This window comes from Nitratireductor thuwali (genome assembly GCF_036621415.1).
In the GTDB taxonomy this organism is placed as follows: Bacteria; Pseudomonadota; Alphaproteobacteria; order Rhizobiales; family Rhizobiaceae; genus Chelativorans; species Chelativorans thuwali.
On the sequence record NZ_CP030941.1, the window covers coordinates 2277700 to 2332679 of the forward strand.

Here is a 54980-nt window from a genome sequence, read left to right on the forward strand (position 1 = left end):
AGGCCGGTCTCTATTCCATGCTGGATGTGCTGGGGCTGGCGGAATAATTTCATCGGTATAACGCGAGGGGAAGATACGCATGTCCGGAACACTGATCCTGGTCCGCCACGGCCAGAGCGAGTGGAACCTGAAGAACCTTTTCACCGGCTGGCGCGACCCCGGCCTGACCGAAAAGGGACATGAAGAGGCGAAATCCGCGGGCCGCAAGATCAAGGCGCTCGGCCTCAAGCCCAATATCGCCTTCACCTCGGTGCTTTCCCGCGCAAACGTCACCAACGACCACATCCTGGCCGAGCTCGGCCTGGAAGGGCTTCAGACCATTCGCCACGAGGCGCTGAACGAGCGCGACTACGGCGACCTTTCCGGTCTCAACAAGGACGACGCGCGCGCCAAATGGGGCGAGGAGCAGGTGCATATCTGGCGCCGCTCCTACGATGTGCAGCCGCCCGGCGGCGAGAGCCTGAAGGACACGGGCGCGCGCGTATGGCCTTACTATCTGCACACGATGCAGCCCCATGTGCTGCGCGGCGGCACGGTTCTCGTCTCGGCCCATGGCAATTCGCTGCGCGCGCTGGTGATGGCGCTGGACGGGCTTTCGGGCGAAGAGGTCGTCAAGATGGAAATCGCCACAGGCATTCCCATCGTCTATAGCCTCAATGCCGATTCCACCGTCGCCTCGAAGCAGATCCTGGAAGACTGAGCCTCCGTGCCGGTAATTTGCCGGCTTGTCGGCGCCTGTTGCCGGAGGCCTGCAAAAATCGCCAAGGGAATAGCCGAATCCGCGTTGACAGTGAAAGGCAGGCCGCTTACATCGGCTGCGCACCTTGCCCAGGTGGCGGAATTGGTAGACGCGCACGGTTCAGGTCCGTGTGCCGCGAGGCGTGGAGGTTCGAGTCCTCTCCTGGGCACCATCGCTCTTCCGAGCGATGTGCGATGCTTCCGCCTCATTACAATCCTTAACCGTATTTGATCAGGGTTCGACGGCCTGGCTGCATGCATGCCCCATTTGCGCTCTAGGCGCGGGGCAAGCATCATAAGTAAGGGGCCGTCAGGCATGAACTCCAACTTTTCCAGGCGCATTGCGCCCGCTTCCGCTGCGCTGCTTCTAGCGCTCCTCCTTCCCACCACGGTCTTTGCCCAGTGCGGCAGCGCCTCCTGGTACGCGCTCACCTCCAAGACCGCCTCGGGCGAGCGCATGAATCCGGCTGCCATGACAGCCGCTCATCGCAGCCTGCCTTTTGGGACCAAGTTGAAAGTCGTCAACAGCCGCAACGGCAAGGCCGTCGTCGTCCGCATCAACGATCGCGGGCCTTTCGTGCGCGGGCGCATTCTCGACCTGTCGAAGGCGGCAGCGGCAAAGCTCGATTTCATCCGAGCCGGACATACGAAGGTCTGCCTGGAGCAGATGAAATAGGCTGCGCCCTGGCGCGCCCGGATCACAGCGCCGCCGGCGGCACTTCCTGTGGTCGGGCGCGTTTGGTGGCAGACCGGACCTTTCCGGGTGAACGGCCGGTGGCGCGCTTGAAGGCGCGGGCAAAGGCTGCCTGCGAGCCGTAGCCGAGGCGTCTTGCCACCGTGTCGATTGGCATCCGGTCGCGCCCGATCCACTGCGCCGCCAGCCGCATGCGTAGGGCTGTGACGTAGCGTAGCGGCGTCGTGCCGGTCGCCGACACGAAGCGCTCGGCAAAGACCGAGCGTGAACTGCCCATCTCCGCCGCCATATCGGCCACGGTCCAGTCGCGGCCGGGGTCGCGGTGCAGCGCGGCGATGACGCGGCCGAGCCGCGGATCGCGCAGGGCCTCGACCCAACCCGTCGCGTCGCCGCAGCCGCATTCCACCCAGCCCCGCACGATCGTCGCCGCGGCCACATCGGCAAGCCTCGCGAGGATACCGGCCGAGCCGGCGCGGTTCGTCGCCATCTCACGCTCCATCGCCGCCAGCAGCGGCAGAATTTCCGGCTGCCGGGCAAGCAGCGCCCCGACCGACATGACCTGCGGCATGAGGCCGATCAGCGGATGCAACGTGTCGAGCTCGAATTCCATACGGCCGGTGAAGATCAGCGCATCCTTCGTGCGGCACGTCTCTTCCGGGCAGTCGCGGACGGCGCAGATATTCTCGCAAAGCGATACCGCTTCGAAAGTTTCGACGGCACGAACCGGCATGCCGGGCTCCGAGACGAGGGAGTGGGCGTCCCCGCGCGGCAGCAAGACGGCGTCGCCGCCCGTAAGCTCCCGCACCTCGCCGCCCGATGGCTGTAGGTACACGCGCCCTGCCGCGATGAAGTGGAATCGGGCCTCGGCAGCGGCGGGGAAGCCGATCCCGAACGGCGGGGCGAGGCGCAACTTGCCGTAGCTCGCGCCCAGAAGGCGCATGCCCATGAGCAACTCGCTCACCGGATCGGCGGCTTCTTTCCATCTTTCGGAGTTTCGGTCAAGCATATCGGAGAATATGGCATGGATCGTCCGTCTCCGCCACCCATCTACAGCCGACCGACTTTGTCAATGAGAGGGTTTTTACGAATGCGCGATGCAACGATTGCGGAAAATGGGAGCCGCTCCGAAATGGCTCCGGCCTGGGGAGCCGTGATTTCCATGGGCCTTGGTGTGTTCGGGCTGGTCGGCGCGGAGTTTCTGCCCGCCAGCCTGCTGACTCCCATAGCTGCCGAGCTCGGCGTGACCGAGGGGATGGCGGGCCAGGCGGTAACGGCAACGGCAGCGGTGGCGCTCGTCACCAGCTTGTTCATAACGGCGGCGACCCGGCATATCGACCGCCGCCTCGTTCTCCTGGGCCTTTCTGTTTTGCTCATACTGTCGAACCTGCTGGTGGCCATCGCTCCCAACCTGCCCCTGCTGCTCACTGGGCGGATTCTGCTCGGAGTGGCTCTTGGCGGCTTCTGGACGCTATCGGCGGCGACCATGATGCGGCTGGTGCCCGAGCGTCATGTTCCCAAGGCGCTGTCCATATTGTTCTCGGGCGTCTCGGCGGCGACCATCTTTGCCGCCCCGGTTGGCAGCTATCTGGGCGCCATCGCCGGGTGGCGCACAGTCTTCCTTGCGGCTGCGGGACTTGGCGCGCTGGTGCTTGTGGTGCAGCTGGCAACACTTCCCAGTCTGCCGCCGCGCGGCCTGTCGCGCCTGCGCACCATGGTCGAGGTGCTTTCACGGCGCGCGGTAGGCCTCGCCATGGCTGCCATACTGCTGGTCTTCACCGGCCATTTCGCCTTCTTCACCTACATACGCCCGTTCCTGGAAACCGTGACCGGTGCCGGCGTGACGGCCATTTCCGGCATCCTTCTCGGTTTCGGCATCGCCAATCTCATCGGCAATTATCTTGGTGCGTTCCTTCTGGAGCGGTCGATGCGGCTGACGCTCGCCTTGATGCCCCTCGTCATGGGCACTCTGGCACTGGCGCTCGCCGGGGCCGGCGGCAACATCGCCGCCGACGCGGCGATGGTGGCGCTCTGGGGCGTCGCCTTCGGCGCGGTTCCTGTCGCCTGGTCCACCTGGATCACGCGCGCGGTGCCCGATGAGGCCGAAAGCGCGGGCGGCTTGTTCGTGGCGGCGATCAATTTCGCCATCGCCACCGGAGCCGCTGCCGGCGGCTTCATCTTCGATGCCAGCGGTGTCGGCAACGTCTTCATGGCAAGCGGCATCGTGCTCATCGCTGCGGCGGTGATGATCGTGACCGGTGTTGAGACGCGGGCCGCGGCCAGGACGGCCTGAAGACATCGCGGGGACGGCTATACACGCACCGCCGCCCGGCGGTGCGTGCTGCGCTGCAAGGACTACGCCCTGCGCGGCAGCACCCGGTCGGGGGGACGATGGCCGTCGAAGAAGGTGCGGATGTTGATGATGACCTTGTCGCCCATGTCGATGCGGCCTTCGATCGTCGCCGAGCCCATATGCGGCAGGATGACGACCTTGCCCTTGTCGGCCAGCTTGACGAGCTTGGGATTGACCGCCGGCTCGTGCTCGAAGACATCCAGTCCGGCGCCGGCCAGCTTGCCGCCCTCGATCATCGCGATCAACGCATCCTCGTCGACAATGTCGCCGCGCGCCGTATTGACGATGTAGGCGGTCGGCTGCAGAAGCGCCAGGCGCCGGGCCGACAAAAGGTGGAACGTGGCGGGCGTTGACGGGCAATTGACCGAGATGATGTCCATGCGCGCCAGCATTTGGTCGAGGCTGTCCCAATAGGTCGCCTCCAGCTCGTCCTCGATCAGCGGAGCGGCGCGGTGGCGGTTGTGATAGTGGATCGACAGGCCGAAGGCCTTGGCGCGTCGGGCGACGGCAGTGCCGATGCGCCCCATGCCGACTATGCCCAGCCTCTTGCCCCAGATGCGGTGGCCCAGCATCCATGTCGGCGACCAGCCCGGCCATTTTCCTCCGCCGGACAGAACCTGGGCCCCCAGGGTCAGCCGCCGCGGAACGGCCAGCATCAGCGCCATCGTCATGTCGGCAGTGTCCTCATTCAGGACGTTCGGCGTGTTGGTGACGACGATGTTTCTCTCCCCCGCCGCCGCCACGTCGATATTATCGACGCCGTTGCCGTAATTGGCGATCATCTTGAGCCTTTCGCCCGCCTGGGCGATCAGTGCGGCATCGATGCGATCGGTGATGGTGGGCACCAGGACGTCGGCCTCCTTGATGGCGGCCACCAGTTCGGGCTGGGTCATCGGCCTGTCGTCGACATTCAGCCTTGCGTCGAACAGCTCGCGCATGCGCGTTTCCACCTGATCCGGCAGTTTGCGCGTTATGACGACGAGTGGCTTTTTCCTGCCGTTCATGGATACCTCGGTGCGCCTTGTTGAGACCTCTTTAACCAAGTCGGGCGACACTGGAAACATGCCGGCCCGCTGGTCCGCCGTGGGGTCGATGTCTACCAAGCGGGCGCGGCGAAGACAAAGAAAAAGGTTCCGCAGGGCAAGCCTCAGGCAGTGGGCGGCCCTGTCGGCAGGAGAGTGGAATGCCGTCTTTCGCGCCGTTTCGTGCGTTGCTGTGTGTCGTATTTCTTGGCGTGGCCTTCATTCTTTCGATTCCGGCCGGGCAGGCGGAAGCTCAAGCCGCTGACAGCGTCAAGCGGGGTCCGAGCGGTCTGCCGCTGCCCCGCTTCGTCAGCCTCAAATCCGGCCGGGTGAACATGCGCATCGGCCCTGGCGTCAACTACGCCGTCGATTGGATGTATCTGAAGCCGGGCCTGCCCATGGAGATCATTCAGGAATATGACAACTGGCGCCGGGTCCGCGACGCGGACGGGGCGGAAGGCTGGATCAATCAGGCGCTTCTGTCAGGCCGCCGCACCGGCATCGCGGCGCCGTGGTTCCAGGGCAAGCAGGCGACCATACCGCTATATGCCAGGGCGGAGGAAGGCGCCCGCAGGGTTGCCGAGATAGAGCCCGGCGCCCTTGGGGAAGTCGAACTGTGCAACGGCACCTGGTGCCGCATGAGCTTCGACGGCCATCAAGGCTGGATCTCCCAAGCCTCGGTGTGGGGCGTCTATCCGGGGGAGAGCGTCGAGAATTAGAGTGCCGTGGGTCCCGGACGCACAAAGGACGCTCTAACACCTTGAGTTTGCGCATCATGCTGTTTTCCGAAAATCGATTCCGATTTTCGGGCCGATGCTGTGGAGCAACTCCAGGAAAATGAAATGCAGTCTTCCGTCCGAAACTGCATGGGAACAGTGGCTTGAAGCGCGGCTACCGCCGCTTGGTCCGCAACCGGACCACGATATCCACATGGACGATTTCCGTTCCCTCGGGCGGCTCCGGCAGGTCTGATACCCTGACCGGCCCTGAAGGGATGTCGAAGACCCGGTTGTCGTCTTCCAGGAAGAAGTGATGATGGTCGGAGGTGTTCGTGTCGAAATAGGTGCGCGTGCCTTCGACCTGAACGATGCGCAGGAGACCGGCCTCGGTGAACTGGTGCAGAGTGTTGTAAACTGTGGCAAGCGATACGGGGACGCCGGATTTTTCCGCTTCCTCGTGCAGTTGTTCGGCCGAGATATGCCGGTCGCCGGCGGCAAACAGCAACTCGGCAAGCGCCACGCGCTGGCGCGTGGGGCGCAGTCCGGCTTTCCGCACCCGCTCTTCCAGCGGCTGATTGTCCATGTAGGTCGTCGTTACATTTGCCACGGCTCGGCTTTTGTCCTTGCGATCGGGCGCTTCACGAAACGGGATAATGCGGCCGAAATGCCGCAATCCCTTTGCTCACATATATTCGGTGACGCAAAAGCGATCAATAGCGGCACGATGTCTCCGGTCGGCCCAGAAATTGTCGCCGCCGCCGGGGCTCAGGTGGTTTCCCACCGCAAACAAGCTGTGATAGGGAAAATCGAACAACAATGGCGCGCATCGAAACCGCGCCGCAGGCGAGAACGGAATACATGGCGCAACAAAAATCCAGCTACGACTACGAAGAACTCCTGGCCTGCAGCCGCGGCGAACTGTTTGGCCCGGGCAATGCCCAGCTTCCTGCGCCGCCCATGCTGATGTTCGACCGCATAACCGAGATCAGCGAGGAAGGCGGTGAGTTCGGCAAGGGGTACGTGCGGGCGGATTTCGATATCAAGCCGGATCTGTGGTTCTTTCCCTGTCATTTCCCCGGCAACCCCGTCATGCCCGGCTGCCTGGGCCTCGATGCGATGTGGCAGCTTACCGGGTTCTTCCTCGGCTGGCTGGGCGAGCCCGGTAAGGGCATGGCCCTGTCGACCGGCGAGGTGAAGTTCAAGGGCATGGTTACGCCGGACGTGAAGAAGGTCGAGTATGGGGTCGATTTCAAGCGCGTGATGCGCGGCCGCCTCGTTCTCGGCATCGCCGACGGCTGGCTGAAGGCCGACGGCGAGCAGATCTACAAGGCGACCGACCTGCGTGTCGGCCTAGCCAAACAGGAAGCCTGACTGCAATCATATGCGGGTGACCGCGCACAGACCGCCCCACAATCCAGGGAGAGCGACATGAGACGTGTAGTCGTTACCGGCCTCGGCATCGTATCGTCGATCGGAAACAATGCCGAGGAGGTGACCGCCTCGCTGCGCGATGCCAGGTCCGGCATCAGCTTTTCCGAGGACTTCGCCGAGCACGGCTTCCGCTGCCAGGTATGGGGCGCGCCGACGCTCGACCCTGCCGAGGTGGTCGACCGCCGCGCCATGCGCTTCCTGTCCAAGGGCGGCGCGTGGAACCATGTCGCCATGGAACAGGCCATCGCCGATGCCGGCCTGGAAGACGGCGACATCACCAATGAGCGCACCGGCATCATCATGGGTTCCGGCGGCCCTTCCACCCGCACCATATTCGAGGCGGCGCAGACCACGCTGAAGAACACCTCGCCCAAGCGCATCGGCCCGTTCGCCGTGCCCAAGGCCATGTCATCGACTGCGTCGGCGACGCTCGCCACCTGGTTCAAGATCCACGGCGTGAACTACTCCATCTCGTCGGCCTGCTCCACCTCGGCCCATTGCATCGGCAATGCGGCAGAGCTCATCCAATGGGGCAAGCAGGACATGATGTTCGCCGGCGGCCATGAGGATCTGGACTGGACCATGTCGAACCTTTTCGATGCGATGGGCGCCATGTCCTCCAAGTTCAATGATACGCCGGCCACGGCCTCGCGCGCCTACGACGTCAGCCGCGACGGCTTCGTCATAGCCGGCGGCGCCGGCGTTCTGGTGCTGGAGGAACTGGAGCACGCCAAAGCGCGCGGCGCCAAGATCTACGGCGAGATCGTCGGCTATGGCGCCACGTCGGACGGCTTCGACATGGTTGCGCCGTCGGGCGAGGGTGCGGTGCGCTGCATGCGCCAGGCGCTGGCCACGGTGAAGGGCAAGGTCGACTACATCAACACCCACGGCACCGCCACGCCGGTCGGCGATTCGCGCGAGGTGGGTGCCATCCGCGAGGTCTTCGGCGCGGACATGCCGCACATTGCCTCCACCAAGTCGCTGACCGGTCATTCTCTAGGCGGCGCCGGCGCGCAGGAATCGATCTACGCGCTCTTGATGATGCAGGCCGGCTTCATCGGCAAGAGCGCCCATATCGAAGAGCTCGACCCGGAGTTCGATGGCGTGCCTATCGTGCGCGAGCGCATCGACGACGCCGATTTCAACGTCGCTCTTTCCAATTCATTCGGCTTTGGCGGCACCAATGCCACGCTGGTTTTCCAGCGCTACAGCGATTGAGGATCACGCCATGGAAGGCCTGATGAAGGGCAAGCGCGGGCTCATAATGGGCGTCGCCAACGATCATTCCATCGCCTGGGGCATCGCGCGCAGGCTGGCCGAGCATGGCGCCGAACTCGCCTTCACCTATCAGGGCGAATCCTTCGGCCGACGCGTCAAGCCGCTTGCCGAGAAGGTCGGCTCGAAGCTGCTGTTGCCCTGTGACGTGGAGGACAGCGCCTCCATCGACAACGTATTCGACACGCTCAAGAGCGAATGGGGCACGTTCGACTTCCTGGTTCACGCGATCGGCTTTTCCGACCGCAGCGAGCTCAAGGGCCTCTACGCCAACACCACGCGGGAAAACTTCATCCGCACGATGGTGATCTCCTGCTATTCCTTCACGGAAGTCTCCCGCCACGCGGCGGCGATGATGGAAAACGGCGGCAGCCTGTTGACGCTCACCTATGCCGGCTCCGTGCGGGTGATGCCGAACTACAATGTCATGGGCGTGGCCAAGGCCGGCCTCGAGGCAAGCGTGCGCTATCTGGCCAATGATTTCGGCCCGCGCGCCATCCGCGTGAACGCGATCTCGGCCGGCCCGGTGCGCACGCTGGCGGGGGCCGGCATCTCGGACGCCCGCCACATGTTCACCTATCAAAGCCGCAATTCGCCGCTTCGCCGCACGGTGGACATCAGCGAGATCGGCGGTTCCGCCCTCTATCTCCTGTCCGACCTGTCGTCGGGCGTGACCGGCGAGATCCATTACGTCGACTCGGGCTACAATATCGTATCGATGCCGGTGCTGGAGGAATTGAAGCAGGCCGGCGAGATCGCCGAGCAGGCGGAAGCCGAGAAGTAGCGGGGCACGCGCCTACCGCTTTCCCCAAAGCACCTTGAACGCGCTATCGCGGCAAATCTCGCCATGCCGCGAAAAGCAGGCCTCCATCGCACCTTCATAGGGCAACGGGCGGTTGGCGACGAGGAACAGGCGTCCGCCCGGCTTCAGGGCCTTCGCCGCCCTGGCGATCAATGTCTTGCCGATGTCCGGTTCGGCGGCCCGGCCGGTGTGGAAGGGCGGGTTCATCACGATCGTGTCGTAGCGCGTCTCGGTCGGCTCGCTTGCCAGATCGCGCCAGAAGAAGCGGCACGGCGTGCCCGCCGCCATTTGCGCCATGTTGTGCCGGGCAGCCTCCAGCGAGCCGTGATGGGCCTCGTAGAGGTCGATCTGCGCCACGGGAAAGCGCTTGGCGACCATCACGGACAGATACCCCCAGCCGGCGCCGAAGTCGGCCACATGGCCTTTGATGTCGTCGGGCAGGTTGTCGGCCAGAAGTCGCGAGCCGCGGTCGACGCCGTCGTCGGAAAAGCCGCCCGGCGCCGTCCGGAAACCGTCTGCAGCCGGTGCTCCGGCCTGCAGCGCGGCGACCAATTCCTCAGCGATGGCGTCCGGCCGGTCGAACCAGAAGACGATGCCGTGATATTTGGACGCATGGCCGGTGATCGGCAGCAACGTCTCGATCCGCTTTCGAAAGCTTCCCGCGCCATCCTTTTTGGTTCCCGCCGCGACGATCAGCCCGCCCGGCCTGACGCGCGTCATCGCCTCCATCAGGCGCGCCTCGTTCTCGCGCCGGTGGCGGCCGAGGAGGACCAGCGCGTTATCGTAGTTTTCCCCGGTGGCTTCGGCCGCAACCTCGAAGCCGGCATGCGCCAGCGCCTGATGATCCGGCCGGAAACCCTGAACCAGCGTCAGTGTCCCACCGAACCCGCCGGGCAGGCGGAAGCCTGCGCCCGGACCGAGCACCAGGCTGCGGCCGTCGGCCGGGGTGTCGAGCAAGCCGCGCTCAAAGGGAAAGAGAAGAGTTCGAAGGGTTTCGTTCATGGCTCTGGGGGCTGCGGAAGGAAGATAGCGGCCTTTCAACCGGCCTTACGAAAACGGGCGCGGCCGGTGGCCGCGCCCGTTCGGATAGGCATTCGAGAAGCTATCAGCCTTCGGCTTCTTCCTTCTCGTCCTTCTTCTCGCGCGCGATCTCCTGACCGGTCTCCTGGTCCACGACCTTCATCGACAGGCGCACCTTGCCGCGCTCGTCAAAGCCCATGAGCTTGACGAAGACCTTGTCGCCTTCCTTGACGACGTCGGTGGTCTTCTGGACCCGCTCGGGTGCCAGTTGCGAGATGTGGACGAGGCCGTCCTTGGGACCGAAGAAGTTGACGAAGGCGCCGAAGTCGGCGGTCTTGACGACCGTGCCCTCGTAGATCTCGCCCACTTCCGGCTCGGCCGTGATGGAGTGGATCCACTTCCTGGCCGCCTCGATCTCCTTGGCATTGGAGGAAGCGATCTTCACCGTGCCGTCGTCGTCGATGTTGATCTTGGCGCCGGTCTTTTCGACGATCTCGCGGATGATCTTGCCGCCCGTGCCGATGACGTCGCGGATCTTGTCGGTCGGGATCTGCATGACCTCGATGCGCGGAGCGAATTCGCCGAGTTCGCCGCGGCTTTCCGAAAGCGCCTTGGACATCTCGCCGAGAATGTGCAGGCGGCCGCCCTTGGCCTGGTCGAGCGCAACCTGCATGATCTCCTCGGTGATGCCCTGGATCTTGATGTCCATCTGCAGCGAGGTGATGCCTTCATTGGTGCCGGCCACCTTGAAGTCCATATCGCCGAGGTGATCCTCGTCGCCGAGAATGTCGGACAGGACCGCAAAGCGATCGTCTTCCTTGATGAGGCCCATGGCGATGCCGGCGACCGGCTTGGAAAGCGGAACGCCCGCATCCATCAGCGCCAGCGACGTTCCGCAGACCGTTGCCATGGAGGACGAGCCGTTGGACTCGGTGATCTCCGATACCACGCGGATCGTGTAGGGGAACTGGTCTGCGGCCGGAAGGACCGGATGAATGGCGCGCCAGGCGAGTTTGCCATGGCCGATTTCGCGACGTCCCGGCGAACCCATGCGGCCCGTCTCTCCCACCGAATAGGGCGGGAAATTGTAATGCAGCATGAAGGATTCTTTGTAGGTGCCGGTCAGCGCGTCGACGAACTGCTCATCCTCGCCCGTTCCCAGCGTGGCCACGACCAGCGCCTGGGTCTCGCCGCGGGTGAACACGGCCGAGCCATGGGTGCGCGGCAGGACGCCTGCTTCGGCGACGATCTGGCGAACCGTCTTCAGGTCGCGGCCATCGATGCGGCTGCCGGTGTCGAGAATGTTCCAGCGCACGATCTTGGCCTGCAGCGCCTTGAACACGGTGCCGACCTGCTCGGCCGACCATTTGCGCTCTTCCTCGGTCTCGGGAAGGAAGGTCTCCTTCACCTTTGCCTTGGCGGCATCCACGGCAGCATAACGATCCTGTTTGTCGATGATCTTGTAGGCGGCGCGCAGATCGTCCTCGACGATCTTGAGCATTTCGCCTTCCAGCGCCGAAAGATCTTCCGGCAGGAATTCGCGCGGCTCCTTGGCGGCGACTTCCGCCAGCTTGATGACGGCGTCGATGACAGGCTGGAACTGCTTGTGGCCGAACATGACGGCGCCCAGCATGATGTCCTCGGCGAGTTCCTTCGCTTCCGACTCCACCATCAGCACGGCGTCCTGGGTGCCGGCGACGATGAGGTCGAGCTGGGTCTCTTCCATCTCGTCGACATGCGGGTTGAGCACGTATTCGCCGCCGATATATCCGACGCGCACCGCGCCGATCGGGCCCATGAACGGAACACCGGAAAGCGTGAGCGCGGCGGAAGCAGCGACCATGGCCACGACGTCCGGGTCATTTTCCAGATCGTGCTGGAGAACCGTCAGGACGACCTGGGTGTCGTTCTTGTAGCCGTTGACGAAGAGCGGGCGGATCGGCCGATCGATCAGCCGCGAGGTGAGCGTTTCCTTTTCGCTCGGGCGCCCTTCGCGCTTGAAGAAGCCGCCGGGGATCTTGCCGGCGGCAAAGGTCTTTTCCTGGTAATTGACGGTCAGCGGGAAAAAGTCGAGGCCCGGCTTCGGCTCCTTCGCCGAAACGACGGTGGCCAGAACGACCGTTTCGCCGTAGGTCGCGAGCACGGCGGCATCGGCCTGACGGGCGATCTTGCCCGTTTCAAGGGTAAGCGGACGGCCACCCCACTCGATTTCCACTTTATGATGTTTGAACATGTCTTGTCCTTTCGGCGAGGTCGGCAATTGCTGCCGGTTGCCTCGCGCTCTTCCTTCGTTGAGGACGAGCCATGGGCAAGACAACGGGAGGCTTTCGTCTGCGCCGTCCATCCGGCGTGCCAAGCATCCTGCAATCCTGCCCCATGACCTGTCCGTCTGCGGCAGTCTCCTTGTTTCCCGCCTTGCGGGCGGAAGGGCCGGAGACGGCCCTTTGCCCTTGCGTCGTGACGCCGGGGCAATATGGCGGCGGGCGGCCGGGGCCGCCCGCCAACCAGTATTCTAACGGCGCAGTCCGAGCCTTTCGATCAGCGTCTGGTAGCGGCCCTGGTCCTTCCCCTTCACATAATCGAGGAGACGGCGGCGCTGCGAGACGAGCTTGAGAAGACCACGGCGGGAATGGTTGTCCTTCTTGTGGTCCTTGAAATGCTCGGTCAGGTTCTTGATACGCTCGGTCAGGATTGCAACCTGGACTTCCGGTGAACCGGTGTCGCCCGAAGCGGTGCCAAATTCCTTGAGAAGTTCCTGCTTGCGCTCGGCAGTAATCGACATCGTCTTTTCCTTTCTGATTGGAGGAGCATGACGCCCACAGCCGGGATGTCGTCCAGCAGGGGCCATTTACATGGCGCATCAACGCAATGTCGCCGCGCATATAGGGCAAAAAGCAGCCGATTGCCAGCGAAAAGGGCGCGTGTGCTGATCCGAAGCGCGGCACTCTGCGGCATCGGGCCGGAAATCGGTTCCGATTTTCGGAAAGCATGATGCACGGATTCAAAATTGGAGCGTCCTTGTGCAGCGTCCGTTCGGACGCAAGGACTTTAATAGTGGACCGGCGCGGCCGGCGCACGTTCGGGCACCAGGCGCTCGATAGGGATGCGGAATACGCATTCCAGCCCATCGCGATGAAAGACGCGTGAAATCTCGGCATCGAGCGTTCCACCGACCATTCTTTCGATGATCTCCGTGCCGAAGCCGCGTTTCACCGGCCTGCGGCGCAGGCGCGGCACATGTTCCCGCCAGGTGATCACCAGCATATCGCCCTCCCGGTGCCATGAAAGCACCAGCCGGCCGGTCGAGGTGGCGAAAGCGCCGTATTTGGAGGCGTTGGTCGCCAGTTCGTGAATGGCAAGCCCGATGGTCTGGGCGGCCTGATTGGAAAGGCGGAAGGGCGGTCCGGAAACCTCCAGCCGTTTCTCGGCCTCCGGGCGGAAGGGCTCGATCTGTATCAGAAGCAACTCGCGCAGCTCCACGCCGCCGGCTCCGCCCGCGATCAAAAGATCCGTGGACCGTGCCAGTCCATAGACGCGCTTCTGGAAGGCGTCCTGAAATGCGGCGAGAGAGCGGGCGCTGCGCGCGGTCTGCTTGGCCATCGAGGCGACGACGGTAAGCTGGTTCTTGGCGCGGTGGGCGACTTCCCGCATCAGTAGGCGAATATCGTTTTCCGCTTTCTTGCGGTCGACGGAAGCCTGGGCCAGGGCATAGGACACCGTCGTCACCTCGGCGATGGGGTAGTCCATCGCCTCCACCGGCTCGCCCGCTCCCAGGCGCCGGGCGTCGCGCGCCAGCCGGCGCACCGGCTTGGCGATCTGGCGGCCGAGTATCCAGGCAGCACCGGTGCCGATCGCGATGATGATGAGGCTGCCAACCACCAGCATGCGCAGCGAGTGGCGCATGGGTTGCTCGACGGAAGCCGACGATGCCCAGACGACGACCTTCCAGCCGCTGTAGTTGGATTCATCGACGACAGCCACATACTCCTCTTCCGTCACCGGATCGCGGGCGGCGACAGCTGTCCCTTCTCCATCCGGTTCGCTCAAATTGAGGAAAAACGGTTTGCCCACATGGGAGGACATGAAGGAGGAGGCGATGACCGTGCCCTCCCGGTCCAGAAGGGTGGCGTTCCACCCGCCGCGAAGCAATTGCTGTGAAAGCGTGTCGGCCAGGGATTCGGCATTGCGCGTCATGATTAGGAGCCGGGGCGGCCCGGTCTCCGATAGATAGGGCACGATAACGTTGAAGACCCATTTCTGGGACGTCTTGCCGAAGAAGACATCTGATATGGTGGCGGCACGCGCCTGCAGTGCGGCCTGCGCCGAGTCTGGATCGGAGGTCGGACCGAGTGGGGTGCCGTAGGGTACCCGCGTGTTCAGGATCTGCCTCATATTCTCATCGAGCAGGATGAGATAGGAGCCCGTACCGGACAAAGCCGATTTGGCCCTCTCGTAAAAGTCGCCGAACTCGTCATTTGCCAGCGACGGAGTTGTCGACAACACCCTCAGGGTCGTCATCATGCCGCTGATTTCACGGTCGACTGCCTCGGCGATCGACCCGGCCATCGCCTCGGCGAGCGTGTTCACCACCTCCCGCTGGGCCTCATCGTTGCGCTTTAGAAGAATGGCGGATATGGCGATCGCCGGGACGATGGTCGCAGCGATCAGCAGGAACAGGCAAAACCCGATAGGCAACGGGCTGATGCGCCGGATCGACCAGCGACCAACAGGTGCGACCTTATCGGGCTCGTTCTTCTGTTTTTGCACGTTGCCCCTGCTGTGCTATGCGGCTGCCCTCGCCATCAACGTCGAACTCGGCAAAGCGTTGCATGGGCGGCCGCAATCGCCGTCGGTCCTAGTGTCAATCATGCGCTGCCGAAAACCCGCTTCGGCTTGAACATCCCGGCCTCGACCGTGCCCAGCGCCACCAGTCTGCCCCTGGAGCTCGCCCAGGCTTCGGCCGCCTCCACCGGTGCGTCGCGCCCGCGTATGATGACCGGGTTGCCGAGCCTTATGCGCGTTGCAGCATCGTCGCTCAGCGCCACTTCCGGAAGCCCGTCCAGGGCGGCGGCTGTGTCCATGATGAAGGGGTCCATGGCGGCAAACCGCTCCTCCTCGTTCTCGACTGCTTCGGCTGCAGCCTCGATGGCGGCCAGCTCCACCATATGCGAAGGTTCGAACGGATAGACCTCCACCCGCCGCAGCTCGGCGATATGACCGTAGCATCCAAGGTCGCGTCCAAGATCCCGGGCGATGGAGCGCACATAGGTGCCCTTGCCGCATTCGATCTCGAAAAGCGCCGAGTTCTCGTCCGGCAGCGCTACCAGATCGAGGCGTCCCACCTCGACCTCGCGCGCGGCGATCTCGACGGTCCCGCCCTCGCGCGCCAGGTCGTAGGCGCGTTCGCCGCCGACCTTGATCGCCGAAAATTGCGGCGGCGTCTGCATGATGAGGCCGGTATAGTTGGGCAGCAGCGCCCGAATTTCAGCCTCGCTCGGCCGGAGATCGGAGGTCTTGGCGACAGGTCCTTCCAGGTCGTCGGTCGTGCGCTCTTCGCCCCAGGCCACGGTGAAACGATAAACCTTGGCGCCTTCCATGACATAGGGCACCGTCTTGGTCGCTTCGCCCATCGCAATCGGCAGCATGCCGGAGGCCAGCGGATCGAGCGTGCCGGCATGGCCGGCCTTCTGCGCCTTGAACAGCCATTTGACCTTGGCGACGGCATCGGTGGAGCCCATGCCGGCTGGCTTGTCCAGCACGATCCAGCCGGAGACGGGCCGGCCCTTTTTCTTTCCACGACGCGCCATCAGGCTGCTTTCCTATCTGCTTTCCCGGCTGGAGCGGTGCATCCATACCAGACGCATGAACGACGCTCCGCGTTTGTTTCCCGCATTCCTGCGGATCTCAGCATATCCACTTGGCTGGAAGACGCCATCGTCGCGCCAGCGCTCACCCATTTTCATCATCGCCGTCTTCGAGGTCGCGGGTGACCTCCGGCGACCTCAGGAGACGATCGATCTTCTCGAAGTTCTCGAAACTCGTATCGATGCGGAACCGGAGTTCCGGCATGTATTTCATCTGCCTCAGCGAAGGGGTCACCTTGCCGCGGATGAAACGGGCATTGCGGTTGAGGGCGGCCACGATCTCATCCTTGTCCCCGGCGCCCAGCGGGGAAACATAGGCCGTGGCAATCTTGAGATCAGGCGACATTCGCACCTCGGTCACCGAAATGACGGCGCTCTCCAATTGCGGGTCGTTCACGTCGCCGCGCTGAAGAACCTCGGACAGTGCATGACGCACCTGTTCGCCGACACGAAGCTGACGCTGGGAAGGACCGGTGGAGGACGGCATAAGGCACCTTGCTGCGGAGAATGTTCCAATATCCAGGCTCAACTGGCGTGAGCGGTCTGCATCTCGTTACCGAAGGCCGCAGCTGATCGGAGACCGATCGGCTGCCGCGCCGCATATCCCGCGGATGCGCGGCAGGCTCTGCGGCCGGCGTCCCGCCCGGCTGTGTTTCCACCGCCGGGCAGGCACTGCCGGATCAGAGTGTGCGCGTCACATGCTCCACGCGGAAGGCTTCGATGACATCGCCCACGCGGATGTCCTCGTAGTTCTCGAAGGCCATGCCGCATTCCTGGCCCGCCGGCACTTCGGACACTTCGTCCTTAAAGCGCTTGAGCGTCTTCAGCTTGCCTTCGTGGATCACCACGTTGTCGCGGATCAGGCGCACGCCCGCGCCGCGCTCGACCTTGCCTTCCGTCACGCGGCAGCCAGCCACCTTGCCGGTCTTGGTGATGTTGAAGACCTCGAGGATCTCCGCATTGCCAAGGAAGGTCTCGCGACGCTCCGGCGAAAGCAGGCCCGACATCGCCGCTTTGATGTCATCCACGAGATCGTAGATGATGTTGTAGTAGCGGATCTCGATGCCCATCTGCTCGGCCGCATCGCGCGCCTGCTTGTTGGCGCGGACGTTGAAGCCGATGATCGCCGCTTCCGAGGTCTCGGCGAGCGAGATATCGCTCTCGGTGATGGCGCCGGCACCCGAGTGCACGATCCGCGCCCGCACCTCTTCCGTGCCCAGCTTGTCCAGCGCCGACACGATGGCTTCGATCGAACCCTGCACGTCTCCCTTGATGATCAGCGGGAACTCCTTCAGGCCGCTGGTCTGAAGCTGCGACATCATCTGCTCGAGCGATCCGCGCTGGCCGGCCTGGCGGGCCACGGCCTTTTCGCGGGCAAGACGCTGGCGGTATTCGGAAATTTCGCGCGCCTGCGCTTCGTTCTCCACCACCGCAAACCGGTCGCCCGCCTGCGGCGTGCCCTGAAGGCCCAGAACCTCGACGGGCGTGGACGGCGCAGCATCCTTGAGCTGCTGTCCGCGCTCATTGACGAGCGCACGCACCCGGCCCCACTCGTTGCCGGCGACCAGAATATCGCCCGGCTTCAGCGTGCCGGCCTGCACCAGGACGGTCGCCACCGGCCCGCGGCCACGGTCGAGCTTCGCCTCGATGACCACGCCCTCGGCCGTACGGTCCGGATTGGCCTTCAGCTCCAGTATTTCAGCCTGTAGCACGATGGCTTCCAGGAGCCTGTCCAGATTGAGGCCCTTGATCGCCGAAACCTCAACATCCTGCACCTCGCCGCCCATGGATTCGACGAAGACCTCGTGCTGCAGCAGTTCGGTCCGCACCTTCTGCGCATCGGCTTCCGGCTTGTCGATCTTGTTGATGGCAACGATGATCGGCACCCCGGCCGCCTTGGCATGGTTGATGGACTCGATCGTCTGCGGCATCACGCTGTCGTCCGCCGCCACCACCAGGATGGCGATGTCGGTGGCCTGTGCGCCTCGCGCACGCATGGCGGTGAAGGCGGCGTGGCCCGGCGTATCGATGAAGGTGATGGTGTGCCCATCCTGCTCCACCTGATAGGCGCCGATATGCTGGGTAATGCCGCCGGCCTCGCCGGAGACCACATTGGCCTTGCGGATCGCGTCCAGCAGCGAGGTCTTGCCGTGGTCGACATGGCCCATGATGGTGACGACCGGCGGCCGCGGCTTCATGTCTTCCGCCTTGTCCTCGACGTTGAACAGTCCCTCTTCGACGTCGGATTCGGCGACACGCTTGACCGTGTGGCCGAACTCCTCGGCCACCAGTTCCGCCGTGTCGGCGTCGATCACGTCGCCGGGCTTCATCATCTGGCCCTGCTTCATGAAATATTTCACGACGTCCACGGCGCGCTCGGCCATGCGCTGGGCGAGTTCCTGTATCGTGATCGTCTCCGGCAGCACGACCTCGCGCGTGATCTTCTCGCGCGGCTCCTGGGACTGCGCGCGCCGGAACTTTTCCTGGCGGCGGCGCATCGACGAGAGCGAGCGGCCGCGGCTGTCGCCATCGTCGGAAAGGGCCGTGTTGAGCGTCAGCTTGCCACGGCGGCGCTGGTCTTCCACGCGCGGCTTGGCGGGACGCGGCGCTTCGGCAACCTTCGGCGGGGCGCCGCGTTTTGCGGCGAGCCCGCTGCGGCCCTTGTTGTCGTCGTCGGGGCCTGCATCCGGAACCATGACATCCGGCTCGGGCGTACGCCGCTTGGCTTCCGCCTCGGCGCGCTGGCGCGCTTCGGCCTCGGCCTTCAGGCGCGCTTCTTCCTCGGCCTGGCGGCGCGCGGATTCTTCGCGCTCCTGCTGACGGCGCGCTTCATCCTCGGCCCGTCGCTTGGCCTCCTCTTCGGCGCGCTTGCGCTCGTCAGCCTCACGCACCTTGGAGTCCTGCAGTGCGCGGCGGCGGGCCTCCATCTCATTGCTCGAAAGCTCGTTCAGCACCACGCCGGAGCGGTTGCTTTGCTGCGGCCTGGGCGCGGGCTGCGGCGCCGGCCTGGGCGCGGCGGCAGCCGGCTTGGGCTTCGGCGCGGCAACGGGCGCCGGCTCCGGGCGCTCGTCCGGCCTGGCAAATTTGCGTTTTTTGGTTTCGACAACGACAGCCTTCGTCCGCCCGTGCGAAAAGTTCTGACGCACAGTGCCCTGCTCGACGCCTGGGCGCTTCAATGTCAGTGTCTTCTTCGGGTCGACGCTCAGCGTCTTGTCGTCACCGGATTTCGTATCAGTCATTCCATATCCTCTGCGGCGCCCGCCGCGCCTGACACGGCGAAATCGGGTTCGAAACCCTTGTATTTCGCCAGTGCCCTGATCCGCTTCAGCGCTGCCTCGCCCGGCCCCTGGCCGAGCATGGCAGCATGTATCACATTTGTGGCCCCGAAAGCCAAACTCATTTCGGCTTCGCTAAAGAGCCTGAACGCCGGCACGTTCTGCCCGCCGGCATGGGCCAGAGATCGTCGCGCCGAAGCAATCTTGCGAATGCCGTCTTCCGATGCCTCGACGGCATGCAGCACGCCCACGGCCTTGCCGCTGCGTACGCTTGCTTCCACTTTCGCAGCACCCAATGCCACGGCTCCGGCCTTTCGCGCAAGGCCAAGCGCACCGAGAGCATGCGAGACATAGAGCTTTTCGACGCGTTCGGCCAAGTCGGGCGGCACTTCGACCGCTGTCTTCAGCGCGCGGGAAAACAGATTCTTCGCCGCCGCCTTTTCGACTAGAGGACGTTCAGCGCCGACCCAGCAGCCCCGTCCCGGCAGCTTTCGCTTGAGGTCGGGAACGACCGAACCGTCCGGGCCGGCCACGAAGCGTATCAACTCGTCGGCCGCCCGCGCCTGGCGCGTCACAATACATGTGCGGTCGTTCATCGCGTTCCACAAGTCCCCGCGTCGGCATTTCAGCTTTCCGCGGTCTCTGTTTCCTCGGCTGCTTCTTCGCCCGCCGTTTCGGCCTCAAGATCTTCTTCCGTGATCCAGCCCACTTTCATGCGGGCCGCAACCACCATCTGTTCGGCTTCGGCGCGCGACACGTCGAAGTTGGAAAGCACCCCTTCCATGAACTTCGTCTCACCTTCGCTGCGTTCCTTCCAGCCGACCAGATCGTCCACGGCGTAGCCGGCGAAATCCTCGATCGTCTTCACGCCGTCTTCGCCCAGGGCGACCATCATGGCCGTCGTGATGCCGGGGATCTCACGCAGCTCGTCGGCCACGCCCAGTTCCTTCCGCTTCGCATCGTGCTCGGCCTCGATACGCTCGAGATATTCGCGCGCACGCGCCTGGATCTCCTCGGCGGTGTCGCCGTCGAAGCCGTCTATGGACGCGATCTCGTCCGGCTCGACATAGGCGAGTTCCTCGACGCTGGTGAAGCCTTCCGAAGCAAGCACCTGGCCGACCATCTCGTCGACATTGAGCGCGTCCATGAACAGGGTCGAGCGCTCGACGAATTCCTTCTGACGGCGCGAGGATTCCTCCTCCTCGGTCAGGATGTCGATATCCCAGCCGGTAAGCTGCGAGGCAAGCCGCACGTTCTGGCCACGCCGGCCGATGGCCAGCGAAAGCTGATCGTCCGGCACCACCACCTCGATGCGCTCGGCGTCCTCGTCCAGCACCACCTTGGCCACTTCCGCCGGCTGCAGCGCGTTGACGATGAAGCTCGCGGCGTTGTCGTTCCACGGGATGATGTCGATCTTCTCGCCCTGCAACTCGCCGACCACCGCCTGCACGCGGCTGCCGCGCATGCCGACGCAGGCGCCGACCGGGTCGATCGAAGAATCATGGCTGATCACGGCGATCTTGGCGCGGGAGCCGGGATCGCGGGCAACCGACTTGATCTCGATGATGCCGTCGTAGATTTCGGGAACTTCCATGGTGAAGAGCTTCACCATGAACTGCGGATGGGTGCGCGACAGGAAAATCTGCGGCCCCCGCTGCTCGCGGCGCACATCATAGACGAAGGCGCGCACGCGATCGCCATATTTGAAGATCTCGCGGGGGATGAGCTCGTCGCGGCGGATGATGGCTTCGCCGCGCCCCAGATCGACGATCACATTGCCGTATTCGACGCGCTTGACGGTGCCGTTGATGATCTCGCCGATGCGATCCTTGTATTCCTCATACTGGCGGTCGCGCTCGGCCTCGCGCACCTTCTGCACGATCACCTGCTTTGCCGACTGGGCGGCGATGCGGCCGAAATCCATCGGCGGCAGCTGCTCGGCGATGAAATCGCCCACCTGCGCGTCGGGATTGCGGGCGCGCGCGTCCTTCAAAGATATCTCGCGCGCCGGCTCTTCCACGGTCTCGACTACTTCCATCAGCCGCTGCAGCTTCATCTCGCCGGTCTGCGCGTTGATGTCGGCGCGGATGTTGGTCTCCTGGCCGTAGCGCGAGCGCGCCGCCTTCTGGATGGCGTCGGCCATCGCCGCGATCACGATCTGTTTGTCGATGGACTTCTCGCGCGCCACGGCGTCGGCGATCTGCAAGAGCTCCAGCCTGTTTGCACTGACTGCCATTTCGGTCTCCCTAAGCATGCGGGCGGGCAACTCGGCCCCTGCCGGCAAGAAAATTAATCGTCGGCTTCGATATCGCCGTCGTCGGATTCATCGCCCTTCCGCCGCGCCTTCTTGCGCTGGCGGCGCTCTACCTTGTCCTTCTTAAGCGCTTCACGGATGAGCGCGTCGGTCAGGACCAGCTTTGCCTCGGCTATGGCATCGAGCGGGATCACCGCGCGCGCTTCCTCGCCTTCGCCCACCTTGTCGCGATCGATCGTCAGCTTTTCCGCGTCGCAGGCGACAACCTCGCCTCGGAACCGTTTGCGCCCGTCCACAAGGACGGCGGTCTCCAGCTTGATCAGGTGGCCGATTGCCGCCTCGAAGTCGCTCAGCCGCACGAGGGGACGGTCAATGCCCGGTGAGGATACTTCCAGCTGATAGGCGCTGTCGATGGGGTCTTCCACATCGAGCGCCGGCGAAACGGCGCGGCTCACTTCCTCGCAGTCCTCGACGGTCATGCTGCCGTCCGGCCGCTCGGCCATGATCTGCAGCGTCAAATCGTCCTGAGCAAGCAGCCGCACCCGCACGAGACGGTATCCCGCAGCTTCGACGACGGGTCGCACGATGGCCGCGACTCGTGCATCGACGCCGCTTTCGCGGATAATGCGGTCGTCTTGCATCATGTTGTCCTGCATCGGGCCTCAGTCGCTCGTTTGTCCAAAGGCCCTGCGGCTAACAAAAAAGAGCGGGACCGGCCGGACCCACTCTTCGCCACTAAGACCAAGAATTTGATGTGCATATAGCCGAGCGGGACCGATTATTCAAGCACCGTGGCCGCGACGGCACATTTTTGGCGCCGGAGAGGGTCGAGCCGATGCTGCAATGCACACAGCGCATGGTTCCCCTGTCGAAACAGCGCTTCCCGCCACGCAGGCGAAAGCTTACCTATGCTGCAACGCAACATATGGAGAGTCCTCATGAAAACCCGCAAGTTCGTGACCGGTGTCGGCGAATTCTTCGACTTCATGGGCAGCGCAATGGCGGTGTCCGCCGCCGTGCGCAACCGGCAGCCCGCGCGCGCGGCCGATCTGCAGCGGCTCGGCATCGATCCGGAGCAGTTCTCCCGGATCCGCCGCTACTGAGACTGCCTTCCCGGTTGGTTTCGCCGAACGGCGGGACCTTCCGGGCGTCCGATCCGATGTCCCCGGGCAAGCGTTTGCCTGGAATTTCTACCGGCGGATGAAGGTGAGATAGGCGGGCGTACGCCCTTCGCGCAGCGCCTTCGCCTCATAACGTGTGCCGGGCCATCCCTCATAGGGCGTGCGCCAATCTTCTGCACTCTGCGCCTGCCATTCGAAGTCGGCATGCGCCCTGCAGTGCTGAAGCGTCCAGTTGACATAGGTATCGATGTCGGAGGCGAAGCGGAAGCGCGCGCCGGACCGCATGACACGGGCAAACCGGTCGAGATTGGCCGGGCTGACGAACCGTCGTTTCCAGTGCTTTTTCTTCGGCCAGGGGTCCGGATATAGAAGGTCGATCCCGTCGATCGATCCCGCCGGCAGCCAATCCAGGAGGCGCGTGGCATCGTCGTCGTAAAGACGGATATTGGCCGGCTCCCGCCCGCCGAGTTGCGCAGCCAGCTTCGCCATGCCGTTGACGAAGGGCTCGACGCCGATGAAGCCGGTCCGTTCGTGCCTGTCTGCCTCGTGCAGAAAATGTTCTCCGCCGCCGAAGCCGATTTCCAGCCGCACACTGTCAATATCGGCGGGAAACAGCGACGCCAGGTCGCTTGGCGCCGGCGCGCCAAGATCCAGGCGAAGCGTTTCGAGCGCTTTTTCGAGCGCGGCCAGTTGCTGCGGCCGCAGCCGCTTTCCACGGCGGCGACCGAAGAAGGCCTCGCTCGCCCGCTCGGGATGGTCGGCTGTCATGGTTCTTGACGCTATCCGGCTTTATCCTTCAAGCCGCCTTGGCGAGAGCCTGCTGGAGCGCCTTGGCAAGGTCGGTCCGCTCCCACGAGAACGAGCCGTCACGCGCGCCCGGCTTGCGCCCGAAATGGCCATAGGCTGCCGTCCTGGCGTAGATCGGCTTGTTGAGGTCCAGGTGACGGCGGATGCCGGAAGGCGAAAGATCCATCACCTGCCGAATGGCGATCTCTATCTCTTCCTCGCTTATCCGGCCCGTGCCGTGCAGGTCGACATAGACCGAAAGCGGCTGGGCGACGCCGATCGCATAGGAAAGCTGGATCGTGCAGCGGTCGGCCAGCCCTGCTGCCACGACGTTCTTGGCCAGATAGCGCGCCGCATAAGCCGCCGACCGGTCGACCTTGGTCGTGTCCTTGCCGGAGAAGGCGCCGCCGCCATGGGCCGCCGCGCCGCCATAGGTGTCGACGATGATCTTGCGGCCGGTCAGGCCCGCGTCCCCGTCCGGACCGCCGATGACGAATTTCCCCGTCGGGTTGATGTACCAGCTGCAATCGTCGGCAATGGCAAGCCCGCCGCTGGAAAGCGCTTCGCGGATATAGGGCTCGACGACCTGGCGCACCTTCTTGTTGTCCCAACTCGGATCGAGGTGCTGGGTGGAAAGCACGATCTGGGTGGCTTCCTTCGGCTTGCCGTCGGCATACCGCACGGTCACCTGGCTCTTGGCGTCGGGGCCGAGCTTGGCTGCGTCGCCGATCCCCGATTTGCGGGCGTCGGCAAGAAGCTGGAGGATGCGGTGAGCGTAATAGATGGGTGCCGGCATCAGGTCGGGCGTTTCGCGGCAGGCATAGCCGAACATGATGCCTTGATCGCCTGCGCCTTCCTCGCCTTGCCGGTCGGCGGCGCTGTCGACGCCCTGGCCGATATCGGAAGACTGGCCGTGCAGCAGCACGTCGATCTTGACGGTCTTCCAGTGGAAGCCGTCCTGCTCGTAGCCGATAGCCTTGATGGCGCGCCGCGCGGCGGAGCGGAATTTGGACGGATTGACGGCCGGGTTGCCGCTCTGGTCGAGGACGGTGTTGCCGTCCTTGTCCTTCTTCAGAAGGCTCTGCGGAACGCGCACCTCGCCGGCTATGATTACCCGGTTGGTGGTTGCCAGCGTCTCGCACGCGACGCGCACTTTCCAGAGGTCCATTCCCTCCTTCTTGGCTTCGCGGTAGACCAGGTCCACGATTTCATCGGATATCCGATCGCATACCTTGTCCGGATGCCCTTCGGAGACGGATTCACTTGTGAAGAGATAGTTCTGGCGCGCCACGGGTAACCCCTCTGAGAAAAAACGCCGGCACGACGCCGGCCACTGGCGGCACCTTGTTACCCAATGGCAGATAATCAGGTCAAGAATTATGGCATGCCGGCAGGGTGCCAAACGCATGGCACATCGCAGCCTTCACGTTCGAAGCGCGGCGGCAACCCGGCAGCTCGGCGTTGCCGGTGCGCTCCTACTCGGGCGTTGCTGCCGCATCCGCGGCGAGTGCCTTGACCAGGTCCAGTATCTTGCGCCGCACCTTCGGGTCGCTGATCTTCACGAATGCGCGGTTGAGCTGGATTCCCTCGGAGCTGTTGAGGAAATCGGCCACATAAGCCGTCCCATCCTCCTGCAGGCCGGGAGCCGGCAGTCCGTCTTCGCCCGGCGCGCCTTCGAAGAAGAAAGATACAGGCGCGTTCAGGATCGAGGCGATGGCCTGGAGACGGCTGGCGCCCACCCTGTTGGTGCCTTTCTCGTACTTCTGGATCTGCTGGAATGTGATGCCCAGGCTGTCGCCGAGCTTTTCCTGACTGACACCGAGCATGTTACGGCGAAGCCTGATTCTGCTCCCAACATGTATATCAATCGGATTAGGCTTCTTTTTGTTGTTCTTATTCATTTATCCCTCGCCGAACTACCGGCTTGTCGTCCGACCATCAGCCGCCCCGGTTCTAGCTATCCAAAACCAGCGCGCGAATAGTCGGCTTATCCACTATGTGTAGCTGGAAAGCACAATGTCAAACTGAGCGCCCCCGCATTCTTATTAGCAGCGCCAAAATGGCAAAAACAGCGATAAAAGAAAGCCCTTCCACCCCAAAAACAGCGAAATTCGTGCATTCTGCACGTATGACAGGTAATCGAACGTCGAGCATACCGTTGGCGTTGTCGGCGAGGCCGTCGAGGACGCGTCCATGAGCATCGATCACGGCTGAAATTCCTCCCGCACTTGCCCGCGCCATGCTCAAACAGGCTTCGGCAGCGCGGAATTGGGCTTGCCGCAGGTGCTGGTAGGGCTGCGACGTGCCCGAATATGCGCCGTCGCTTGCCAGCGCCACGATGAAATCGGCCTCGCCCTTCTGCTCCCGCGCTGCAAACGGGATCACGGTCTCGCCGCCCAGGAGTGGAAGTGCCGCAAGACCGCCCTCTGTGGCAAAAAGCCGCCGCGAAGAGCCCAGCGCATAGTCCAAGCCGAGCTGTTCGAAGCCCAGCTGCCGAAGGTGGTCCGCAAGAGGTATGTAGTCGGCAAAGGGAACCATCCGCGTTTGATCGGCGGCATCGGCGATTTCGCCAGCACCGTTGACCTTGACGGCGGCATTGTAGACCCGACGATCCGTATTCCCCGTTCCCGATTCGGTGCGCAGGGTGCCCGCGATCAATGTCTGGTCCGGCCCAAGCGCCTCGGCAAGCGCATCCAGCACGTCGGCCCGTTCCGACGGTGTGAAGGGCAGCGCCCGTTCAGGCCAGATGACGAACCGGGGCGATAGCCCGTCCCGCATCGGCGGTGCCCGCGAAAACATGACGAGGTCCGCAGCAGCATCGCCGCGCGCCGCCGGGCCGCTCGTCTGCACGATGCGGATGGGGATGTGGCGCTCCGCTTCGGTGGCGTCCGACAGGCGGAAGAAGCCATAGCCCACCGTGGCGACGGCAAGGATCATGGCCACGGCCAGGCCGCTGCGCACATGCTTTCGCCCGCCAAGAAGCGCCGGCGCCGCGAATACGAACACGGCAATGGCGCTCATGCCGGCCGGTCCCGCTAGGGGAAGCAACTGCATGAACAGGGGCGAAGGCATTGCCGTGTAGCCTATCGTGTTCCAGGCAAAACCCGATAAGACCAGGGCCCGCAGCCACTCGGCGAAACCGAACCCGAAGGCAAGGCCTGCGACGCGGCCAAGCCCGTCATCCCAGAAAGGGCGGGCGAAGAGCGCCGCGGTCCCATATGTGACCGCCAGCAATGCAGGCAATCCGATGGTCACGACGGGCAGGGCCCATGCGTGCTCTCCCCCCTCGGAAAGCAGCGGCACGCCCAGCCACCACATGCCGGCGAGGAAGTAGCCAAATCCGAACCACCAGCCGGTGGAGAAGAAGGGAAAGGCGCGGCCGATCACGCCTCCCCGGCCCACCGCCCCGTCCAGCAGCCACACCAGAAGGCAGAAGGCAATGAAGCCTGCGGCAAGAAAATCGACGGGCGCGAGCGCCAGTGCAGCCACCCCTCCGGCGGCAAGTGCGCAAAGCCTGCGTGGCCAGCCCCACAGCAAGATCACCCAGCCCGCGAGACTTTCCATGATCTGGCCTTCGCCCCCGAATCAAAGACCGGAATCTAGCAGTTCGGCATGCAGCCTCAAACCGAGGCGGACGAGCCAGCGGGAAAGACCGACTTTCGGTCGATGGGCATTGCAGACCTGCGGCAAGGCAGGATAACAGGGTTCCGGTAAATCGGGTGCCCAGGATGGATGACATACTTGAAGGGTACGCGGCCGCAGCGACGCCTTTCCTGATCGCGCGGTACGACGGGTTTGACCCCAGGCAGCTCTATGCGCCGGTTCTTGATCTCTTTCCTGCAGCGCCTGTTCGTGTCGCCGACATAGGAGCGGGGACTGGCCGCGATGCTGCCTGGTTCGCTCGGCAGGGACATGGCGTGCTCGCCGTCGAGCCCGTCAAAGAGCTTCGCGAGCCGGGAATGGCGCTGCATGCGCGCGACGGAATCGAGTGGCTGGACGATAGGCTTCCTCACCTGGCAAAACGCAGATCCTCGGCCCGTTCGACCTGGTGACCTTGTGCGGCGTCTGGCAGCACATCGACGGCGAGGCGCGACAAATCGCCATGCCGCGTCTCGGGCGGATCGTAGCGGCTGGCGGCCTGCTGGTCATGTCTCTTCGCCATGGCCCGGGAGCGCTTGGCCGGCGCGTCTTCCCCGCGTCACCAAGGGAAACCGTCGAATCGGCGACAAAGGCGGGCTTCGTTCTGCTGCGTCGGTCTGAAGCTGGCTCCATTCAGCCGGGAAACCAGTTGATGGGCGTTCGCTGGACTTGGCTCGCCTTCAGGAAACGCCGATAAAGCATCGGCTACGGCCGACTGTTGGAAATGTTCGGCCCTCGCGCATCTGCGCGACCTTGTGCCGGCATAAGGGGATGTGCCATGCCCTTGATCCTGAGGCGACTTGCTTTGGAGGAGATGGACAGCGCCGCCATCATTCATCGGGCAGCCTTCGACGCGCGCCTTCCTTGGCTCGCAGGGCTTCACACGCCGGAGGACGACCGCGCCTATTTCAGACGGCACGTCTTTGCGGAGTGCCAGGTCTGGGGTGCTGTCGATGGCGAGACGATCGGCATCATCGCCTTCCGTGAAGGCTGGATCGATCAGCTATACGTGCTCCCGGAGCATCAAGGTCGAGGAGCCGGCGACGCCCTGCTGCAGCGAGCGAAAGCCGCGTTCCCAAGCCTGAAACTCTGGACCTTCAAGGAAAACGTCGCCGCTGTCCGCTTCTATGAGAAGCGTGGCTTTGTTGCGGTCAAGGAGACTGACGGTCGCGACAACGAGGAGCGCGAACCCGATGTCCTCTATCGCTGGGAACGGACCGTATGACCGGCCCCGTCGATCGCGTTACGCGCCGTGCCTCCTTCATGCCCGATAGGGCATGATCCCGAAAGCTGAATCCCGGTTTCGGAAAAGATCGTGCTCCAGCAAGGAGATAGGGCATCTGGCGCGGCCCGGATGGAGACGGTGCCTGGGCAGCGGATCAGCTTTCGGCAGGCTTGGCCGCCCGCCGTCTGCGGTCGGTCATGCGGCCCTGCACAATGCGCACGCGCTTGATGCGCCGCGGATCGGCATCGATAACGTGGAATTCGAAACCGGGTATAGCCTGGACAACCTCGCCCCGCGCCGGCACCCGGCCCAGCGCGTTGAAGATCATGCCTCCGATCGTGTCGACCTCCTCGGCATGTTCGCCCGCGTCGAATCCGGCGCCGATGGCCTCTGCCACGTCCTCGATCTCCGCCTTGGCGTCGACGATGAACACGCCGTCGCCCTTCTGTTCGATCAGCGGCTCGTCTTCGTCGTGTTCGTCCTCGATGTCGCCGACCACCATCTCGACGATGTCTTCCAGCGATACCAGGCCGTCAGTGCCGCCATATTCGTCGATGACGAGCGCCATCTGGATGCGGCCGGCCTGCATCTTCGCCATAAGGTCGGAGGCCAGCATGGATGGCGGCACGAAAAGCAGCGGCCGCATGATGCTGAGTTCGCCGATGGTTTTGGTGAGGTCGACGCTGCCGAGATCAAGAGGCGGCGTCTGGGCGGTGGTCTTCCCGTTGCGGCGGCCCTTCTTCTGCCGGGAGGAGCGGATGAGATGGCCAACCACGTCGCGGATGTGCACCATACCGCGTGGATCGTCCAGCGTCTCGCCGTACACGGGCATGCGCGAGTGGGCGCAGCGCTCGAATGTGGTCAGGAGATCGCCCAGCGTCGTGTTCAGGTCCACCGCCTCGATGTCGGCGCGCGGCACCATGACGTCCTCCACGCGCAATTCGCGCAGGCGAAGAATGTTCTTCAGCATGGCGCGCTCGCCGGGTGAGAAGGGGGCCGTTCCATGCCGATGCTCGTCTAGCGCATCCGCCAGGTCGTCGCGCAGCGAGTTGCCGTTGCGCATCCCCAGATAGGAGACGACGCGTTGCAATAGAGGCGTGCGGTGTTGGCTGTGTTCTCGGGGTCTACTAGACCCCTCTTCGCCCTCGGAGGGCGAGCCGGCGTCGCTGGGGGGCGAATCGCCGACGGCTGTCATTGTCGTTTCAGTCATCGTCTTTCGATCGTTCAAAGCACATAATTATGCATACGGATCGCCGATCGCAAGTCCCTCAAGCACCCGTCGTTCCAAAGTTTCCATTTCCTCGGCCTCTCCCGGGGTCTCGTGATCATAGCCCATAAGGTGAAGAAAACCGTGAATGATCAAATGGGTCAAATGATGATCGAAGCGCTTTCCCTCCGCTTCCGCCTCGCGCTCGACGGTCTGCCGGGCGATTGCGATGTCGCCGACATAGCTGTCTTCGCCGGTCGGCAGGGCGGCTGCGGGAAACGACAGCACGTTGGTTGCCTTGTCCTTGCCGCGAAAGCGGGCGTTGAGGTCGCGGATGCTTTCGTCGTCGGTAAACATGATCGTCAGATCCAAAGGCCGGGCCGCGCCGGCTGTCCGCGCGGCTGCTTCGATGGCGCCGTGGGCGAGGGCGCGCAAGCTCTCCTCCGGTGGCCAGCCATCGGCTTCGACGACGCATTCGACGGAAATTTCCGGCCTGCTTGCGCTTGCCTCAGCCATCTTCTTCCGGCCGCGGCGCCGGCGTGCCCGACGAGCGGTCGTAAGCCTCCACGATTGCCGCCACCAGAGGATGGCGCACCACATCCTTCTCGTTGAACCTGACCGTGACGATGCCCGGCACGTCCTTCAATATGCGCAGCGCCTCGATCAGCCCGGATTTGGTGTTGGGCGGCAGATCGATCTGGCTCGGATCGCCGGTAACGATCATGCGGCCGTTCTCACCAAGCCGGGTGAGGAACATCTTCATCTGCATGGGCGTCGTGTTCTGCGCCTCGTCGAGGATCACGACGGCGTTGCCCAGCGTCCGACCGCGCATAAAGGCCAGCGGCGCCACTTCGATGACGTCGGCGGCAAGCGCCCGCTCTACCTTGTCAGCCGGAATCATGTCGTAAAGCGCGTCGTAAAGCGGTCGCAAATAGGGATCGACCTTCTCGCGCATGTCGCCGGGCAGGAAGCCGAGGCGTTCGCCTGCTTCCACGGCCGGTCGCGACAGCACGATGCGGTCGACCATGCCGCGCTCCAACAGCATTGCCGCATAGGCGACGGCCAGGAACGTCTTGCCGGTGCCGGCCGGTCCGATGCCGAAAACCAGCTCCGAGCGCTCGAGCGCGCGCATATAGGCATCCTGATTGGCCGAGCGTGCATAGACGGTGCGCTTGCGGGTGGATATCTGCGCCGCCGCCAGTTTGCCCCGGCTTTCCAGCGTCGGCAGGCTCAGCTGGTCCTCGGCTGCCAGCGAAAGGCGCACCGCACCGTCGACCTCCGCCGTGTTCAACTCGGTTCCGCCCTGCACGAGCGCATAGAGATAATCCAGCGTCCGGCGCGCCTGCTCGGCCGCCACCGGTTCGCCCTTGATGGCGATCTGGTTGCCCTTGGAGTGAATATCGACGCCCAGCTTCTGCTCGATCCGGGCCAGGTTCTCGTCAAAGGGTCCGTAAAGCGCGCCTGCAAACTTGTTGTCGTCGAAAGTCAGTACGATATGCGCCATGTCCGACGCCCCGGAAGGCGTATTCTTCAGCTCGCTGCTGGCGGTCAAACGCTTACCCCCATCTGGGCTCCCATCTGAGCCGGAGCCCGTTTTGCTTCGACGGCCCCGTTTGGGCTATCGGTCGAACCGGCAAACAGGCTGTTGGTTCCCGCGCTGCTGATTCGTACCGTGACAATGTCGCCGATTTCACCGGCGCTTTCATCAACAATCACCGGCTGCAGCCAAGGTGAGCGGCCGACGAGCTGGCCTGGATGACGTCCAGGCTTTTCGATCAGCAGATCGATGGTTCGCCCGACCAGGCTTTGCGTGAAGGCGCGCTGCTGCTCGCCGAGCAGGGCCTGCAGCCTCTGCAGCCTTTCATCCTTCACCGCCTCCTCGACATGGTCGTCCATATCGGCGCCTGGCGTGCCGGGCCGCGGCGAATATTTGAACGAGAAGGCCTGGGCATAGCCCACCTCGCGCACGATGCGCATCGTTTCCTCGAAATCGGCGTCCGTCTCGCCGGGAAAGCCGACGATGAAGTCGCCCGACATGGCGATATCGGGCCGCGCGGTGCGGATGCGCTCGATCAGCCGCAGATAGTCGTCATGGGTGTGCTTGCGGTTCATCGCCTTGAGGATGCGGTCGGAGCCCGACTGGACCGGCAGGTGCAGGTAGGGCATCAGCTTGTCGAGGTCGCGATGCGCCGCGATCAGCGCGTCATCCATGTCGCGGGGATGGCTGGTCGTATAGCGCAGCCGGTCGAGACCCGGTATTTCGGCCAGACGAAACAGCAGTTCGCCCAGCCCCCATTCGCGGCCGTCTCCGCCGTCCCCATGCCAGGCATTCACGTTCTGGCCCAGAAGCGTGACCTCGCGCACGCCGCCCTCGGCCAGCCGCTCGGCCTCCGCCACGATCTGCGCCACTGGCCGCGAGACTTCCGCGCCGCGCGTATAGGGCACCACGCAGAAGGTGCAGAACTTGTCGCAGCCCTCCTGCACCGTCAGGAATGCCGTCACGCCGCGCTTGCGCACTTCCTTGCGCTGCGGCTGGGGCAGGTGCTCGAACTTGTCTTCGAGCGCATATTCGGTTTCAACGATCTTCTCGCCGCCCCTGACCCTGCCGACGACCTGCGGCAGGCGATGATAGGTCTGCGGACCGATGACGAGATCGACCACCGGCGCCCTGCGCAGGATCTCGCGTCCTTCCGCCTGGGCAACGCAGCCGGCAACGCCGACCACTGTCTCCAGCCCCTGCAGGGCCCGCTCTTCCTTGAGCTGCCTTATGCGGCCAAGCTCGGAATAGACCTTCTCCGCTGCCTTCTCGCGGATATGGCACGTATTGAGAAGGACGAGGTCGGCGTCCTCCATCGTTTCCGTCGGGCCGTAGCCGTCTGCGGCAAGCGCATCGGCCATGCGCTGGGAATCGTAGACATTCATCTGGCAGCCATAGGTCTTCACGAAGACCTTCTTCGTGGCGGCCGGATGGGCTTCCCGCGTCTCGACCGGGTCGGCAAGGGGTCCGGTGGATGGCCCAATTGGCATCATGTTGTGTTCCATGCCGGTTTCCTAACGTTTTTACGTGTCAAAAAACAGGCGGTTTTTTGCCCTTGGCGGCATACACATCAAGATTCCCGCCCGCGCAGCGCCGTGATGAGAAGGTGGCGCACCGCCTCTTCGGTCCTTTGCGCTATCTCCTTGCGGCTGTCCTCCGCCGCAAAGGCGATGGGCTCGCCGAAGCGCACCTCCACGTCGAGCGCCCCGCTCTGGAGGATTTCCCGCAGATGCGGGAACAGGTCCATGTCGCCGATCCAGGCGATGCGACCGCGCTCGCGGCGGTCGAGCGGCAGGCCCCTCTTGCGCGTATAGGCTATGGCCACCGGCTGCACACGCACATGGTCGTCATCGAGCGCGGAAAGCGCAAGCTGCGCCGCGCCGAAAAGCGTGCTCTTGAAGGGCAGGACCCGGTTTCCGTCGCCCGTCGTTCCCTCGGCAAACAACACCATGGGATCGCCTTCGGCCAGCCGTGCAGCGATTTCGCGCGCCTGCTCAGGCGAGGCGCCGCGTTTTTCCCGCTCGACGAACACCGAGCGCTGAAGCCGGGCAAACGTTCCCAGCACCGGCCAGGACCGCATCTCGGATTTGGCGATGAAATGCACGCCGGAAAGCGAGCCGAGCACCAATATGTCGGTCCAGGAAACATGGTTGGCGACGATCATGAGCGGCCCGTTGCGGGCCAGCTTTCCCTGCTGCCGCACTCTTATGCCGAGCACCCGCAGTGTCAGCCGGTGCCACAGGCGCGGCGCGATGCGTTCGTTGGGCCAGCCGATCCGCAGCGCCAGCCATTGCGCCCCCATCAGCGGCAGCGTGTAGACGGCCACGAGCAGGAGCGCCCCGTAAAGACGGATCGAGCGATGCATCTATGCCTGCCGCTCGTGCATCCCGCGCCGCATGATCAGGGCACTGGTTCGCCGCGCGGCCTCATCGCGATAGTAGTCGGGGCGGGAGCCGACCTGCTGAAACCCGAGCCGCCGGTAAAGGGCGATTGCCCCGATATTTGTCTCGTCCACTTCCAGAAACAGCGCTTCCGCCCGTTCGGCGTGCAGATGGCGCAGCACCGCGTCCATGAGATCGTATCCCAGTCCACGGCGGCGCAGCGCCCGCGACACGGCGATGGTCAGGATTTCGGCTTCTCCCGCCGCCAGCCGCGCCAGCACGAAGCCCTGCGGCTTCGCGCGCGCCCTGCCTTCCTCGACGGCGGCGAAGCCGAACACGGTTTCCTGGGCTATCAGCGCGGCGAATTCGTCGTCGGACCATGGCCGCGCAAAGCTCTCCTCATGCAGCGCGGCCAGGGCGTCGCAATCGTCGCGTTCGAGCGGTCGTATGATGAAGGTGCGGCGCCGGAAGCGCCCGATAGACAGCGCCATCATGCGTCCTTCAAAGGCAGGGCAAAGGCCGTCTGCGGCTTCGCATCCGGCCCGCGCAGGTAGAGCGGAACGGGTTTCGGACCACCCGCGTTCTGCGCCGCAAGCCGCGCATAGAATACGATGTCGGCGGTGGCCGCAGCCAGGCCGGCATCGATGGCGGCCGAACCGGCAACCTTGTCGGCCGCATCGCCTGCAAGAACGGGATCGCCCGTCAGCCATGCCGTGATCTCCGTTGCGGTTCCCAGCAGCGGACCTTCCACAGGCCCGCCCGCCGCGTCGTAGCGCGCGTAGGCAAGGCTCTCGCCTCGGTTACCGGTGACGACCACGACGTCGCGGCCGGGATGCGCCTCGCGCGCCTGCGCCGCGAGCGCTTCGAGCGCATTCGCTCCAATGGCCGGAATTCCGAGCGCCAGCGCCAGCCCGCGCGCCGCCGAAACGCCGACCCGCACGCCGGTAAACGAGCCCGGCCCCACATTCACCGCCACCGCCGCCAGCGACGCGAAGCCCAGCCCTGCATCATGCAGCGCCGCGTCGATGACCGGCATGACATGTTCGGCGTGTCCCTTGCCAAGGTCCAGCACCGCGCGGCCGAGTTCCGCCTGCTTGTCCGAGTCATAAACGCAGGCGGCGCATTGCGAGGCGGCGGTGTCGATGGCGAGGATGATCATGAACAACGCACTCAGGCTTGCCGGCTATCGTGCAGCCCGGCCGGCCGCCTTCAGCTCCAGCCGCCGCTTGTGCAGCACCGGCTCCGTGTAGCCGTTGGGCTGTTCGCGCCCCTTGAAGACGAGGTCGCATGCCGCCTGGAAGGCGATGGACCCGTCGAAATCCGGCGCCATCGGGCGATAGTTCGGGTCGCCCGCGTTCTGCCGGTCGACCACCGCCGCCATGCGCTTCATCGTCTCCATGATCTGTTCCTGGCTGGCGACGCCGTGGTGCAGCCAGTTCGCCATATGCTGTGCCGAGATACGCAGCGTCGCGCGGTCTTCCATCAGCCCGACATCGTTTATGTCGGGCACCTTTGAGCAGCCGATCCCCTGGTCCACCCAGCGCACGACATAGCCCAGGATTCCTTGCGCATTGTTGTCCAGTTCCTGCTGGATTTCTTCCGGCGTCCAGTTCGGCCTGGTGGCGACCGGCACGGAAAGGATGTCGGGGAGCCTGGCGCGCCGCCTTCCTTTCAGCTTCTCCTGCACTTCTTTCACGTCGATCTGGTGATAGTGGGTGGCGTGCAGCGTGGCGGCGGTGGGCGAGGGCACCCAGGCGGTGTTGGCGCCGGCCTTGGGATGGCCGATCTTCTGCTCCAGCATGGCCGCCATCAGGTCGGGCATGGCCCACATGCCCTTGCCGATCTGCGCATGGCCTGAAAGCCCGCATGCAAGGCCCACATCCACGTTCCAGTCTTCGTAGGCCTTGATCCATGTGGCTTGCTTCATGTCGCCCTTGCGGATCATCGGGCCGGCTTCCATCGAGGTATGGATCTCGTCGCCGGTGCGGTCGAGGAAGCCGGTATTGATGAACACCACGCGCTCCGACGCGGCCCGGATGCATTCCTTGAGGTTGACCGTCGTGCGCCGTTCCTCGTCCATGATGCCCATCTTCATCGTGTTGGGCTTCATGCCGAGCGCGTCCTCCACCCGGCCGAAGAGATCGACCGCGAAGGCCACTTCCTCGGGGCCGTGCATCTTCGGCTTGACGATATACATCGAGCCTTCGCGGCTGTTCAGGTGCCTGCCGCCGGGACCGATGTCGTGCAGCGCGATGAGCGCGGTGAACATCGCGTCCATGATGCCTTCCGGCACCTCCTCGCCTTCCCGGTCCAGGATCGCCGGATTGGTCATCAGGTGGCCGACATTGCGCACCAGCATCAGCGAGCGGCCCTTGAGGCTGCGCTCGGAACCGTCTGGACCGTTGAAGGTCCGGTCGGGGTTGAGCCTGCGCGTGAAGGTTTCGCCGCCCTTCGTGACCTCTTCCTCCAGGTCGCCCTTCATCAGGCCGAGCCAGTTGCGATAGACGAGGACCTTGTCCTCGGCGTCGACGGCGGCCACCGAATCCTCGCAATCCATGATCGTCGTGAGCGCCGATTCCAGAACGACGTCGGCAATGCCCGCTCTATCGGTTTTGCCGATGGGGTGCTCGCGGTCTATGACGATCTCGGCATGCAGGCCGTTCTTCTCGACCACGATGGCGCGCGGCGAGGCAGGTTCGCCTTCATAACCGAAGAACTGTACGCTCTCCTTGAGGCGCGCCTGGCCTTGCTCCGTCTTCACGACGAGTTGGCCATCCTCGATGGCGAACCCCGTTGCATCCGCCCAGCTTGCACCGTCCAGGGCCGCGCTCTGGTCGAGAAAATCGCGCGCCCAGGCAATCACCTTCTCGCCGCGCCGGGGATTGTAGCCCTTGCCCTTTTCCGCCCCGTCATCTTCGGAAATGGCGTCGGTGCCGTAGAGCGCGTCGTAGAGCGAGCCCCAGCGGGCGTTGGCCGCATTCAGCGCGTAGCGCGCATTCATCACGGGAACGACGAGTTGCGGGCCGGCGGTCTGCGATATTTCGGGGTCGACATCTTCGGTCGTCACCTGGAAATCCGGCCCCTCCGGCAGCAGATAGCCGATGTCGCGCAGGAAATCCTCATAGGCTTCAAGATCCGAAGGCGCACCGTTCTCCTTGTACCATGCGTCGATCTCCGCCTGCAGTGCGTCACGTCGGGCCAAAAGGGCGCGGTTTTTGGGCGCCATCGCATGAACGATGTCGGAAAACGCGCGCCAGAAGGTCTCCGCGTCCACGCCGGTACCCGGCAAGGCCTCGTCGACGGCAAAATCGTGCAGCTCCCGCGCGACCTTCAAGCCGTTGATTTCAACGCGTTCCACCATTTCCGCTTCTCCGTAGGCACTGCTATTCCAACTCTGCCGGCGTTTTGATCACGCTGCGCACGCGCGGTCAATTCACTCGGCCCATGAGGCTGCGCCGCCAGGCTCCTTCATACGGCAATGCGCGGCCGGCCCGAAGCCCTCGCGGTCACCTTGGCCTCGATGAAGATGCGCTGCCCGTCGACCTCGGTGGCCGAGATGTCGCGGGCGACGGCGGTAACGCTGCCTTCCGCGCCGGCTTCCGCCGCCCGCAGCGCCGCCAGCCCGCGCGCCTGCTCTTCCGCAAACCCAATGGCCGCCTCCTCGTCGGCGAAATCGCGCATCAAGGCGCCGGCGCTCACCCGAAACGAGCCTTCGCCGAGCCTGCTGACGCTGGCCTCCGCGACGGCGGAAACCCGCCCCGCAACCGCGCCCACGGCATTGGCAACATCCATGTGCTCCGGCAGCACGCATTCGGTCCCCAGCAGCATTCCCAGCCCCGCATAGTGCAAGGCCGCCGACGCGCCGAGACCGACCACCGGCCGGTCGAGCGACAGCGCGATTCGCGTGATGCCCTGGGCGCCGTCGAGCGCGCGCTGGATGACGGTGTTGCGCGCCGTCATGGCGCTGTCGAACCCGTCCTCGGCCAGCGTCGTGTCGAGGATGGCTTCCGCCGAAAGCCTCGTAAGACGCGCCAGCACGCGCAGGCTGATTTCCACGCCGTCCCTGGCGATCGCCTGCCCGCGGCCGTCCCGGCGCCGCGCGAAAAGGGCCGCGCCCGCCCGGGCGGCGTCGCTGTTCCAAGTGGCCTGCCGCCCCGCCGCATGCGCCGCGTCGGACGGCGTGAAGCCGCAGATCAGCGCCAGGCCGCGTCCCACCAGGCGCTGAAGGATCGCCTGTTCCATTCCGCCGCTGATCAGCCGGTCGAGGGCCTGCGGTCGCTCCGACAACCGCTCGTAAAGCCAGCTTTCGGCCTCGGTCAGCCCTGCGGCGAAGCGTGCCGGCAGCCCGGCCGTGAACGCGAACCGGCCGTCCAGCCGGCCGGGCTGTATCTGGTTCAACTGCCGCTCCAACTGGGGCAGCACCACGCCCGGATGCAGCGTTTCGGCAAGCGACAGCGGGGTCAGCCGGCGCGGGCCGAGCCTCAGCACGGGCTCCAGCGCACCTTCTTCCAGGCTTACCTCCGAATCGCCGCCGAGCCCGTAGGTGCGCATGGCGACCGCCTCGACCATGGTGCGGTAGCCGCCCACCATGGCACCTTCGGGATCCAGCCTCGGCTGGCCTCCCGCCAGAAGTGCTATATCGGTCGTCGTTCCGCCGATGTCCGAGACAATGGCGTTATCGATGCCGGTGAGGCAGTGCGCGCCGACGAGGCTCGCCGCCGGCCCCGACAAAATGGTCTCGATCGGCCTGTCATGGGCAAAGCTCGCCGAAACGAGCGCCCCGTCGCCGCGCACCACCATCAGCGGAGCCTCGATGCCGCGCGCCGCAAGAAACCGCTTGGTCGACAGGATAAGGCGGTCGATCAGCCCGATGAGGCGCGCGTTGAGCAGCGTGGTCAGCGCCCGCCGCGGCCCTCCCAACCTGGCCGAGAGCTCGTGGCTGGCCGTCACCGGCAGGCCGGTCCGCGCCCGCAGCATTTCGCATACCGTGATCTCGTGGGCGGGATTGCGCACCGCGAAGTAGGCGCAGACGGCAAAGGCCGTCACATGGGCGCCTCGCGTGTTCAGCCACGGGTCGAGCCCGGTCAGGTCGAGCTGGTTTTCGTTGCCGTGTACATCGTGCCCGCCCGGTATGAAGACGACTGGATCGCCGCCCAGCGCCGCCCGCAGCCCGTCGCGGTTGAGGTCCGCATCGCCGAAACCGACCATCACCAGCCCGACCCGTCCGCCCTGGCCTTCCACCAGCGCATTGGTGGCGAGCGTCGTCGACATGGAGACGAGGCTGATCGCGTCCGCTTCGACCCGGCCCTGTTCGAGCACGGCGTCGACGGCGCCGCCGATGCCGAGCGTCAGGTCATGCCGCGTCGTCAGCGCCTTGGCCTTGGCCAGCACGCCGCGCGCTTCGCAATAGATCACGGCGTCGGTATAGGTCCCGCCCGTATCTATTCCCAAAAGAAGCGCTTCGCGCCTGTCGTCCTGGTGCATCCCTGAAAGCCTGGCCCTGTCGTCAGCTTCGGGCTTTATCCGAATGCCGGGGTTTGGGAAAGCCCGGCTCGACAAAGGCCGCCCCGCGCCCGCGGGACGGCCTCCGTTTTCCGGCTCGGGGAGGACGAGCCGGAACCACTGGCTAGATCTGCCTCCGGCAGCCTAATCGACGACGTCAGGTTCGACGACGTCCGGCACAGGTTCGTCGCTCTGGTCCGCGGGCTCGAACTGGCCGGTGCCGGGATTGATCCGCTGGCCTTCAGCCGTGTCGTAGGTGTAGCCGGCCTCGTCGGCCGCAGCCCGGGTCATCCACCCCTCCGGGCACTCCGTTTCCACGAAACCAGGCGTCGGCTCGTCGCTCTGGTTCGACGGCTCGAACTCGCCCACGCCCGGCACGACGCGAACGCAATCGTTCTGGGCGATCAGTGCCCGCGCATCGGCGTCGAGCCCGGCAGTAATGTCGACTGCGCCAGTGGTGCCGGTATCGGTGTCGTTGGGATCGACGAAATCAGGGGTCGGGCTATCGCTCTGATTTGAAGGCTCGAACTCACCCGTACCCGGATTCACGGTGTCCTGGGCCATGCCGATACTGCCGCCGAAAAGCAGCAGCGCGGATGTGGCCATGAGAAGTTTACGCATGGTATTCTCCTTCCGTCTTTCGTTTCGCTCAGTTGGTCTAACGAGCGGTGGGGAACTCGGTTCCGCAGTCCGGTCGACCGTTTTCCGCCATGCTTGCCGTTCCGCGCTAACAAGCGGCGGGGTTCCGCGTTCCCGTCCCGCCGGTCACATTCGGGTTACAGACAAGCAGGAAATGTCGCACGGGGCGGTTCTGCGTTCCGAACGAGGAGAGGTCGATGCAATAAGAAAGGCCGCCCCGCGATGTGCGGAGCGGCCTTCTGGAGGTCGGTAAAAAGATCGTGTTTAGCGGGCGATCTGGAAGCGGGGGGTCGGCAGATCGTCCTGATTGCTGGGGCCGAAGCCCTGGGCGGCCGAGAAGCCGGCATTGCCTGCGGTGCCGACACTGGAGGTCGTGACCGAGCGGTCGACGCTATAAGCGCCGGCCGGCTGGGTGACGAAGGCGTCCGGCCCCGAATCCGGCTCGCTCACGTGGAAATCCTGGGCGCTGGCGCCCACGATGCCGGAAAGGGTGAGCGCGGCAGCCGCGATGAGGATTTTGTGCATGGTAATCTCCATTTTCCTGAAATTTGACTGGGATTTTGAAAGCGGGACGTTTAGCGGGCGATCTGGAAGCGGGGAGCCGGCAGATTGTCCTGGTCGCTGGGGCCGAAGCCCTGGGCGGCCGAGAAGCCCGCATTGCCCGTGGCGCCGACGCTGGAGGTCGTGACCGAGCGGTCGACGCTATAAGCGCCGGCCGACTGGCTGACGAAGGCGTCCGGCCCCGAGTCCGGCTCGCTCACGTGGAAATCCTGGGCGCTGGCGCCGACAACGCCGGCCAAGATGAGCGCGGAAGCAACAACGAATATCTTACGCATGGTAGTCTCCATTCCTATATGTGCTTGGGAGGCACTTGGTGGTGGTGAGGAAATCGCTAGCGGCCCGCCTGGAAACGCGGGGCTGGCAGGTTGTTTTGGTCGCTGGGGCCGAAGCCCCGGGCGGCCGAGAAGCCGGCAACGCGGCCCTGTCGATGGTCGATGCCGACACTTGAGGTGACGGCAGCCTGATCGGCAGCGCGGGCGGCCGGAGGGGCATCGGAATCCCCGGACGGCAAGTCCTGCGCAAAAGCGCTGGAATTGCCGATCAGGGCGAAGACGAAAGTGAGGGTCAGAACCTTACGCATTGTGGTCTCCGGGGTGTTCCGATTGTGCTGCGAGGGTCGGCGACCTCCGCCTGCCCCGCTTATTTGGACACTCAAATCTAAATTTCTAGCCTTTGGATCAATCACAGAGTCGTGATGGACCAATTTTATTTGCATTGATGTCGTGAAAAAGAGACTGCTTCTTTGGCGGCCTCTGGGAATTCACCGTTGATGCCAGCCCGGCCATCGGCTATGAAGGCCCTCGCAACGCATGTGTTGGCCCATATCCGGGCACCCGTAGCTCAGCTGGATAGAGCGCTGCCCTCCGAAGGCTGATGTCAAGGGGCCGGGCGACAAAAAGGAGACGAAAAGAGGTAATAAGAACAAGGATTTGCGAGGCCCTCGTTCTGATCTTTCAACTCGCGAAAAGCTCACGTAAGCACTGCGTAAGCAGTTGCGACACGGTAAGCACCCATAGCTCAGCTGGATAGAGCGTCGCCCTCCGAAGGCGAAGGTCTCAGGTTCGAATCCTGATGGGTGCGCCATTTCTCAATGATCTCGTCATTTTTCAGCTAGGATGACCAGGTGGCACGGCTTGTCTGCCCGGGTTACGCGCATGGAGAGATGCGATAGAGTATCTCCTGTTTGTACTAATCGGACTGATAGGGTCGCTTGCCTCGGCCGTCTTCGGGTTTGGAACAGCACTGCTTGTCCTCGCAATCGGTTCGCATGTGCTGCCGATCAAGGAGGTAATCGTTCTCGCAACGGTGCTTTTCGCCGCATCAACGACCACCAAGACAGTTCTGTTCGGCAGACAGATCGAGTGGAAAGTCGTGGCGATCATGGCCATCGCCAGCCTGCCGTTCGCCTATTTGGGGGCGCAAGCGCTAGCGGTCGTGCCCGCCGATCATATCAAGCGCCTGCTCGGCCTGATGATCCTCATCTACATTGTGCTGACTGCCTGCAAGCTCCTGCCGTCGTTCCGGATCGGAACGGCCGGGCTTCTGGTAGGCTCGGCATTGTACGGCTTCATTTCGGGTTTCCTGGGCAGCGGCAACCTGGTCAAGGTCGTAATCTTTCGCGAACTGAAGTTCACAAAGGAGGCTTTCGTTGGCGCCATGGCGGCCACGTCCGTCCTGTCGAACTTCGCCAAGTTGGCCAGCTATTGGCAAACCGGCCTGTTGACCGCTGAGATGGTCTGGCCGGCTCTGGCATTGGTTGTCAGTGCCATCGTCGCTGCCGTGATCGGCCAGATGATCCTGAACAAACTCAATGCGAGTGCTTTTGAGACAGGTGTCCAGGTCCTGCTTGGAGTCAGCGCCGTCACACTCCTGATTTAGCGTGATCGAGTTATCGCCGATGAAAAACGGGTGACGGAGGCTGCGTGCCCGACCACTATTTCGTGGCCTTGATCTGCGGCAGATCGCGGGTCAGTTCTCGAAAGCCGACGCCGAAATACATGTCCCGCGCAGCGGGGGAGGCTGGCGCGCCGGGACATGCGACGAATATGCGCGTTGCGCCGGCGGCTCGGGCGAGATGCATACCATGGAGCTGTTGCGCGGTACCCAGTCCCCGCCGCCGGAAATCCTGATGCGTGCCGACCGGCTCGAATTCGGCAGTCCGGGTTTCCTCGTCGAGCCAGATGACTGCGGTCGCCGCTAGCGTTCGGTCCGGCGCCGCAATCAGCACATGCAGGTCGGAACGATACGGCCAAGTCCGGCGGACACGTTCGAACGCCGTGTGCGTGAGAGTCGAACGTGGCCAAGCTGCGTGATGTGCCCCGACCGCGTCGGCAACAGAGATTTCAGACGCCGTCAGGAATTCGAAGCCTTCGGGCAATTGCGGGTCCGGTAAGTCGGTTAGGTCGCGGGCGTTGAACTGGACCCAGCTTCCGTCGTCGGCGCCGGCTTCCTCGTCAAACGCATAACCATGGGCGGCGACGATGGCTTGTGACTTTGCATCAGCGGACTGCACGATTAGCAAGCGATCGACGCCGTCTGCGACATCGTCGTACCAGTCCAGAAGTTCAGTCAGCAGTTCCGGACGCTCCGGGTGAACCTGCCAAATGAGATTGGCCGCCTCGACGTCCCGGAGTGCGCTGTCGCGGCGCGGTATACGATGAGGCAGGCAGGCCCATGCCCAGGCAACCAGTCGTTTATCGACATACCAAAACTTGTGCCGCCAGAACGGGCCGAGGCTGTCGAAGTCTTTAGCCCAAACCCAGGCCAGTTCCCCGACGGTCGCCTCGCTGTTGAGCAGTTCAGGCCGAATTGCGGTGACCTCTTGCGCCAGTCCCTGCATCAGCCGAAGTTCAGTCGGACCGAGTTCATCCATGTAGCGGTTCCTCTAAACACCTAACCCCGCGTGCGCGCATAGTGAGCGCGGGCTTTCTCGCGGTTGCCGCACGTTTCCATGGAGCACCATCGGCGTTGTCCGTTGCGGCTTTGGTCGACAAAGAGCCAACCGCAACGGTCGCCTGGACAGCGTTTTACCCGCTGGCGATCGGGGGATGTGAGCAGTTCGACTGCTGAGATCAGCACGGGCAATTGCAAACCAGGGCCGACTTCGTCGCTGTGGGCGAAAGCCAGAGCCCCATGCGAGACAACCATTGGGTTGGCTCGCCAGCAGTGCCCGAAAGCCCCGTTCAACAATGCGGCGTCGGCCTCGTCGAGCTCCTCGCCGGCAACCACCTTCAAGAAGACGGCCCGCAGGTCTTGGCGGAACGCCATGACGCGCTCCAGCACGTTCGCATCGGCCTTGGGATCGGCCGTTCGAGATAGGCCGACGCGACCCATCCACGCGCGCAGATCGGCGAGCGTCCCAATATGCTCGGCGGCGATGGCGCTCCCGTCCCAATCCGCTGTGTTGAGGAAATCCAGGCAGAGGCGACCGCCGACCAGGCGAAGATCCGGTATGGAAGTCATTCCGACATTCTAACCGGGATGGGGGTTGACGCGCAAGGCTATGATATTATCATAACCGGCGTCCTGGTTAGGAATAGTCATGAGCCTGTCTTCGCATTTGCAGACCTGTTTCACTGTGTCAGGCGGTATGCGTGGTGCCCGCGCGATGGCGCCAGTCAGCTTGTTCGTCATTCCGTTCGGCATGTCGTTCGGGGCAGCGGCGCTATCGCAAGGTCTCGACCCGCACGACGTCATTTTAATGAGCGTGATCGTCTTTGCCGGAGCCGCGCAGTTTGCAGCGCTCGATCTTTGGGGCCCGGACCTGCCGCTTTTGGCGATTGCCCTGACCGTGCTGGCAGTGAACGCGCGACATCTCGTCCTCGGCGCCGCACTATCGCCCTGGCTCCTGCAGGTTTCGCCGTCGCGGAGATTTCTGACGCTGGGGCTTTTGACCGATGTCAACTTCGCGCAGGCGATGGCGGCGAAGGACACCGGCGAGACCGATGCCGGCTTCCTTCTGGGTGGCGGGTTGATGCTATGGGCCGCGTGGGTCTGTGGCACCGCGTTGGGTGTTCTCGTCGGATCCGGAATCGACGATGTGGCGACATACGGTCTCGATGTGCTGATGGTCGCTTACTTTGCCCCGATCGCCGTTCAGTTCTGGGAGGGGCGTGCCAACCTGCTTCCCTGGGCGGCCGCGGCCGGCATCGCAGCGACCGGATCATTGTTACTGCCGGCCGGCTGGCCGATCATCGCCGGCGCGCTGGCCGGAGGCCTCGTCGGAGCACTGCGCGATGCCGACTGAGAGCCTGGAACTCGTAATCATCTCGGTGATGGCGCTGGTCACCTATGCCACGCGGATCGGGGGTGTCGTCGGCATGTCGCTGTTTGCGATGACGCCGCGGGTCAAGGCATTCCTCAAATGGCTTGGATCTTCGGTTGTGGTGGCTCTGCTTGCGTCGGCCCTAGTGGACGGGACGCCGCGAACGGGGCTGGTGATCGCCGTTGCGGCCACTGCCATGTTCCTGACGCGGCAAGCACTTGTAGCAATGCTCATGGGCGTCTGTGCATCGATCGCTGTCGTTGGGTTCGGATGAACCGACATGTGTGAGGCACGGTATCCGCATCCGTCGTTTTCGTGCCTTGTTCTGATTTGGCAAGGAGCCTTTAAATGCTGGTCTACAGCGTCGAACATTGGTCTGTTTTCCTGGCGGCCGTGGTTCTGCTCAACATCTCGCCAGGACCCGACATTGCCCTCATTCTCGGTCACACGGTGAAGGGTGGCGCGCGGGCCGGAACGGCCGCCATGCTCGGCATTTGGACGGGCGCCTTCGGTCATGTGCTTCTCGCAGCGCTTGGACTTTCCGCGGTCATAGCCGCGTCGGCAACAGCATTTTCGGTGGTGAAATGGGCTGGTGTCGGTTACCTGCTTTGGATCGGCGTGCAGGCGCTGCGCTCGGCTGGGGGCACATTCGTCTCCGATCAGGTTCAGGGCGGCAAAGCGTTCTGGTCGATCTTCCGGCAAGGTATGTTGACCAATCTGCTCAACCCCAAGGTCGCCGTCTTCTTCCTCGCCTTTCTGCCTCAGTTCGTGGTGCCGGAGGCCGGGCCGGTGTGGCTTCAACTGCTCGTGCACGGTAGTCTCGTCATCGTCGTGGCCGCGCTCATCGAGCCGCCGCTCGTCCTGCTGGGGGCCCGTATCACCGGTACATTGCGGGCCAGTCCCGCGATCGCTCGCTGGCTGGACCGAGCGCTCGGAACGCTTCTGATCGGCCTGGCGGCGAGGCTTGCCGTGATAGAGCGATAGTTGCCCCGGCGAAGGCGCTTCTAAATTGCGAAACGGCTTATGTTCCGGCTGCTGTTCAGCTCCGCTTCTCTAGCCAGAGTCGTACCTGCTCGGCGGCTGCCAATTCGGTTTCCAAGCCTTCTTGTTCCAGTGCGTTGAGATCGAGGGCTGCGATCTCCGTTGCTGCGTTTTGGGCAATCTCAGCATCGTCCATGAGAATGGCGAGTTCGGCCCGCGCCGCCAGCAGCCGCGCACGATCGCGGTTGTTCGCGTCGGTCGAGAACTTTCCCAGTGCTGCGTCGAGAACCTTAGCCGCGGCGGGATAGTCAGTCTTGAATTCCCTGAATATCCGCGCGTTCTCAAGAGCCCGTTCGATGCTGTCAAGATGCTTGGCAGCGCCATGATCGAGTTCAGGTTCGGTTCGTTCAATAACGATGATTGTATTGCCGTTCGGGTCGATGAGTGAGAAACGCGTCTGGCCGTCCTTGTACCGCGTCATTCGAGGCCGGCCCTTTGCCAGCACCCTGCCGTAACGCTCGCGCATCGCCGCAGTGAAATGCTCGTGGTAAGGCCTCACCTTATCAACCATGATCAGGCAACCGCCCGACATTTCTTCCCCGATGTCGAGCCCCGAGGGCGCCGCGCCGAAGTGCAACTCGATCTGCTGCCATTTGAACGCCAGATAAAGATAGGGCCGGTTCATGCGGTAGGTGAGTTCAAATCCGAGCGCCGAATAGAATTCGATCGTTGCCTCCGGATCGGTGCACGGTAGCGTCGGTATCGTTGTCTCGTTTCCGAAGGTCATGGGTGACTCCAGTGAAATCAGTCGACCATTCCTGTTATCCGGCAATTTCAGAGCGAGGTCGTTCAGAAGAACCGTTTCTTATGCAATCGGCTCGGCCAAGTTCGCTTCCAATAGTTTCATCGCTTGCGGGATGAAAGCCAGCAAGCGCCTTTTCGGCACACCGTCGCGCGCCTGAACCGAAAGGCCGTTGAGCATCGCAGCGTAGTAGTCGGCCAGAACCTGGACATCTGTTTCCGGTCGCAATTCGCCTGCTGTGATGCCGTCTCGGAGGCGATCTGCAATCGCCTCGATGCGCTCGAGCCGCAACTCGGCGAGCCAATGCAGCACGCCTTCGTTGCTCTTGGCACAATTGGTCGCGGCCGAGACCACCATGCAGCCGAGGGGCCGGCCTGGAAGATAGAAGGAGGAGACGGCATCACGCAGCAGGCGCTCGATCGCACCGTGCGCAGTGGGCTCCTCGGCAAGTGCGCGTGACGCGAAGCCACCCTCTTTGTTGCGGTAATGATCAACGGCTGCCCGAAAGAGATCCTCCTTCGACCCGAATGCAGCGTAAATGCGCGCCGGCGCCAGCCTGAGCTCCGCCTGCAGGTCGGCAAAGGAGATTGCTTCATAGCCGCGGCGCCAGAAGAGATTCCGTGCCTTCTCAAGCGCTTCGTCGCGATCAAACTCCCTTGGGCGTCCGGCCATTGATATCTCCTTCTTGAATGACTCTTAAATAATTCACTTGACGGGCGACTGCAAGCATGGATTCTTTAATGACCATTCAAGATTGGAGGATTACATGACATCATCGATAGGAAAGGGTGCAGGGCGCGCGGACGATGCCGCTGGCGCCCAAAGGCCCAGGGGCGATGGCGGCAGTCTGGCGCTCCTGGCGTTCGCGCAGCTTCTGTTCTCGCTGGATATCTATATCGTGTTCGTAGCGTTACCTGAGATAGGTGCGGATCTCGGCTTCTCGGAACAAACGCTGCAATGGGTGGTCAGTGCCTATACCGTGTTTGCTGGCGGATTCCTGCTCCTCGGTGGCCGCGCCGCCGACCTTTTAGGCAACCGCCGCATGTTTGTATTCGCCCTCGTACTCTACGCAGCCTCTTCCCTGGTCGCGGGATTTGCCTGGGAGCCGGCGATCATCATCGTTGCTCGCGCCGTTCAGGGCATCGGTGGCGCGTTTCTGTTTCCAGCGACTCTCTCGCTGATCAATCGTCTGTTCGCTGAAGGTCCGGAGCGGAACCGGGCTTTGGCGGTCTGGGGCGGAGCCGGCGCAACCGGGTTGACGCTGGGTTCGTTGGTCGGCGGATTGCTGACGAACGCGTTTGGATGGCCATCCGTCTTCTTCGTCAATGTGTTGCTCGCCGGCATCGCAATCGTCGCGGCTTTCCTCGTCATCCCTCCGGACGGACGTCGTGCCAAGGGCCGCAATTTCGATCTCCCGGGCGCGGTCACCGTAACGGCTGGCGCGACGCTGTTGGTCTACTCCCTCGTGCAGGGGCCGGAATATGGCTGGGGCGCGACAAGTATCATGGGGAGCACTGGGCTCGCGGTCCTCTTCCTCATAGCTTTTGCAGTGATCGAAACCCGCAGTAGCGATCCGTTGATGCCGATGCGGCTTTTGCGAAATCGCAGTCTCGCAACGGCAATGACGATCACCTTCATTTTTATGGGGACGTTCGGTGCGTTGCCCTATTTTCAGACCGTCCTGTTTCAGCACGTCTTGGGCTTCGACGCACTCCAAACGGGGCTGGCCTTTCTTGTTCCTTGCGTTGCGATTGCTACCGGTACGCAGATCGGCGAGCGCATGGCCAGCAGATCGGGAACCAGGCGCACGCTGATCATCGGCATGGTCATCGGTGCGATTGGAACGGTTGGCATGGCTTTGGGTGTCGTGCCAGGCAGTGGCTATCCGGCGCTCATTCCCGGCCTGATCATCTCCGGGATCGGACAAGGCATTACCTGGACCGCCATGTGGATCGCGGCTGCGTCCGGCGTTCACAACGAGGAGCAGGGCGTGGCTTCCGGCATGGCCTCGACGACACTGAATGTCGGCAATGCGATCGGTCTCGCCATATTGATCGCGATCGCCAATGCGGGCCTCCATGGCCTTGCCGACGAACAATTCCACATGGCCATGGCAGACGGGATCCGCCTGGCGTTTTATGTCACCGCGGGTGGTATATCGCTTGGTCTGCTCGTGGCGCTGGCTCTGCCTCGCATGCCTGCGTCCGCAACGGCAGCACAGGCGGCCGAGTAAAGAAATCTGCCCGTCCCGCCGCCGTAGTGCCGCGGGACGGGGCTCGTTTCAGTCGTCGCTGTAGAATTCTCATCCGGGACTTTGAATCTTTTGGTGATAGCGGAGAGGATCAAGCTGCGTTTTCTAGCAGGGCCGTGGGCCGGTATGACGAGGCTGGCCGCAAGATCTGCTGGCGTGTCGGCCGCGCAGATCGCGGATCCTCGCCAGCTCATCCATGAGGACAAGAAGCCGGTGGCGGGCCTTGCCCAGCTTCTAGGCACTTACTGCGCGACCCTCTTTCGGGCATGAGTACAGGCTTGCCCCAGCTGTGTGAAAACGAACAAGCTAGGCTAGCACCTCAAGGTCTGTTGGCTCGGGTTTTGCGCCCGCCGCCGTAAGCATCGCGTGAATCTGACCCCGATGATGAGTCTGGTGATTGAAGAGTTGGACAACACAGAGAGCGGCGGGCTTCTCGATCCGCGTTGAGCCGTCTCCAGGATACCAAACAACCCTCCCGTTCAGAGTCTCGTCGAGAACTCGCGCCGCCCACTCCTCGATTTCTTCGTTCCGTTGCAAACGGAGTGTTTTGAAGTCATCCCAATCCGATGGGCTTGTCAGGGAGTGCTTGATGATTTTCTCCGGGCGCTCGTTTCCCTTTAACCGCTCCAAAATCAGGGCGTCAGCCCAATAGAGGTGGTTAAATGTAGCTGCGATCGATTTAAAGAACGCACCTCGATCCTCCCATCGATCCTCATTCGTGAGCCCATCAGCGGCAGTTACCAAAGAGGCATTCTGCCAAGTGTTGTAGCGGGCCATAAGTCGGCAGTATCCGGCTGAGATCATTTTCTCAGTCTCCAATAGTTATCGATGTTTGGCTGGAATAGCGCAGACGTACTTGCCTTATCGTGGATAAGGCCGCGTCTCAGAACCCGCGCCACATCGCAAATCGTCAGTCTGGACGCCTGAACGGCTCGATTGGCAACGTTCTGATTTGCACTGTAATCATACCGATAGGCTGGTCTCTTTTCATCGACAAGCCGCATAGTTTAATTTCTTGGGCATCGCCGTCCATGAGTGGGATAGTCAGCCTCCGGCGGCAATGCGGCCCACTTCGGCGATGACCGAATTGCGCTCATCCGCCGAGGCGTTCGGCATATCGCAATAGGAGGTGACGATGAATGGGGCGCGGTCGTTGGGCCAGCCAAAGCCGATGTCGTTGGCGTTGCCGCTCCGATTGGTTCCGGTCTTGTCTCCTACCATCCATTCAGCGGGCATGCCGGCGCGCAGGCGCTCGTCCCCGGTCTTGTTGGTGATCAGCCAGGCGCTCAGTTGGTCGCGCGAGGCGCGCGATAGCGCTTCGCCGAAGATGAGGGTGCGCAGCGTCTCCAGCATCGCGGCGGGCGAGGTAGTGTCGCGCGCGTCATCCGGGCCATCATGTTCGTTGAGGGCAGGCTCGATCCGGTCGAGCCGGGTTACCTCGTCGCCGAGCGAACGGGCATAGCCGGTGAGTGCTGCCGGCCCACCGGACGCGGCGAGCAGGAGGTTGGCCGCGACGTTGTCGCTCATCGTAACGACTGCCTCGCACAGCTCCGCGATGGTCATACCGTCCCCGCCAATACGCGTTTCGGTGATCGGCGCCCAAGGAACCAGATCAGCCTCACTGATGACGATGCGACGGTCCAGCCGGTCTTCCTGCCGATCAACGCGCGCCAGAATATGAGCGGCGAGCAGAGCCTTGAAGGTGCTGCACATCAGGAAACGTTCATTCTCCCGGTGACCACTGCGCGCGCCGCTGGACATCTCGAGAATAGCAACGCCAAGGCGACCGCCGTGCCGGCTTTCCAGGTCAGCCAACTGCTGGCTCACATCTTCCACCGCCTTTGCCGCTGCCCCGCCGGGCAGCACCGTTGTCGCAGAAGCCATAAGCATTGAACCGACAAGCGCCTGTCGGCGGGATATCCAAACCATCTCTACTACTCCGTGGATTGGGTATTCGTGTTCGACAGCAGATTGCTTGCCGCTATCGTCATTTATGGTCTTGACGCGTGCTTTCATCCATTGAGCCGTCGCCGGGGCCATGGATCGCTTCACGTGTCATGAGCACTACGCGCCCCCACGGTGTTTCCATCGGGCCGCCTGCCAATTTGAAGTGCGCCTTCTCATAGGCGCGGATTGCGGCGCCGTTGTCGGGGTGCGGATCGATCCCAAGGACCGGAGCACCTTCGCTGATCAAGGTCGAAGCGTGGCTTTCGAGCAATGCCGAACCATGGCCGATACCGATCATCTCAACTTCGGCGATGAACATGTCGAGACCGCGGGAGTGAGCCGGAAGGAAGCCAAAATGATGCCCTGGCCAAGCGTGGACGTCATAGTCCTGTACGAAGGCAAACGGTCGACCTCGATACTCGGCAATCCACATCGCGATACGTGGGTCACACAGTTCTTCAACCGTGAGCCTTTCGTCGCCATACCATTTCGCGACGTGGGCTAATGATTGCCAGTGATGCAGCATCGGCAAGTCCTGATCGCCGGCACGTCGAAATTTGTAGGATGTCGGCATGGCTTTGACGTTCGTGTCGTTGCGTTTGGGGCCGTTCGATTGAATGGTGGGACCGTCATCCATGCTCTTGCCAGGTGCTTTGATCGGTCGGCTCCCAGAGCTCGATCGGATTGCCTTCGGGGTCATGGATACGGGCGAACCGGCCGACATAGGAGTTCCATTCCTCGCGCGTCTCCACTTGGACGCCGGCTTCCCGAAGCTCGGCAATCAATCCGTCGAGGTCGTCGACCCGGAAATTGATCATCCATTTCTGCTCCCGCGGTCCCCAGTAGTCTGTAGCCTTGGGATACGAGGCGAAAATGGTCGGCCCCTCTTGTTGCTGCCAGACGGCCTTGCTCATGTCGCTCACGCCGAGATGCCTCTCATACCATTGAGCAAGAACCTGAGGGTCTTCCGCCCGGAAGAACAGACCGCCTATTCCGACTGCTTTGGCCATGCATGTCTCCCCTGAAGACTATCGCCGCACCGTGCGCAGCAGGCCACTATCGCCGCCGCCGCAGAAGAACTGTTCGCCATCGGCGTCGAGGCCGGATACATTGGCACCGGAGGGTAATTCGAGAACTTCGAGCACCTCTCCCGTCATGGCATCCACGTGCCTGAGTTCGCTCTTCTCGCCCTCCCATGTGCCGTGCCAGAGTTCTCCGTCGATCCAGGTGATCCCAGTGACGAACCGATTGGATTCGAGTGTGCGAAGGATCGCGCCCGTTCCGGGATCGATCTGATGGATTTTGCGCTCCCGGTCGTGTCCGACCCAGAGCGATCCCTCGGCCCAGGCGAGACCGGAATCGCCTCCTTTGCCAGGGGCCGGAATAGTCCCGATAACCTGGCCGGTTTCCGGGTCGATCTTCTGAATGCGGTCCTCGGCGATCTGGAAGAGGTGCTCGCCGTCGAAAGCGGTGCCGGCGTGAGCGGGTACCTCGATCGATCGCAGCAGTTCTCCGCTGTGCGGGTCGAGTGCGTTCAGCCGATCTCCCGTCGCAAACCACACGCGATCGCCGTCAAAGGCGAGACCATGCACCGCGTCGATCCCGGAGAAAGGACCGAACTCGCGTAGAATTTGAGCTTTTGTCGGTGTGATCGTCATGAATTCTCCCTTCAGTTTTGGCTCAATCTAGCCGTTCGGCAGCGGAGCCGGGAGTAACAAGCTTGTCGGGAATCCGGGAGCGGCTGGCATCAGCCAGCGCCGGGCTCGGCCATGGCCGAAGGACTGCACCTTTTGCGCCCCGGCGAGGTCCTCCAACGCCCGTTGCACGGTGCGCTGGCTTGTACCGAGCGCCAGCGCGAGCGCCGAACTCGACCAGGTCTCTCCGTCGGCGAGTAGGGCGAGGACATCCGCGTGCTTTTCCTCGACGGGTGGCGTCAGAACCACCACGTCGGAGGTATCGTGCGGCTCCAGCCGGAAGCCCTCCGCTGTCGCCCTCACCCCGGCCAGCGGTCGAACCACATCTCGCAACCGACCAATCTCGACCCGCAGCCTTGCGCGATGTGAGTCGTCGGCGTGTCTCGCTCCGAATGCGTGCGCGAGCAACGCCGCGCGCGGTACGTCTCCAGGCCAGGCTTCTGCAAGAGCTCGGACGAGCGCGGAAAGGACCGGCCGGCTCCTGAGAGAGACGATTTGGTCCCTGCGTCGCACGACCTGGCGGCAGCTATCGATGATCAGATTCTCCGATGCCAGAAGGTGCTCGATATCGTCGAGCAGGAGGAGACGCACCCAGCCATTGGCGACGAGGCGGGCAGCTGGCGCGTTCAGTTGCGACGATAGATCCTCTACTTCGGTGGTTAGTGCCGGGATGGCTGCCCGCCGCGCGGCGTGCTCGGCTCGCTCCAGTGCGGCGCGCGCCTCGCGGGCGCGGATGCGGCGCATTGCGATACCCGCCTTCACAAGTTCGATGCCGACGCTGAAAGCGGGTGGGTATCGATTGGCCTCGACGCTGGCAAGCGTCCGCCCGGCCTCGTCGAGCTTCCCGATCAGGAGAAAATAGCGGGCCGCAAGATAGCGAGCATGGGCGGCGTTGAGCCGGTCGCCATGCCGATCGAGCGTCGCCCGCGCTTTGTCGAACGTCTCGATTGATCCAACCAGTTCGCGTGAGACCAGCGCGATCTCGGCTTCCGCGACAATGCACCGCGCGCGGGCAACGGGCTCCTTTGAGCCGAATGCACGCGCTGCCCTTTTCAGCAAGGTTCTGGCCCGCTCTAGATCGCCCATCCGGGCCATGGCGATGCCGCGTAGTGCCAGCCCTGGCGGATCGTCCCTGAGCGCGACGCGGTTGAGCGCGCCAAGCGTATCGCCCGCCGCGAGCGCCTGCGCTGCTGCTGTGATCAACGAGTCCATTCAATTCGCGCCAATTTTGTAACTCTCACCACCCACACATCAGCGACTAGATTCCCACTCAACATAGGAGAAGGCGAACGAGGAGACCAATGAAGAGATTTCCAGCAAATAATCTCAGGGAGAAACCCATGATCAGTATTCAGATGGATAACTTGGGCCCGAATACCAACGATCGCACAGAGCCCGAAGAAAAAATCGGGTGACGAGATGAGTTCGGTCCGTCCACATGTCGACTTCGCGATGCTGGATGTCATGGATGTCGAGGCCGGCGGTGACGTGGGCCGCGTCGTGCTTGGCGGCTTGGCGGATCTTCCTGGCCACACCGTTGCCGATAAAGCCCGAATTCTTCGCGACAGGGCTGACGGCCTGCGGCAGATACTGATCGAAGAACCGCTTGGCGATCCGTCCGTCTGCATCAACCTGATCGTTCCACCGGCCGCGCAAGATGGAACTGCGGGTCTGATTGTCATGGGCACCATGGGGTATCCGGATTTTTCCGGCTCCAACGCCATGTGCGCCGTCGCGGCCCTCATCGAAGAGAAACGTATCGAGATGCCCGAGGGCGGCGGCGGAATCCTGCTGGAGACCCCGGGTGGACTTGCGTGGATGCGGGTTGAACGGGGTGCTTCACTTGCCATCGAGTACGAGGCGCTGCCCGCATTTGTCGTTTCGACCGGCGAAGTGGTCGAGGTTCCGGGTTACGGTGCCGTTCACTTCGACCTCGTTTATGGCGGCGTTCTATACGCGGTCATTGCGGCGGACGAAGTGGGGGTCGATCCTGCACGAACACCACCTGCCGAACTTGCCCGCTTCTTTACAACGTTCCTGCCGCGCGCCACAGACCAGGTTGCGCATCCACTACATCACGTGACGAGGCCACGTCTATCGCTGGGGCTGCTTGCCGGCCCGATAGAGCACGACAACGACGGTTCGCGTGCCCATGTGGCGGTCTACATGCATCCGGGCGTGATCTGCCATGGACCCACCGGCACAGGCACGTCGGCCTTGATCGCCCGGATGCATAGTCGTGGCGAGACCGCTCCAGATACGCGTCTGCGCACGGTTTCGCCCTCCGGCAATAGCTTTTCCGGAACCCTGATTGGATCGACCCGGGTCGGCAGCCGTCCCGCGGTGCGGACCCGCGTTCTCGGAATGCCGCAAGTCATTGGAAGAAGGCGTCTGAGGGTCGAACGATCGCAGATCGAGCGGTCGGGGATCGTCCATCTATTCGACGGCGCCTTTGGGGCCATCCAATGAGAGAGACCGACAGTGGATTCCTCTCCCGCATCGGGTCGTTGATTCCTCGTCGGCGAGAGCAATCCACGAACCGGAGAGACAACGATCGCAACGCTTCGGTGCCATGCGCGCCCGCCGAACCGAACTTCCCTCATTTGAAACGGCGCGTTCAAACCAAGCATGGAGTTACGAGATGACCGCTCATCGAACAGGAACGCGGGAAGAGTGGCTGGCTGAACGGCTGGACCTGCTCGAGGCCGAGAAGGAGCTTACCCGCCAGAGCGACGAATTGGCCCGCCGGCGGCAGGCTCTGCCCTGGGTGCGGGTCGACAAGACGTATGAATTCCAGATCGACGATGGCGAGGCTACGCTCGCGGATCTGTTCCGCGGCCGTTCGCAGCTTCTCGTCTACCATTTCATGTTCGGGCCCGACTGGGAGGCAGGCTGTCCTACCTGCTCGATTATCGCCGACACTTTCGACAAGCCTGCGGTTCACCTCGCCAATCACGACGTGATGCTTTGGGCCGTCTCACGCGCGCCGCTCGAAAAAT

Annotated in this window: 58 protein-coding genes and 2 tRNA genes (2 of these 60 only partly in view); 19 read left to right on the forward strand and 41 right to left on the reverse strand. The window is 63.4% G+C overall.

Annotation, left to right across the window (positions count from 1 at the left end; translation table 11 throughout):
* The 4 genes from dapB to NTH_RS11055 form a co-directional block, all read left to right on the forward strand.
* A protein-coding gene (dapB, locus tag NTH_RS11040; RefSeq protein ID WP_338530064.1) for a 4-hydroxy-tetrahydrodipicolinate reductase crosses the window boundary here: on the forward strand, window positions 1–47 show its final stretch. Its footprint begins 769 nt before the window's first position; 47 of the gene's 816 nt are visible here — the last part of the coding sequence; its start codon lies beyond the left edge, outside the window; the stop codon is at window positions 45–47.
* 32 nt (window positions 48–79) lie between these two features.
* On the forward strand, window positions 80–700 hold the full coding sequence (locus tag NTH_RS11045; protein ID WP_338530065.1) for a 2,3-bisphosphoglycerate-dependent phosphoglycerate mutase: 621 nt from the start codon (window positions 80–82) through the stop codon (window positions 698–700).
* Window positions 701–826: 126 nt separating this feature from the next.
* A tRNA-Leu gene (locus NTH_RS11050) sits at window positions 827–911 on the forward strand.
* Between the two features lie 143 nt (window positions 912–1054).
* Window positions 1055–1414, forward strand: coding sequence for a septal ring lytic transglycosylase RlpA family protein (locus NTH_RS11055; RefSeq protein ID WP_338530066.1), 360 nt, complete (start codon window positions 1055–1057; stop codon window positions 1412–1414).
* Between the two features lie 22 nt (window positions 1415–1436).
* On the opposite strand, the gene NTH_RS11060 is transcribed toward NTH_RS11055, so the two are convergent.
* Window positions 1437–2438, reverse strand: a complete 1002-nt coding sequence (locus NTH_RS11060; protein ID WP_422392383.1) for a cupin domain-containing protein — start codon at window positions 2436–2438, stop codon at window positions 1437–1439.
* An 81-nt stretch (window positions 2439–2519) separates the two neighbouring features.
* Between NTH_RS11060 and NTH_RS11065 the strand changes: the two genes are divergently transcribed.
* Window positions 2520–3722: an MFS transporter gene (locus NTH_RS11065; protein ID WP_422392384.1), complete on the forward strand. Its 1203-nt coding sequence runs from the start codon at window positions 2520–2522 to the stop codon at window positions 3720–3722.
* A 62-nt stretch (window positions 3723–3784) separates the two neighbouring features.
* On the opposite strand, the gene NTH_RS11070 is transcribed toward NTH_RS11065, so the two are convergent.
* Window positions 3785–4786, reverse strand: coding sequence for a 2-hydroxyacid dehydrogenase (locus tag NTH_RS11070; protein WP_338530069.1), 1002 nt, complete (start codon window positions 4784–4786; stop codon window positions 3785–3787).
* Window positions 4787–4965: 179 nt separating this feature from the next.
* Here NTH_RS11070 and NTH_RS11075 point away from each other — a divergent pair, with 179 nt between their 5' ends.
* The gene (locus NTH_RS11075) at window positions 4966–5523 is read left to right on the forward strand and encodes an SH3 domain-containing protein (RefSeq protein ID WP_338530070.1); all 558 of its coding nucleotides are present in this window, start codon (window positions 4966–4968) and stop codon (window positions 5521–5523) included.
* A 172-nt stretch (window positions 5524–5695) separates the two neighbouring features.
* On the opposite strand, the gene irrA is transcribed toward NTH_RS11075, so the two are convergent.
* Window positions 5696–6106, reverse strand: coding sequence for an iron response transcriptional regulator IrrA (gene irrA, locus NTH_RS11080; RefSeq protein ID WP_338531874.1), 411 nt, complete (start codon window positions 6104–6106; stop codon window positions 5696–5698).
* Window positions 6107–6381: 275 nt separating this feature from the next.
* On the opposite strand from irrA, the gene fabA reads away from it, so the two are divergent.
* The 3 genes from fabA to fabI are packed head-to-tail and all read left to right on the forward strand — an operon-like array spanning window position 6382 to window position 9013.
* Entirely contained in the window at window positions 6382–6894 is a 513-nt protein-coding gene (fabA, locus tag NTH_RS11085; RefSeq protein WP_338531875.1) for a 3-hydroxyacyl-[acyl-carrier-protein] dehydratase FabA, read from the forward strand.
* Window positions 6895–6951: 57 nt separating this feature from the next.
* The gene (gene fabB / locus NTH_RS11090) at window positions 6952–8172 is read left to right on the forward strand and encodes a beta-ketoacyl-ACP synthase I (protein ID WP_338530071.1); all 1221 of its coding nucleotides are present in this window, start codon (window positions 6952–6954) and stop codon (window positions 8170–8172) included.
* 10 nt (window positions 8173–8182) lie between these two features.
* Window positions 8183–9013 carry an enoyl-ACP reductase FabI gene (gene fabI, locus NTH_RS11095; RefSeq protein WP_338530072.1) on the forward strand — a complete coding sequence of 277 codons (831 nt, stop codon included), beginning with the start codon at window positions 8183–8185 and terminating at the stop codon, window positions 9011–9013.
* A 12-nt stretch (window positions 9014–9025) separates the two neighbouring features.
* Here fabI and NTH_RS11100 read toward each other — a convergent pair whose 3' ends face one another.
* The 10 genes from NTH_RS11100 to rimP form a co-directional block, all read right to left on the reverse strand.
* A complete protein-coding gene (locus NTH_RS11100) occupies window positions 9026–10033 on the reverse strand; it encodes a class I SAM-dependent methyltransferase (protein ID WP_338530073.1) in 1008 nt (335 codons plus the stop codon).
* A 103-nt stretch (window positions 10034–10136) separates the two neighbouring features.
* Window positions 10137–12284, reverse strand: coding sequence for a polyribonucleotide nucleotidyltransferase (pnp, locus tag NTH_RS11105; protein WP_338530074.1), 2148 nt, complete (start codon window positions 12282–12284; stop codon window positions 10137–10139).
* A gap of 279 nt (window positions 12285–12563) precedes the next feature.
* Complete coding sequence (gene rpsO, locus NTH_RS11110; RefSeq protein WP_338530075.1) at window positions 12564–12833, reverse strand: 30S ribosomal protein S15; 270 nt, start codon at window positions 12831–12833, stop codon at window positions 12564–12566.
* Window positions 12834–13099: 266 nt separating this feature from the next.
* The gene (locus NTH_RS11115; protein WP_338530076.1) at window positions 13100–14818 is read right to left on the reverse strand and encodes a sensor histidine kinase; all 1719 of its coding nucleotides are present in this window, start codon (window positions 14816–14818) and stop codon (window positions 13100–13102) included.
* 98 nt (window positions 14819–14916) lie between these two features.
* Window positions 14917–15858 (reverse strand): tRNA pseudouridine(55) synthase TruB, encoded by a 942-nt coding sequence (gene truB, locus NTH_RS11120; RefSeq protein WP_338530077.1) that lies wholly within the window; start codon window positions 15856–15858, stop codon window positions 14917–14919.
* A 142-nt stretch (window positions 15859–16000) separates the two neighbouring features.
* Window positions 16001–16402, reverse strand: a complete 402-nt coding sequence (gene rbfA / locus NTH_RS11125) for a 30S ribosome-binding factor RbfA (RefSeq protein WP_338530078.1) — start codon at window positions 16400–16402, stop codon at window positions 16001–16003.
* Window positions 16403–16595: 193 nt separating this feature from the next.
* Window positions 16596–19154, reverse strand: a complete 2559-nt coding sequence (gene infB / locus NTH_RS11130) for a translation initiation factor IF-2 (RefSeq protein ID WP_338530079.1) — start codon at window positions 19152–19154, stop codon at window positions 16596–16598.
* On the reverse strand, window positions 19151–19786 hold the full coding sequence (locus tag NTH_RS11135) for an RNA-binding protein (RefSeq protein WP_338530080.1): 636 nt from the start codon (window positions 19784–19786) through the stop codon (window positions 19151–19153). Before NTH_RS11135 ends, infB begins: the two co-directional genes overlap by 4 nt.
* 29 nt (window positions 19787–19815) lie before the next feature.
* Entirely contained in the window at window positions 19816–21426 is a 1611-nt protein-coding gene (gene nusA / locus NTH_RS11140) for a transcription termination factor NusA (protein WP_338530081.1), read from the reverse strand.
* Between the two features lie 53 nt (window positions 21427–21479).
* Complete coding sequence (gene rimP, locus NTH_RS11145) at window positions 21480–22085, reverse strand: ribosome maturation factor RimP (protein ID WP_338531876.1); 606 nt, start codon at window positions 22083–22085, stop codon at window positions 21480–21482.
* Between the two features lie 297 nt (window positions 22086–22382).
* Between rimP and NTH_RS11150 the strand changes: the two genes are divergently transcribed.
* Window positions 22383–22547, forward strand: a complete 165-nt coding sequence (locus NTH_RS11150; protein WP_338530082.1) for a hypothetical protein — start codon at window positions 22383–22385, stop codon at window positions 22545–22547.
* Window positions 22548–22634: 87 nt separating this feature from the next.
* Here NTH_RS11150 and trmB read toward each other — a convergent pair whose 3' ends face one another.
* The 5 genes from trmB to NTH_RS11175 form a co-directional block, all read right to left on the reverse strand.
* Window positions 22635–23333, reverse strand: a complete 699-nt coding sequence (gene trmB, locus NTH_RS11155; RefSeq protein WP_338530083.1) for a tRNA (guanine(46)-N(7))-methyltransferase TrmB — start codon at window positions 23331–23333, stop codon at window positions 22635–22637.
* Window positions 23334–23361: 28 nt separating this feature from the next.
* On the reverse strand, window positions 23362–24642 hold the full coding sequence (metK, locus tag NTH_RS11160) for a methionine adenosyltransferase (RefSeq protein ID WP_338530084.1): 1281 nt from the start codon (window positions 24640–24642) through the stop codon (window positions 23362–23364).
* A 184-nt stretch (window positions 24643–24826) separates the two neighbouring features.
* Window positions 24827–25252: a helix-turn-helix domain-containing protein gene (locus NTH_RS11165; protein ID WP_338530085.1), complete on the reverse strand. Its 426-nt coding sequence runs from the start codon at window positions 25250–25252 to the stop codon at window positions 24827–24829.
* Between the two features lie 118 nt (window positions 25253–25370).
* A complete protein-coding gene (gene lnt, locus NTH_RS11170) occupies window positions 25371–26915 on the reverse strand; it encodes an apolipoprotein N-acyltransferase (RefSeq protein WP_338530086.1) in 1545 nt (514 codons plus the stop codon).
* A gap of 445 nt (window positions 26916–27360) precedes the next feature.
* A complete protein-coding gene (locus NTH_RS11175) occupies window positions 27361–27513 on the reverse strand; it encodes a hypothetical protein (protein WP_338530087.1) in 153 nt (50 codons plus the stop codon).
* Window positions 27514–27804: 291 nt separating this feature from the next.
* On the opposite strand from NTH_RS11175, the gene NTH_RS11180 reads away from it, so the two are divergent.
* Window positions 27805–28215: a GNAT family N-acetyltransferase gene (locus NTH_RS11180; protein WP_338531877.1), complete on the forward strand. Its 411-nt coding sequence runs from the start codon at window positions 27805–27807 to the stop codon at window positions 28213–28215.
* Between the two features lie 154 nt (window positions 28216–28369).
* Here NTH_RS11180 and NTH_RS11185 read toward each other — a convergent pair whose 3' ends face one another.
* The 13 genes from NTH_RS11185 to NTH_RS11245 all read right to left on the reverse strand — a co-directional run bounded on the left by NTH_RS11185 (window position 28370) and on the right by NTH_RS11245 (window position 40622).
* Complete coding sequence (locus tag NTH_RS11185) at window positions 28370–29425, reverse strand: hemolysin family protein (RefSeq protein ID WP_422392385.1); 1056 nt, start codon at window positions 29423–29425, stop codon at window positions 28370–28372.
* Window positions 29426–29452: 27 nt separating this feature from the next.
* Complete coding sequence (ybeY, locus tag NTH_RS11190; protein ID WP_338530088.1) at window positions 29453–29938, reverse strand: rRNA maturation RNase YbeY; 486 nt, start codon at window positions 29936–29938, stop codon at window positions 29453–29455.
* The gene (locus NTH_RS11195; RefSeq protein WP_338531879.1) at window positions 29931–30926 is read right to left on the reverse strand and encodes a PhoH family protein; all 996 of its coding nucleotides are present in this window, start codon (window positions 30924–30926) and stop codon (window positions 29931–29933) included. Before NTH_RS11195 ends, ybeY begins: the two co-directional genes overlap by 8 nt.
* A gap of 44 nt (window positions 30927–30970) precedes the next feature.
* A complete protein-coding gene (gene miaB, locus NTH_RS11200; RefSeq protein WP_338531880.1) occupies window positions 30971–32449 on the reverse strand; it encodes a tRNA (N6-isopentenyl adenosine(37)-C2)-methylthiotransferase MiaB in 1479 nt (492 codons plus the stop codon).
* 80 nt (window positions 32450–32529) lie between these two features.
* Complete coding sequence (locus NTH_RS11205) at window positions 32530–33324, reverse strand: lysophospholipid acyltransferase family protein (protein WP_338530089.1); 795 nt, start codon at window positions 33322–33324, stop codon at window positions 32530–32532.
* Window positions 33325–33831: a GNAT family N-acetyltransferase gene (locus tag NTH_RS11210; protein WP_338530090.1), complete on the reverse strand. Its 507-nt coding sequence runs from the start codon at window positions 33829–33831 to the stop codon at window positions 33325–33327.
* A complete protein-coding gene (gene tsaB / locus NTH_RS11215) occupies window positions 33831–34499 on the reverse strand; it encodes a tRNA (adenosine(37)-N6)-threonylcarbamoyltransferase complex dimerization subunit type 1 TsaB (protein WP_338530091.1) in 669 nt (222 codons plus the stop codon). The genes NTH_RS11210 and tsaB overlap by 1 nt, the downstream gene beginning before the upstream one ends.
* A 24-nt stretch (window positions 34500–34523) precedes the next feature.
* Window positions 34524–36698, reverse strand: coding sequence for a malate synthase G (locus NTH_RS11220; protein WP_338531881.1), 2175 nt, complete (start codon window positions 36696–36698; stop codon window positions 34524–34526).
* 110 nt (window positions 36699–36808) lie between these two features.
* Entirely contained in the window at window positions 36809–38824 is a 2016-nt protein-coding gene (locus NTH_RS11225) for a hydantoinase/oxoprolinase family protein (protein ID WP_338530092.1), read from the reverse strand.
* A 162-nt stretch (window positions 38825–38986) separates the two neighbouring features.
* Window positions 38987–39463: a hypothetical protein gene (locus tag NTH_RS11230; RefSeq protein WP_338530093.1), complete on the reverse strand. Its 477-nt coding sequence runs from the start codon at window positions 39461–39463 to the stop codon at window positions 38987–38989.
* Between the two features lie 282 nt (window positions 39464–39745).
* Complete coding sequence (locus NTH_RS11235) at window positions 39746–40006, reverse strand: hypothetical protein (RefSeq protein WP_338530094.1); 261 nt, start codon at window positions 40004–40006, stop codon at window positions 39746–39748.
* 50 nt (window positions 40007–40056) lie between these two features.
* The gene (locus NTH_RS11240; protein ID WP_338530095.1) at window positions 40057–40317 is read right to left on the reverse strand and encodes a hypothetical protein; all 261 of its coding nucleotides are present in this window, start codon (window positions 40315–40317) and stop codon (window positions 40057–40059) included.
* Between the two features lie 56 nt (window positions 40318–40373).
* Window positions 40374–40622: a hypothetical protein gene (locus NTH_RS11245; protein ID WP_338530096.1), complete on the reverse strand. Its 249-nt coding sequence runs from the start codon at window positions 40620–40622 to the stop codon at window positions 40374–40376.
* Window positions 40623–41048: 426 nt separating this feature from the next.
* Here NTH_RS11245 and NTH_RS11250 point away from each other — a divergent pair.
* Both NTH_RS11250 and NTH_RS11255 read left to right on the forward strand, forming a co-directional pair.
* Window positions 41049–41125 (forward strand) — tRNA-Arg (locus NTH_RS11250).
* A 114-nt stretch (window positions 41126–41239) separates the two neighbouring features.
* A complete protein-coding gene (locus NTH_RS11255; RefSeq protein WP_338531882.1) occupies window positions 41240–41920 on the forward strand; it encodes a sulfite exporter TauE/SafE family protein in 681 nt (226 codons plus the stop codon).
* A 55-nt stretch (window positions 41921–41975) separates the two neighbouring features.
* Here the strand turns inward: NTH_RS11255 and NTH_RS11260 are convergent, their stop codons facing one another.
* Window positions 41976–42914, reverse strand: coding sequence for a GNAT family N-acetyltransferase (locus NTH_RS11260; protein WP_338530097.1), 939 nt, complete (start codon window positions 42912–42914; stop codon window positions 41976–41978).
* A 20-nt stretch (window positions 42915–42934) separates the two neighbouring features.
* Window positions 42935–43504, reverse strand: coding sequence for a CGNR zinc finger domain-containing protein (locus NTH_RS11265; protein WP_338530098.1), 570 nt, complete (start codon window positions 43502–43504; stop codon window positions 42935–42937).
* Between the two features lie 79 nt (window positions 43505–43583).
* Between NTH_RS11265 and NTH_RS11270 the strand changes: the two genes are divergently transcribed.
* The 3 genes from NTH_RS11270 to NTH_RS11280 all read left to right on the forward strand — a co-directional run bounded on the left by NTH_RS11270 (window position 43584) and on the right by NTH_RS11280 (window position 45290).
* Complete coding sequence (locus NTH_RS11270) at window positions 43584–44288, forward strand: AzlC family ABC transporter permease (RefSeq protein ID WP_338530099.1); 705 nt, start codon at window positions 43584–43586, stop codon at window positions 44286–44288.
* Complete coding sequence (locus NTH_RS11275; protein WP_338530100.1) at window positions 44278–44580, forward strand: AzlD family protein; 303 nt, start codon at window positions 44278–44280, stop codon at window positions 44578–44580. The genes NTH_RS11270 and NTH_RS11275 overlap by 11 nt, the downstream gene beginning before the upstream one ends.
* Window positions 44581–44654: 74 nt before the next feature.
* Window positions 44655–45290: a LysE family translocator gene (locus NTH_RS11280; RefSeq protein WP_338530101.1), complete on the forward strand. Its 636-nt coding sequence runs from the start codon at window positions 44655–44657 to the stop codon at window positions 45288–45290.
* Window positions 45291–45345: 55 nt separating this feature from the next.
* Here NTH_RS11280 and NTH_RS11285 read toward each other — a convergent pair whose 3' ends face one another.
* Together NTH_RS11285 and NTH_RS11290 are read right to left on the reverse strand one after the other, a co-directional pair.
* Window positions 45346–46074, reverse strand: a complete 729-nt coding sequence (locus NTH_RS11285) for a hypothetical protein (protein ID WP_338530102.1) — start codon at window positions 46072–46074, stop codon at window positions 45346–45348.
* A 78-nt stretch (window positions 46075–46152) separates the two neighbouring features.
* A complete protein-coding gene (locus NTH_RS11290; RefSeq protein ID WP_338530103.1) occupies window positions 46153–46761 on the reverse strand; it encodes a TetR/AcrR family transcriptional regulator in 609 nt (202 codons plus the stop codon).
* Window positions 46762–46855: 94 nt separating this feature from the next.
* Here NTH_RS11290 and NTH_RS11295 point away from each other — a divergent pair, with 94 nt between their 5' ends.
* A complete protein-coding gene (locus tag NTH_RS11295; RefSeq protein WP_338530104.1) occupies window positions 46856–48322 on the forward strand; it encodes an MFS transporter in 1467 nt (488 codons plus the stop codon).
* Window positions 48323–48646: 324 nt separating this feature from the next.
* Here NTH_RS11295 and NTH_RS11300 read toward each other — a convergent pair whose 3' ends face one another.
* The 6 genes from NTH_RS11300 to NTH_RS11325 all read right to left on the reverse strand — a co-directional run bounded on the left by NTH_RS11300 (window position 48647) and on the right by NTH_RS11325 (window position 53193).
* Entirely contained in the window at window positions 48647–49144 is a 498-nt protein-coding gene (locus NTH_RS11300; RefSeq protein ID WP_338530105.1) for a DinB family protein, read from the reverse strand.
* Between the two features lie 240 nt (window positions 49145–49384).
* Complete coding sequence (gene bla / locus NTH_RS11305) at window positions 49385–50269, reverse strand: class A beta-lactamase (protein WP_422392436.1); 885 nt, start codon at window positions 50267–50269, stop codon at window positions 49385–49387.
* 58 nt (window positions 50270–50327) lie between these two features.
* Window positions 50328–50924 carry a GNAT family N-acetyltransferase gene (locus NTH_RS11310; RefSeq protein WP_338530107.1) on the reverse strand — a complete coding sequence of 199 codons (597 nt, stop codon included), beginning with the start codon at window positions 50922–50924 and terminating at the stop codon, window positions 50328–50330.
* Window positions 50917–51297 (reverse strand): VOC family protein, encoded by a 381-nt coding sequence (locus NTH_RS11315; RefSeq protein ID WP_338530108.1) that lies wholly within the window; start codon window positions 51295–51297, stop codon window positions 50917–50919. Before NTH_RS11315 ends, NTH_RS11310 begins: the two co-directional genes overlap by 8 nt.
* An 18-nt stretch (window positions 51298–51315) precedes the next feature.
* Window positions 51316–51945 (reverse strand): glutamine cyclotransferase, encoded by a 630-nt coding sequence (locus NTH_RS11320; RefSeq protein ID WP_422392386.1) that lies wholly within the window; start codon window positions 51943–51945, stop codon window positions 51316–51318.
* Window positions 51946–51972: 27 nt separating this feature from the next.
* On the reverse strand, window positions 51973–53193 hold the full coding sequence (locus NTH_RS11325; RefSeq protein ID WP_338530109.1) for a helix-turn-helix domain-containing protein: 1221 nt from the start codon (window positions 53191–53193) through the stop codon (window positions 51973–51975).
* 207 nt (window positions 53194–53400) lie between these two features.
* Between NTH_RS11325 and NTH_RS11330 the strand changes: the two genes are divergently transcribed.
* A complete protein-coding gene (locus tag NTH_RS11330) occupies window positions 53401–54450 on the forward strand; it encodes a proline racemase family protein (RefSeq protein ID WP_338530110.1) in 1050 nt (349 codons plus the stop codon).
* 172 nt (window positions 54451–54622) lie between these two features.
* On the forward strand, window positions 54623–54980 hold the start of the coding sequence (locus tag NTH_RS11335) for a DUF899 domain-containing protein (protein WP_338530111.1). Its footprint extends 428 nt past the window's final position; the window shows 358 of its 786 coding nt (coding positions 1–358); the start codon lies at window positions 54623–54625; its stop codon lies off the right edge, out of view.

Coding starts and splice junctions, on each gene's coding strand:
- NTH_RS11045 (WP_338530065.1), top strand. CDS start 80: ATGTCCGGAACACTGATCCTGGTCCGCCACGGCCAGAGCGAGTGGAAC.
- NTH_RS11055 (WP_338530066.1), top strand. CDS start 1,055: ATGAACTCCAACTTTTCCAGGCGCATTGCGCCCGCTTCCGCTGCGCTG.
- NTH_RS11060 (WP_422392383.1), bottom strand. CDS start 2,438: ATGCTTGACCGAAACTCCGAAAGATGGAAAGAAGCCGCCGATCCGGTG.
- NTH_RS11065 (WP_422392384.1), top strand. CDS start 2,520: ATGCGCGATGCAACGATTGCGGAAAATGGGAGCCGCTCCGAAATGGCT.
- NTH_RS11070 (WP_338530069.1), bottom strand. CDS start 4,786: ATGAACGGCAGGAAAAAGCCACTCGTCGTCATAACGCGCAAACTGCCG.
- NTH_RS11075 (WP_338530070.1), top strand. CDS start 4,966: ATGCCGTCTTTCGCGCCGTTTCGTGCGTTGCTGTGTGTCGTATTTCTT.
- irrA (WP_338531874.1), bottom strand. CDS start 6,106: ATGGACAATCAGCCGCTGGAAGAGCGGGTGCGGAAAGCCGGACTGCGC.
- fabA (WP_338531875.1), top strand. CDS start 6,382: ATGGCGCAACAAAAATCCAGCTACGACTACGAAGAACTCCTGGCCTGC.
- fabB (WP_338530071.1), top strand. CDS start 6,952: ATGAGACGTGTAGTCGTTACCGGCCTCGGCATCGTATCGTCGATCGGA.
- fabI (WP_338530072.1), top strand. CDS start 8,183: ATGGAAGGCCTGATGAAGGGCAAGCGCGGGCTCATAATGGGCGTCGCC.
- NTH_RS11100 (WP_338530073.1), bottom strand. CDS start 10,033: ATGAACGAAACCCTTCGAACTCTTCTCTTTCCCTTTGAGCGCGGCTTG.
- pnp (WP_338530074.1), bottom strand. CDS start 12,284: ATGTTCAAACATCATAAAGTGGAAATCGAGTGGGGTGGCCGTCCGCTT.
- rpsO (WP_338530075.1), bottom strand. CDS start 12,833: ATGTCGATTACTGCCGAGCGCAAGCAGGAACTTCTCAAGGAATTTGGC.
- truB (WP_338530077.1), bottom strand. CDS start 15,858: ATGGCGCGTCGTGGAAAGAAAAAGGGCCGGCCCGTCTCCGGCTGGATC.
- rbfA (WP_338530078.1), bottom strand. CDS start 16,402: ATGCCGTCCTCCACCGGTCCTTCCCAGCGTCAGCTTCGTGTCGGCGAA.
- infB (WP_338530079.1), bottom strand. CDS start 19,154: ATGACTGATACGAAATCCGGTGACGACAAGACGCTGAGCGTCGACCCG.
- NTH_RS11135 (WP_338530080.1), bottom strand. CDS start 19,786: ATGAACGACCGCACATGTATTGTGACGCGCCAGGCGCGGGCGGCCGAC.
- nusA (WP_338530081.1), bottom strand. CDS start 21,426: ATGGCAGTCAGTGCAAACAGGCTGGAGCTCTTGCAGATCGCCGACGCC.
- rimP (WP_338531876.1), bottom strand. CDS start 22,085: ATGCAAGACGACCGCATTATCCGCGAAAGCGGCGTCGATGCACGAGTC.
- NTH_RS11150 (WP_338530082.1), top strand. CDS start 22,383: ATGAAAACCCGCAAGTTCGTGACCGGTGTCGGCGAATTCTTCGACTTC.
- trmB (WP_338530083.1), bottom strand. CDS start 23,333: ATGACAGCCGACCATCCCGAGCGGGCGAGCGAGGCCTTCTTCGGTCGC.
- NTH_RS11165 (WP_338530085.1), bottom strand. CDS start 25,252: ATGAATAAGAACAACAAAAAGAAGCCTAATCCGATTGATATACATGTT.
- lnt (WP_338530086.1), bottom strand. CDS start 26,915: ATGGAAAGTCTCGCGGGCTGGGTGATCTTGCTGTGGGGCTGGCCACGC.
- NTH_RS11175 (WP_338530087.1), bottom strand. CDS start 27,513: ATGGCGAAGAGACATGACCAGCAGGCCGCCAGCCGCTACGATCCGCCC.
- NTH_RS11180 (WP_338531877.1), top strand. CDS start 27,805: ATGGACAGCGCCGCCATCATTCATCGGGCAGCCTTCGACGCGCGCCTT.
- NTH_RS11185 (WP_422392385.1), bottom strand. CDS start 29,425: ATGACTGAAACGACAATGACAGCCGTCGGCGATTCGCCCCCCAGCGAC.
- ybeY (WP_338530088.1), bottom strand. CDS start 29,938: ATGGCTGAGGCAAGCGCAAGCAGGCCGGAAATTTCCGTCGAATGCGTC.
- NTH_RS11195 (WP_338531879.1), bottom strand. CDS start 30,926: ATGGCGCATATCGTACTGACTTTCGACGACAACAAGTTTGCAGGCGCG.
- miaB (WP_338531880.1), bottom strand. CDS start 32,449: ATGCCAATTGGGCCATCCACCGGACCCCTTGCCGACCCGGTCGAGACG.
- NTH_RS11205 (WP_338530089.1), bottom strand. CDS start 33,324: ATGCATCGCTCGATCCGTCTTTACGGGGCGCTCCTGCTCGTGGCCGTC.
- NTH_RS11210 (WP_338530090.1), bottom strand. CDS start 33,831: ATGGCGCTGTCTATCGGGCGCTTCCGGCGCCGCACCTTCATCATACGA.
- tsaB (WP_338530091.1), bottom strand. CDS start 34,499: ATGATCATCCTCGCCATCGACACCGCCGCCTCGCAATGCGCCGCCTGC.
- NTH_RS11225 (WP_338530092.1), bottom strand. CDS start 38,824: ATGCACCAGGACGACAGGCGCGAAGCGCTTCTTTTGGGAATAGATACG.
- NTH_RS11230 (WP_338530093.1), bottom strand. CDS start 39,463: ATGCGTAAACTTCTCATGGCCACATCCGCGCTGCTGCTTTTCGGCGGC.
- NTH_RS11235 (WP_338530094.1), bottom strand. CDS start 40,006: ATGCACAAAATCCTCATCGCGGCTGCCGCGCTCACCCTTTCCGGCATC.
- NTH_RS11240 (WP_338530095.1), bottom strand. CDS start 40,317: ATGCGTAAGATATTCGTTGTTGCTTCCGCGCTCATCTTGGCCGGCGTT.
- NTH_RS11245 (WP_338530096.1), bottom strand. CDS start 40,622: ATGCGTAAGGTTCTGACCCTCACTTTCGTCTTCGCCCTGATCGGCAAT.
- NTH_RS11260 (WP_338530097.1), bottom strand. CDS start 42,914: ATGGATGAACTCGGTCCGACTGAACTTCGGCTGATGCAGGGACTGGCG.
- NTH_RS11265 (WP_338530098.1), bottom strand. CDS start 43,504: ATGACTTCCATACCGGATCTTCGCCTGGTCGGCGGTCGCCTCTGCCTG.
- NTH_RS11270 (WP_338530099.1), top strand. CDS start 43,584: ATGAGCCTGTCTTCGCATTTGCAGACCTGTTTCACTGTGTCAGGCGGT.
- NTH_RS11275 (WP_338530100.1), top strand. CDS start 44,278: ATGCCGACTGAGAGCCTGGAACTCGTAATCATCTCGGTGATGGCGCTG.
- NTH_RS11280 (WP_338530101.1), top strand. CDS start 44,655: ATGCTGGTCTACAGCGTCGAACATTGGTCTGTTTTCCTGGCGGCCGTG.
- NTH_RS11285 (WP_338530102.1), bottom strand. CDS start 46,074: ATGACCTTCGGAAACGAGACAACGATACCGACGCTACCGTGCACCGAT.
- NTH_RS11290 (WP_338530103.1), bottom strand. CDS start 46,761: ATGGCCGGACGCCCAAGGGAGTTTGATCGCGACGAAGCGCTTGAGAAG.
- NTH_RS11295 (WP_338530104.1), top strand. CDS start 46,856: ATGACATCATCGATAGGAAAGGGTGCAGGGCGCGCGGACGATGCCGCT.
- NTH_RS11300 (WP_338530105.1), bottom strand. CDS start 49,144: ATGATCTCAGCCGGATACTGCCGACTTATGGCCCGCTACAACACTTGG.
- bla (WP_422392436.1), bottom strand. CDS start 50,269: ATGGTTTGGATATCCCGCCGACAGGCGCTTGTCGGTTCAATGCTTATG.
- NTH_RS11310 (WP_338530107.1), bottom strand. CDS start 50,924: ATGGATGACGGTCCCACCATTCAATCGAACGGCCCCAAACGCAACGAC.
- NTH_RS11315 (WP_338530108.1), bottom strand. CDS start 51,297: ATGGCCAAAGCAGTCGGAATAGGCGGTCTGTTCTTCCGGGCGGAAGAC.
- NTH_RS11320 (WP_422392386.1), bottom strand. CDS start 51,945: ATGACGATCACACCGACAAAAGCTCAAATTCTACGCGAGTTCGGTCCT.
- NTH_RS11325 (WP_338530109.1), bottom strand. CDS start 53,193: ATGGACTCGTTGATCACAGCAGCAGCGCAGGCGCTCGCGGCGGGCGAT.
- NTH_RS11330 (WP_338530110.1), top strand. CDS start 53,401: ATGAGTTCGGTCCGTCCACATGTCGACTTCGCGATGCTGGATGTCATG.